This window comes from Flavobacterium sp., assembly GCF_013822155.1.
Classification (GTDB): Bacteria; Bacteroidota; Bacteroidia; order Flavobacteriales; family Flavobacteriaceae; genus Flavobacterium.
In genome coordinates, this window is sequence record NZ_PNJW01000024.1 from 1 (window position 1) to 41010 (window position 41010).

General features: G+C 34.3%; 36 protein-coding genes and 1 other RNA gene. 15 read left to right on the plus strand and 22 right to left on the minus strand.

Annotation, left to right across the window (positions count from 1 at the left end):
* From C0512_RS07690 to C0512_RS07700, 3 genes are all read left to right on the plus strand, one after another.
* The coding region (locus tag C0512_RS07690) for an ATP-binding protein (RefSeq protein ID WP_290860199.1) at positions 1 to 2040 on the plus strand (2040 nt) is incomplete at its 5' end.
* Positions 2041 to 2082: 42 nt separating this feature from the next.
* On the plus strand, positions 2083 to 2940 hold the full coding sequence (locus C0512_RS07695) for a neutral zinc metallopeptidase (protein ID WP_290860201.1): 858 nt from the start codon (positions 2083 to 2085) through the stop codon (positions 2938 to 2940).
* 152 nt (positions 2941 to 3092) lie between these two features.
* Entirely contained in the window at positions 3093 to 4448 is a 1356-nt protein-coding gene (locus C0512_RS07700; protein ID WP_290860203.1) for a hydroxymethylglutaryl-CoA synthase, read from the plus strand.
* Positions 4449 to 4466: 18 nt separating this feature from the next.
* Here C0512_RS07700 and C0512_RS07705 read toward each other — a convergent pair whose 3' ends face one another.
* On the minus strand, positions 4467 to 6002 hold the full coding sequence (locus tag C0512_RS07705) for a YifB family Mg chelatase-like AAA ATPase (RefSeq protein WP_290860205.1): 1536 nt from the start codon (positions 6000 to 6002) through the stop codon (positions 4467 to 4469).
* Between the two features lie 82 nt (positions 6003 to 6084).
* On the opposite strand from C0512_RS07705, the gene C0512_RS07710 reads away from it, so the two are divergent.
* Positions 6085 to 6813, plus strand: a complete 729-nt coding sequence (locus C0512_RS07710) for a DUF2490 domain-containing protein (RefSeq protein ID WP_290860207.1) — start codon at positions 6085 to 6087, stop codon at positions 6811 to 6813.
* Between the two features lie 39 nt (positions 6814 to 6852).
* Here C0512_RS07710 and C0512_RS07715 read toward each other — a convergent pair whose 3' ends face one another.
* The 5 genes from C0512_RS07715 to lpdA all read right to left on the minus strand — a co-directional run bounded on the left by C0512_RS07715 (position 6853) and on the right by lpdA (position 13581).
* Positions 6853 to 8850: a cytochrome c biogenesis protein CcdA gene (locus C0512_RS07715; RefSeq protein WP_290860209.1), complete on the minus strand. Its 1998-nt coding sequence runs from the start codon at positions 8848 to 8850 to the stop codon at positions 6853 to 6855.
* Positions 8850 to 10154, minus strand: a complete 1305-nt coding sequence (gene tilS, locus C0512_RS07720) for a tRNA lysidine(34) synthetase TilS (protein WP_290860212.1) — start codon at positions 10152 to 10154, stop codon at positions 8850 to 8852. Before tilS ends, C0512_RS07715 begins: the two co-directional genes overlap by 1 nt.
* Positions 10155 to 10196: 42 nt before the next feature.
* Positions 10197 to 11501 (minus strand): anthranilate synthase component I family protein, encoded by a 1305-nt coding sequence (locus C0512_RS07725; protein WP_290860213.1) that lies wholly within the window; start codon positions 11499 to 11501, stop codon positions 10197 to 10199.
* A 7-nt stretch (positions 11502 to 11508) separates the two neighbouring features.
* Entirely contained in the window at positions 11509 to 12048 is a 540-nt protein-coding gene (locus tag C0512_RS07730) for an NADPH-dependent FMN reductase (protein WP_290860215.1), read from the minus strand.
* 129 nt (positions 12049 to 12177) lie between these two features.
* Positions 12178 to 13581, minus strand: a complete 1404-nt coding sequence (lpdA, locus tag C0512_RS07735; RefSeq protein WP_290860217.1) for a dihydrolipoyl dehydrogenase — start codon at positions 13579 to 13581, stop codon at positions 12178 to 12180.
* A 290-nt stretch (positions 13582 to 13871) separates the two neighbouring features.
* Between lpdA and pckA the strand changes: the two genes are divergently transcribed.
* From pckA to C0512_RS07775, 8 genes are all read left to right on the plus strand, one after another.
* A complete protein-coding gene (gene pckA, locus C0512_RS07740) occupies positions 13872 to 15491 on the plus strand; it encodes a phosphoenolpyruvate carboxykinase (ATP) (protein ID WP_290860219.1) in 1620 nt (539 codons plus the stop codon).
* Between the two features lie 127 nt (positions 15492 to 15618).
* On the plus strand, positions 15619 to 16836 hold the full coding sequence (locus tag C0512_RS07745; RefSeq protein ID WP_290860221.1) for a methyltransferase domain-containing protein: 1218 nt from the start codon (positions 15619 to 15621) through the stop codon (positions 16834 to 16836).
* A 4-nt stretch (positions 16837 to 16840) separates the two neighbouring features.
* On the plus strand, positions 16841 to 17893 hold the full coding sequence (locus C0512_RS07750; RefSeq protein ID WP_290860223.1) for an endonuclease: 1053 nt from the start codon (positions 16841 to 16843) through the stop codon (positions 17891 to 17893).
* A gap of 39 nt (positions 17894 to 17932) precedes the next feature.
* A complete protein-coding gene (locus C0512_RS07755) occupies positions 17933 to 19027 on the plus strand; it encodes an endonuclease (RefSeq protein WP_290860225.1) in 1095 nt (364 codons plus the stop codon).
* A 373-nt stretch (positions 19028 to 19400) separates the two neighbouring features.
* On the plus strand, positions 19401 to 20414 hold the full coding sequence (locus C0512_RS07760; protein WP_290860227.1) for a bifunctional oligoribonuclease/PAP phosphatase NrnA: 1014 nt from the start codon (positions 19401 to 19403) through the stop codon (positions 20412 to 20414).
* Positions 20415 to 20999, plus strand: a complete 585-nt coding sequence (gldI, locus tag C0512_RS07765) for a gliding motility-associated peptidyl-prolyl isomerase GldI (RefSeq protein ID WP_290860229.1) — start codon at positions 20415 to 20417, stop codon at positions 20997 to 20999.
* A 12-nt stretch (positions 21000 to 21011) separates the two neighbouring features.
* Positions 21012 to 22139: a peptidylprolyl isomerase gene (locus tag C0512_RS07770; RefSeq protein WP_290860231.1), complete on the plus strand. Its 1128-nt coding sequence runs from the start codon at positions 21012 to 21014 to the stop codon at positions 22137 to 22139.
* 18 nt (positions 22140 to 22157) lie between these two features.
* On the plus strand, positions 22158 to 23171 hold the full coding sequence (locus tag C0512_RS07775) for a peptidylprolyl isomerase (RefSeq protein WP_290860233.1): 1014 nt from the start codon (positions 22158 to 22160) through the stop codon (positions 23169 to 23171).
* Positions 23172 to 23211: 40 nt separating this feature from the next.
* Here the strand turns inward: C0512_RS07775 and C0512_RS07780 are convergent, their stop codons facing one another.
* The 3 genes from C0512_RS07780 to C0512_RS07790 form a co-directional block, all read right to left on the minus strand.
* Positions 23212 to 23649 (minus strand): hypothetical protein, encoded by a 438-nt coding sequence (locus tag C0512_RS07780; RefSeq protein WP_290860235.1) that lies wholly within the window; start codon positions 23647 to 23649, stop codon positions 23212 to 23214.
* 2 nt (positions 23650 to 23651) lie between these two features.
* The gene (locus C0512_RS07785; protein ID WP_290860268.1) at positions 23652 to 25028 is read right to left on the minus strand and encodes an MATE family efflux transporter; all 1377 of its coding nucleotides are present in this window, start codon (positions 25026 to 25028) and stop codon (positions 23652 to 23654) included.
* Between the two features lie 111 nt (positions 25029 to 25139).
* A complete protein-coding gene (locus C0512_RS07790) occupies positions 25140 to 26021 on the minus strand; it encodes a PPK2 family polyphosphate kinase (RefSeq protein WP_290860237.1) in 882 nt (293 codons plus the stop codon).
* A 47-nt stretch (positions 26022 to 26068) separates the two neighbouring features.
* Here C0512_RS07790 and C0512_RS07795 point away from each other — a divergent pair, with 47 nt between their 5' ends.
* Entirely contained in the window at positions 26069 to 26896 is an 828-nt protein-coding gene (locus C0512_RS07795; RefSeq protein ID WP_290860239.1) for a hypothetical protein, read from the plus strand.
* Positions 26897 to 26936: 40 nt separating this feature from the next.
* Here the strand turns inward: C0512_RS07795 and C0512_RS07800 are convergent, their stop codons facing one another.
* The 7 genes from C0512_RS07800 to C0512_RS07830 all read right to left on the minus strand — a co-directional run bounded on the left by C0512_RS07800 (position 26937) and on the right by C0512_RS07830 (position 33066).
* Positions 26937 to 27428: a CAP domain-containing protein gene (locus C0512_RS07800; protein WP_290860241.1), complete on the minus strand. Its 492-nt coding sequence runs from the start codon at positions 27426 to 27428 to the stop codon at positions 26937 to 26939.
* A 223-nt stretch (positions 27429 to 27651) separates the two neighbouring features.
* Positions 27652 to 28296, minus strand: a complete 645-nt coding sequence (gene pdxH / locus C0512_RS07805) for a pyridoxamine 5'-phosphate oxidase (RefSeq protein WP_290860242.1) — start codon at positions 28294 to 28296, stop codon at positions 27652 to 27654.
* 260 nt (positions 28297 to 28556) lie between these two features.
* Positions 28557 to 29462, minus strand: coding sequence for a ribonuclease Z (locus C0512_RS07810; protein ID WP_290860244.1), 906 nt, complete (start codon positions 29460 to 29462; stop codon positions 28557 to 28559).
* Positions 29463 to 29483: 21 nt separating this feature from the next.
* Positions 29484 to 29816 carry a ribonuclease Z gene (locus C0512_RS07815; RefSeq protein WP_290860246.1) on the minus strand — a complete coding sequence of 111 codons (333 nt, stop codon included), beginning with the start codon at positions 29814 to 29816 and terminating at the stop codon, positions 29484 to 29486.
* Positions 29817 to 29866: 50 nt separating this feature from the next.
* Entirely contained in the window at positions 29867 to 30793 is a 927-nt protein-coding gene (locus tag C0512_RS07820) for an aspartate carbamoyltransferase catalytic subunit (protein ID WP_290860248.1), read from the minus strand.
* A 4-nt stretch (positions 30794 to 30797) separates the two neighbouring features.
* Positions 30798 to 31361, minus strand: a complete 564-nt coding sequence (gene pyrR / locus C0512_RS07825; protein WP_290860250.1) for a bifunctional pyr operon transcriptional regulator/uracil phosphoribosyltransferase PyrR — start codon at positions 31359 to 31361, stop codon at positions 30798 to 30800.
* 88 nt (positions 31362 to 31449) lie between these two features.
* Positions 31450 to 33066: an ABC-F family ATP-binding cassette domain-containing protein gene (locus C0512_RS07830; protein ID WP_290860252.1), complete on the minus strand. Its 1617-nt coding sequence runs from the start codon at positions 33064 to 33066 to the stop codon at positions 31450 to 31452.
* A gap of 154 nt (positions 33067 to 33220) precedes the next feature.
* Between C0512_RS07830 and C0512_RS07835 the strand changes: the two genes are divergently transcribed.
* Positions 33221 to 34627 carry a thioredoxin-like domain-containing protein gene (locus tag C0512_RS07835; RefSeq protein ID WP_290860255.1) on the plus strand — a complete coding sequence of 469 codons (1407 nt, stop codon included), beginning with the start codon at positions 33221 to 33223 and terminating at the stop codon, positions 34625 to 34627.
* Positions 34628 to 34696: 69 nt separating this feature from the next.
* Here C0512_RS07835 and fsa read toward each other — a convergent pair whose 3' ends face one another.
* The 4 genes from fsa to ffs form a co-directional block, all read right to left on the minus strand.
* Positions 34697 to 35353 carry a fructose-6-phosphate aldolase gene (gene fsa, locus C0512_RS07840; protein ID WP_290860257.1) on the minus strand — a complete coding sequence of 219 codons (657 nt, stop codon included), beginning with the start codon at positions 35351 to 35353 and terminating at the stop codon, positions 34697 to 34699.
* A 150-nt stretch (positions 35354 to 35503) separates the two neighbouring features.
* Positions 35504 to 36310, minus strand: a complete 807-nt coding sequence (locus tag C0512_RS07845) for an SDR family oxidoreductase (RefSeq protein ID WP_290860258.1) — start codon at positions 36308 to 36310, stop codon at positions 35504 to 35506.
* A 48-nt stretch (positions 36311 to 36358) separates the two neighbouring features.
* Positions 36359 to 37360 (minus strand): enolase C-terminal domain-like protein, encoded by a 1002-nt coding sequence (locus C0512_RS07850; RefSeq protein ID WP_290860260.1) that lies wholly within the window; start codon positions 37358 to 37360, stop codon positions 36359 to 36361.
* 266 nt (positions 37361 to 37626) lie between these two features.
* Positions 37627 to 37725: signal recognition particle sRNA small type (ffs, locus tag C0512_RS07855), an RNA gene on the minus strand.
* 86 nt (positions 37726 to 37811) lie between these two features.
* Here ffs and C0512_RS07860 point away from each other — a divergent pair.
* Positions 37812 to 38888, plus strand: coding sequence for a glutaminyl-peptide cyclotransferase (locus tag C0512_RS07860; protein WP_290860262.1), 1077 nt, complete (start codon positions 37812 to 37814; stop codon positions 38886 to 38888).
* Between the two features lie 67 nt (positions 38889 to 38955).
* On the opposite strand, the gene C0512_RS07865 is transcribed toward C0512_RS07860, so the two are convergent.
* Positions 38956 to 39819, minus strand: coding sequence for a hydroxymethylglutaryl-CoA lyase (locus tag C0512_RS07865; RefSeq protein WP_290860264.1), 864 nt, complete (start codon positions 39817 to 39819; stop codon positions 38956 to 38958).
* Between the two features lie 146 nt (positions 39820 to 39965).
* Positions 39966 to 40550, minus strand: coding sequence for a hypothetical protein (locus tag C0512_RS07870; RefSeq protein ID WP_290860266.1), 585 nt, complete (start codon positions 40548 to 40550; stop codon positions 39966 to 39968).
* Between the last annotated feature and the right edge of the window lie 460 nt (positions 40551 to 41010).

Here is a 41010-nt window from a genome sequence, read left to right on the forward strand (position 1 = left end):
AAAATATCAGAAAAAATTCTAGCCAACTCAAGTGTTTTCAATGTTTTTGATGAAATTTTGGAAACAGTTGGTACAGTTACCAATATTGACAGGGTATATTATTTTGAAGTAAATGAAGAAAAAAGAGTCATTTCTCAAAAATATGAATGGACAAATTCTAAAACAGAACCACAAATTGATAATGAGGAGCTCCAAAATTTACCTTTCGAAGTGATACTGGATATGATTATTCCACTCAAAAAAAATAAAAATTACAATAAAATTGTAAACGATATTTTTGAAAGTGATTTAAAAGAAATGCTTAAATCACAAAACATAAAATCAATTTTAATATTACCTATTTTCGTTAAAAATGCATTTTATGGGATAATTGGATTTGATGATTGCACCAACGAAAGATTGTGGACGGAAGACGAATTAAATATTCTTCAAACTTTAGTTAATAATATTACTTCGGCTATTGAACGAAATATTAATGAAAATATCATAAACGACAGTGAAATCCGTTTCAGACTTTTAGCTGATAATATTCCGGGTACCATTTATCTTTCAAAATATGATTCAAAATTTACAAAAATTTATTTGAACAATGAAATAGAAAATTTAACCGGATATCCAAAAGAAGATTTTTTAACAAACGAAATATCCTATTTAGATATTATTCACCCCGACGATAGAGAAAGAGTGATAAAAGACCAAAAATATGCATTAGAAAATGGTCAAAAAATTCATTTCATTTACAGAATCATTCACAAAGACGATCGAATTGTTTGGGTAGAAGAATTTGGTGATGTTATCATAAAAGACAATCAAGTCGAATTCATAGAAGGTATTTTTATTGACATTACCGAACGAAAATTGCAAGAAGCAGCCATCAAAGAAAAAGAAATGGCAATTGCGGCTAACAAAGCCAAATCAGAATTTTTAGCCAATATGAGCCATGAAATCAGAACTCCTTTAAATGGAATTATTGGTTTTACCGATTTATTGATGAGTTCAGAATTAGAAAAGTCACAGGCAAAATATATGAAAACTGTTAATCAATCAGCAAAATCTTTGATGAGCGTTATTAACGATATTTTAGACTTTTCAAAAATTGAATCCGGAAATTTAGAATTAGTTATTGAAGAAACCAAATTAACCGAAATTGCCCGAGAGGTGATCGATACCATTAAATTTGATGCTATCCAAAAGAAAATAGATGTTGATTTACACATCAATAATGACGTTCCGGTTAAGGTTTGGATTGACCCTATTCGACTCAAACAAATTTTAATAAATTTATTGGGTAATGCCGTCAAATTTACATCAAACGGAAAAATAAAATTAACTGTATCAGTGCTTGACAGAATTACAACACATCAAACTCGTTTACGGTTTTCTGTCATAGATACCGGAATTGGAATAAGACGTGAAAATCAAGCCAAAATATTTGAAGCCTTTTCACAAGAAGACAACTCAACAACAAGGCAATATGGAGGAACCGGTTTAGGACTAAGCATTTCGAATAAACTTCTTGCTTTGATGAATAGCAAATTACAGTTAAACAGTGAACCAAACAAAGGCAGTACTTTTTATTTTGACATTGATGTGCAATCCTCCAGTAAAGAAGGCGAATATATTCCTAAAAAAATCGAAGTAGAGGAAGAATATGTTTATCAAAATCAAGCTAATACAAATGTTTTGATTGTTGAAGACAATAATATTAATTCTCTTTTAGCAAAAACATTAATTAAAAAAATAATGCCAAATGCTAAAATTGTTACCGTTACCAATGGTTTAGAAGCTTATGAAAAATACCAAGAAGCATCTTTTGACATCATTTTTATGGATATTCAAATGCCTATAATGAACGGTTATGAAGCAACCAAAGAAATCAGAAAATTAGATACCGGAAAAACTGTTCCAATCATTGCTTTAACTGCCGGCACTGTTATTGGTGAAAAAGAAAAATGCCTGGAAATCGGAATGAATGATTATGTTTCTAAACCAATTATAAAAGGTAGCTTAGAAGAAATAATTGCAAGATGGGTGAAATAATGATAACTTTTTTTACTTTTATATAATTCAAAATTCAATACTATGAAATGGGAAGGTAGAAGACAAAGTTCAAACATGGAGGATCGAAGAGGAATGGGAACCACAGGAAAAGTGGTTGCCGGCGGGGGTTTAATCGGTCTGGTTTTTCTTGTTATACAAATGTTTATGGGCGGTGGTGACAATGCCCAACTAATGCAAGAACTGCAAAACCAAATGCAACAGCAACAAACAGAAACCGGTCCGGCTCAACCTTTAAGTGAAGCCGACCAAAAAATGGGTGAATTTGTTGCTACAGTTTTAGCCGATACAGAAGATGTTTGGCATAGAATTTTTGAGGAAAATGGTATAAAATATGTTGAACCAAAAATGGTTTTATTTCGTGGCTCTGTTCAAACAGCTTGTGGTGGAGCTTCGTCTGCCTCAGGCCCTTTTTATTGCCCCGGAGATCAAAAAGTATATATGGATTTAGACTTTTTTGATGAACTCCGAACCCGTTTTGGTGCAAAAGGCGGCGATTATGCCATTGCCTATGTGATTGCTCACGAAGTAGGTCATCATGTGCAAACACTATTAGGAACTTCAGGTGAAGTTCGTAAACTGCAACAAAAAGTAAGTGATGTGGAAAGTAATAAATTATCCGTATGTTTAGAGCTTCAAGCTGATTTTTATGCCGGTTTATGGACACATTATAATCAAAAATATCTAGAAGAAGGCGATATCGAAGAAGCTTTAAGTGCGGCTCAAGCGGTTGGTGATGATGCCATTCAAAAGAAAATGCAAGGCCATGTTGTTCCTGATTCTTTTACTCACGGAACTTCTGAACAACGTGTAAAATGGTTTGGTAAAGGTTTTAAAACGGGTGATATCAAACAAGGTGATACCTTTGCAACATTGAATTAAAATCAGTTTTAGATTAAAAAATTGTTCTTTTCAAAATAATATCTTCCCTTTTTTAAAACATTCGTAATTCGTTTTAAAAAAGGGATTTTTTATGAATTGTTTATCAATTATTGAAAGGCTCTTTTTTAATTTTGTACTTCAAATTTTTCAACATGAACGTTGGTATAGACAGCATATCTTTCGATATTCCTAAAATTTATTTACCTATTTCAACTTTAGCAATACATCGAGGCATTGAACCTGAAAAACTAACTAAAGGTTTGGGTTTACAAAAAATGAGTTTCCCGGATGTTAACCAAGATGTAGTTACTTTTGCAGCAAATGCTGCCTTAAAACTAATTCAGCAGGAAGATTGTAATCCGAGAACTATTTCAAGAATATATATAGGTAGTGAAAGTGGCGTTGATAGTTCAAAACCAATTGCTTCTTACGTACTTAATTTGTTAGAAAACAAATTAGGCCAAGGTTCATTCCGCAATTGTGATGTGGTAGATATGACATTTGCTTGTATCGGAGCTGTTGATGCTTTGCAAAATTGTTTAGACTATGTTCGATTAAATCCAACTAAAAAAGCAATTGTAATAGCCACTGATAATGCCAAATACGATTTAAATTCAACAGGAGAATATACGCAAGGTGCCGGAGCAATAGCAATGTTAATTACATCAAATCCCCGAATACTCAGTTTCTCTAACAAAGTGGGAGTTTCTACAGATGGTGTTTTTGACTTCTTTAAACCTAGAAGGTATCTTTCAAAAAATCAAGTAACCAACTCCACAGAAAATACGGAATGGTTTGGTGTAGTGGAAAATGAAATATCAATTTACAAAGAACAACCTGTATTTGACGGCCAATATTCCAATCAATGCTATATCAACAGAATTACGGAAGCCTACGAACATTTTAAAAAAGAAAGTCAACAAAGTGGAAAAATCTATCAAGACTGGTCTTCCATTTTGATGCATCTACCCTATTGTTTTCAAGGCAGAAGAACATTCATAGAAATTTTTTCCAAAGAAAATCCGGAATTGTTAACCAATCAATTGGGTGAAACAGAAAAGGACAAATTAAAAGCCCTAACTAAAAGTCCGGAATATTTAGAACTTATTAACCAAAAAATCTATCCCTCCGAAATTGCTTCCGGACAAGTAGGTAATATCTATACCGGCTCTATTTTTCTTGGGCTCCTCTCTTCTTTAAGTTATCATATGCAACAAAACACTACGTTGACCAATCAAAAAGTTGGCTTTATTGCTTATGGTAGTGGGTCAAAATCAAAGGTTTTCGAAGCAATTATTTCTACTGATTGGAAATCACAAATTGAAAAACTTTCACTTTTTGAAAACCTCAAAAATTGTATCGCTATTGACTTTGAAACCTATGAAAAACTACATAAAAAAGAATTAGAACAACCAATTTTAAAACCTAAAAAAGAATTTGTTTTAGATTTCATCGAAAAAGAAAACCCTGTCTTGATAGGTGCACGATATTATAAATTTATGGATTAAATTGTTATTGAAATTGATTTATCCCAACCAACCTTCCCTATCCAAACTTCTATATTGAATTGCCTCAGCAATATGTGTATGTTTTAGCAATTCTGATGCTTCTAAATCTGCAATTGTTCGGGCGACTTTTAATATTCTGTCATAGGCTCTAGCTGACAAATTCAGTCTTTCCATGGCTGTTTTAAGTAATTGTAATGATATTTCATCAAGCACACAAAATTCTCGAATCAGTTTACTGCTCATTTGAGCATTGTAATGAATCGAAGGCATAGAATCAAACCTGACTGTTTGTAACTCTCTCGCTTTGGTAACACGTTTTCTTATTTCAACGCTGCTTTCCGCTTTTCTGGTTTCGGTTAATTTTTCAAATGGAACGGGTGTTACTTCTATATGAATATCAATCCTATCTAATAGAGGACCGGAAATTTTACTCAAATACCGTTGCATTTCAGCCGGTGATGAACTTATTGGAGCATCCGGATCATTAAAATAGCCACTCGGACTCGGATTCATACTCGCAACCAACATAAAAGAAGAAGGATATGTAATCGTAAATTTTGCTCTAGAAATCGTTACTTCTCTATCCTCTAAAGGTTGACGCATGACTTCTAAAACTTCCCGTTTAAATTCCGGAAGTTCATCTAAAAATAAGACACCATTATGTGCCAATGAAATTTCACCCGGTTGAGGATAACTTCCACCTCCAACTAATGAAACAGAGGAGGCAGTATGATGCGGACTCCGAAAAGGCCGTTGGCTCATTAATCCGGCTTCTTTTGTTTTTCCGGCAACAGAATGTATTTTAGTGGTTTCCAAAGCTTCTTTCATAGTCATTGGTGGTAAAATACTCGGTAATCTTTTTGCCAACATTGTTTTACCGGAACCCGGTGGACCAATTAAAATAATATTATGTCCTCCGGCTGCTGCAATTTCCATACAACGTTTAATACTCTCCTGCCCTTTTACATCAGAAAAATCAAATTCTGGAAAATCTAATGTTCTGGAAAACTCTTCTTTTGTATCGATAATCGTTGGCTCTATGGTTCCATTTCCTTCAAAAAAATCAATTACTTGCAGTACATTTTCAATTCCATAAACGTCCAGACCTTCGACTATTGCAGCTTCTTTCACATTTTGAATGGGAAGAATAAACCCTTTGAAACCTTCTTCTTTTGCTTTTATGGCAATTGACAAAGCCCCTTTAATAGGTTGTAAACCACCATCTAAAGACAATTCTCCCATGATGACATATTGGTCTAATTCATCCGCTCTAATTTGTCCTGAAGCAACTAAAATACCAATTGCCAAAGTAAGGTCATAAGCAGAGCCTTCCTTTCTTAAATCGGCCGGGGCCATGTTGATGGTGATTTTTTTAACCGGTAAGGAATACCCGTTATTTTTGAGAGCAGCAGCTATTCGATAACTACTTTCTTTAATGGCATTGTCGGGTAATCCAACTAAGTGGTAGCCCACTCCTTTATCAATATTTACTTCTACGGTAATCGTGGTGGCTTCCACACCGAAAACGGCACTTCCAAATACTTTAACTAACATGGCGTATAAATTTATCTATGACAAATATCACAAATAGAATGATAAGAAAATAGTATTTTTGAAAATATTTTTATCATTCTCCGTGAAGACAATTAAAATCACCTCTCTATTTGCCTTTTTATTTTTTTATACCATAGTATTTTCACAAAGCGAAACTGAAAATGAACAACTATGGATAGGTTATCTCACCCAATCAAAAATTTCAAAAAATTATTCGTTATGGAATGATACGCATTGGGTTCCTGATAATTTTTATATCATAAGAACAGGCTTAACCTATCACTTTGACAATAAACTCAAAACTACAACAACGTTAGGATATGCATTAGCTTGGTTCTATCCGATGGAAGGTAAAGAAACTTTTAAATTTGAACAAAGACCTTGGGGACAAACTACCATTAGTCATTCTTCAAAATCGTTCAATTTTTTTCATCGTTTGCGTTATGAAGCAAGATTTAGGAGTGTTATCATTGCGAATGAAAAAACAAGTGAATATGATTTTAATTTTCGATTTAGATACCTTTTTCAAGCAAAGTTATATTTTAAAAACCAACCGAATAGTAATCGATTTTATGCCTTAGTTTCTGATGAAATTATGTTTAATTCAGGAGATGAAATAACAAACGGATTCCGTTTTGATCAAAATAGAATAGCAATAGGATTGGGTTATCAAACTAAAAACATGACCTTTCAATTGGCTTATATGAAACAAGTAATTCTTGCAAATACAACAGATACTCATAAAGTGAATCATAATTTACAATTTTTAGTATTTCATAATTTTGATTTTACAAAAAAACAAAATCCCTAGAAATATTTTCTTTAGGGATTTTTTTTTAAAGCTTAGCTTTTACTTTTTAAATTTAGAGATGCCTTCTCGTAACCAATCTTCATACAAATCAATATCAGGATCATAACTTGCAGGCTCATCTGAAATTGTAGTTCCCTCCGTATCTAAAATCAAATAATACGGTTGAGCATTGGCTTTGTATTTAGTGATTTGAAAATCACTCCATTTATTACCGATGGTTTTAATTTTTTTACCGGTTTCTTTTGAAACATATTTCTCATTTTCAGCTAATTCTTTCTTATCATCTACATATAATGAGATTAAAACTACTTCATTTTTTAGAATGGAAAGAATTATTTTATCTGACCAAACATAATCTTCCATTTTACGACAGTTCACACAAGCATATCCTGTAAAATCAAGCAGAATTGGTTTATTAATTTGTTTTGCGTAAGCTAATCCTTCTTCATAATCATGAAAAGCTATTATTCCATGTGGACCGGTATGTGCACCTTTGGGCAATGTTTGATGATCATTTAAATCTCCTCCACTTCCTATTCCTGTTGGGCTTTCACTATAATTCAAAGGTGGTGGAAACCCTGAAATAATTTTCAACGGAGCTCCCCACAATCCGGGAATTAAATAAATAGTAAAACTCAACACAAATAATCCCATAAACATTCTTCCAACAGAAATATGAACCATTGGACTATCATGAGGCAAACTTAATTTTCCAAATAAATATAACGCCCAAGCTCCAAAAACGGCAATCCAGATGGCTAAAAATGTTTCTCTTTCAAACCAGTGCAATTGTAAAACTAAATCGGCATTTGATAAAAATTTAAACGCAAAAGCCAATTCTAAAAATCCTAATGAAACCTTTACAGTATTTAACCATCCGCCTGATTTTGGTAAAGAATTCATCCAACCCGGAAATAAAGCAAATAACATGAACGGTAATGCAATTGCTGAAGAAAAGCCTAACATTCCAACAATCGGAGCAATTCCGCCTTTTGAAGCAGCTTCAACAATTAATGTTCCTACAATAGGTCCGGTACATGAAAAGGATACAACAGCTAAAGCCAATGCCATAAAAAAGATGCCGATAATTCCGCCTCTATCCGCTTGACGATCTACTTTATTAGCCCATGAATTGGGTAAAACTATTTCAAAAGCTCCCAAAAATGAAGCGGCAAAGAAAATTAACAAGCCAAAGAAAATAACATTGAACGATACGCTTGTTGATAATTCATTTAAGGAATCCGCTCCAAAAGCATAAGTAATAAGTGTTCCTAAAGCAACATAAATCACAATAATTGAAAGACCGTAAATGATAGCGTTTCTAATACCTTTGGCCCTGTCTTTACTTTGTTTTGTAAAAAAACTTACCGTCATTGGAATCATTGGAAACACACATGGCGTCAATAATGCTGCAAATCCGGAGAAAAAAGCAATGATGAATATCGTCCAAAGACCTTTCTTTTCGTCTTTTTTATCTACTTTTTCATTTTCTGCTTTTAACTCTTTTGCTGCTATTTTTTCATTTAATTCATGCTTCGATGTTGCAATAGAATCTACTGTTTCAACTGGAGAAACAACAACATTTTCTTTCACAGGCAATTGAAACTCAAAGTTTTTAAATTGTTGAATACACTGTTCTAAACAGGCTTGGTATTCTACCTCAACTTTTATTGATTTTAAAGCAGGATTTACAACTTTTACAACTTGAGAAAATTGTGCTGAACCTTCAAACATATATTCATCTACTTCAAAGATATCACTGTATACTTTTTTGTACTTACTTTCGGTTGTCTTTCCTATCAGCTCATAATTCCCTTTTGTATCTTCATAAATAAAAACAGAAGGCAATGAACCACCGTCTGGAGTGAATTGAGAAAAGAAATGCCAATCTTTTTGAATGGTTGCGTTAAATTTTAAAACAAATTCAGTTTCTGATTTTTGCTCAATTGACGTTTTCCATTTGACCGGATCTAAAATTTGTGCTTGTGTAATTGTAATTACAAAAAAAGTAAGCAACGTAAAAAATAAATTCTTCATTATACTAATTCTAATTTTAAGATAGTTTGTGTGTTTTCGGTTAGTTTAAATCGGTCGTCCATGCGTTTTCCAACAAGCCAAACAATTTGATTTTCAGAACATAAAAGCCAAGTATTTTCTTTTTCTATCAAAGAAAATTTTTCGTCTTTAAAAAACTTACTAAGCTTCTTTTTTCCGCTCATTCCAAAAGGGTAAAAATAATCACCTTCTTGCCATTTCCTAAGTTTTAAAGGAAATTTTAACGCATCTGCGTCCACAAAGATAGTTTTTGAATCTGATATTGATATATTGCTTACACTACTAAACCGCAACTTTAAGGGAAAATTAAGTTCCGATTGATTATCAGCAATAGTATATTCCTCCTCATTTTTAACTGCTTTGGGTTCTAAGAGGAGAGTTTCTCTATGTTTAACTAATCTGAAATGCTCAGAAAAGATTTGTTTTCCTGATTGAGCTTTCGCCAAATCATAAATATCTTGCCATGCCGAAAATCCGAAAGGTGATAACCATTGATACAAATACGCTTGGTAATTTGATAATTGAAGTAATTCTTTTAAGTCGATTATCTTTTGATTTTCGTCGTCTTGCACCACTTTTCGATAGACAATTCTAGAAGCATCATTCACCAACGATTGTGCTTGATTGAGATTTTGAATCGTTTTTTGAAAAGAATCTAAAAAGCTCGGATTCAATTCTTTTAAAATTGGAACTATTTGATGGCGAATTTTATTTCGTAAATATTTATCAGAAGAATTACTACTATCTTCTCGCCAAGAAATGTTATTTTCATTTGCAAAATTTTCAATTTCTTCTCTGGAAAAAACCAACAAGGGTCGGATAATTTTATCATTTTGGGAGGGAATTCCTGTCAATCCTTCCAAACCTGTTCCGCGAGAAAAATGGATTAAAAACGTTTCTAATTGATCGTCTAAATGATGAGCGGTTAAAATAAAATCAAAATTTTCTTTTTCCAATAATTCATAAAACCATTCATAACGAAGTTTTCGGGCTGCGAGTTGAATGGATAATTTTTCATCTTCGGCAAATCTTTTCGTATCGAATTTTTGAAAAAAACCTTGAATAGAATTTTTATGACAATACGATTTTACAAAAACCTCATCATCATCACTTTCAATATCACGAAGTTGAAAATTGCAATGGGCTACAGCGATTTGTAAATTTGAATTCGATAATAATTTCAGTAAAACCATACTATCCAAACCACCACTGACCGCAACAAGAATTTTAGCCTCTCTTAAAAAGGAAAAATTAGTTGACAAATGGTTTTGAAATTTAGAAAACATTTTCAAAAGTAAGGATTTTTGAGAGAATGAAATAATGAGCAACTATTTCAATACTTCAAACATTGCTTTTGCTTTCAACAAACATTCTTCATATTCGCCTTCGGGAGTTGCTTCGGATGTGATGGCACTTCCAACGGAAAAAGATAGGTATTGATTTTCAGCATTATATAAAATACTGCGAATCACAACATTAAAATCAAAATCACCTTCGGGAGTGAAATAACCAACGGCTCCGCTGTATAATCCACGTTTGGTTTCTTCTAATTTTTCAATAATCTGCATCGCAGAAATTTTTGGAGCACCGGTCATACTTCCCATCGGGAAAGTAGTTTTGAGAATTTCAACCGGTGAAGTGGTGATTTCTACTTGAGAAACAACAGTAGAAATCATTTGATGCACTTGCTTAAACGTATAAATTTTGCACAACTCTTCTACTTCTACCGAACCTTTTGTGGCGGTGCGAGATAAATCATTGCGAACCAAATCTACAATCATAATATTTTCGGCTCGTTCTTTCGGATTATTTTCTAAATCCATTTTTGATTGTTCATCTAAAATTGGGTCCAGATTTCTTCTGGATGTTCCTTTGATGGGTTGCAAAATAACTTTGGTTCCTTCCTTTTTTAAATACCTTTCGGGTGAAGCGGACAATAAATAATGATGACTATTTTTAAAATAAACAGCAAAAGGCGGTTCAGAAATTTTATTTAGTTTTTGATAGATTTCCAAAGGGTTAATTTGTACTTCTTCGGAATAAAATTCCATGCAAAAATTAGCTTCATAAATGTCGCCGTGATGAATATGTTCGAGCATTTTGGAAACTTTCACGAGGTAAGCTTCATTCGAAATTCGTTGTTGAATTTTAATCTCTCGTAATCCCGAAGATTCGGGAGCAAAGTGGGAAGTTGCTTTCGCATTCAAAATTGCTGAAAAATCATCGGCTATTTCATCATCACAAAGTCTTAAATACTGAACTTCCAATTGATTTTCTTTCAAAAAAAACAGCTTTTTAGGTTGAAAGAAATACAAATCAGGAAAGGCTAATCCGTCAAAATTTTTAGAAGTTAAAGCCTCTGTATCATTTTTTAAATCATACGAAAGGTAGCCAAATAACCAGTCTTTGGTATGTGATTGGTATTGTTGTAAGTCTTCAAAAGCATTAAAATAATCGGTTTTAATAGACGTAAAAGCATCTACTGCCAAAACCGCATCATAAGTCGAATATTTTTGATGGTACTTATTCGTGTCTAAAAAAACTACTTCTTTGAATTGATTGGCCCATTCCAACAAATTACTTTTGAAGGATTCCGGATTTTCAAGAGTGAAACTTTTGACAGTTCTTAACATCGAAAAGTTATTTCAATTGATTTTCGAACTGGTGTAATTTTAATAAAATCTCTTTTCTCAATTCTTCGTTGGTGATTGTTTTTTCTGCTAAAGAAAAGTTTTCTTTAAACGAAGGAAAGGAAAATGTATCAACTACTTCTCCACCAAAACGCGGAATCAAATTTTTTACTACTTCCAACGAACTCATACCTCCTCTTGCTCCTGTTGATGCACTAACAAGAAATACTTTTTTACCTTCAAGGAATTTTCGATCCAATCGCGACAGCCAATCCAACACATTTTTAAAGAATGCAGAAGGATTACTATTGTGTTCATTCACAGAAATAATAATTCCTTCAGAAGCTTGAATATGCTTATAAATTTGATTGATTGAAGATGGAAAACCATTTTCGCGTTGCTCATCTTCACTGTAAACAATCAAGTCCATATCAGACAATTTGAATAATTCAAACGTTGACTCTTTCAATTGAGTAGTCAAATAGGTTACTAATTCGTGATTAATTGAAGTAGAAGAATTACTTCCGGCAAAGGCTAAGAGGGTAGACATGGCTATTTTTTTTTGTAAAGGTAAGGAAGAATTTTATTGTTACAAACCTTAAATAAAATGACTCTAAAAGAAAACCCCGTCAGAGTTTTGAATGTTGACGGGGTTTAAAATAAAACGTTGAATTATATTTTACACATGCAACGCACGGTTTTCTGTTGCAGCCAAAGCCGCTTCTTTTACCGCTTCAGCAAAAGTTGGATGAGCGTGACTCATTCTTGAAATATCTTCGGCACTGGCTCTAAATTCCATTGCAGTTACTGCTTCGGCAATTAAATCGGCACAACGTGGGCCAATCATGTGAACGCCTAGCACTTCATCGGTTTTCGCATCAGCTAATATTTTCACAAATCCGTCCGTATCACCGCCGGCTCTTGCTCTTCCTAAAGCTTTAAATGGGAAACTTCCCGATTTGAAGGCTACTCCTTCTTCTTTTAATTGCTCTTCTGTTTTTCCAACAGCGGCAACTTCCGGCCAAGTGTATACCACACCCGGAATTAAATTATAATCAATGTGCGGTTTTTGTCCGGCTAAAATTTCGGCAACCAATACTCCTTCTTCTTCCGCTTTGTGAGCTAGCATGGCTCCACGAACTACATCGCCAATAGCATAAATATTTGCGGCTGTTGTTTGCAAATGATTGTTTACTTCAATCTGACCTTTATCGGTTACTTTTACTCCAGCTTTTTCGGCATGTAAACCATCCGTATAAGGTCTTCTTCCAACAGAAACCAAACAATAATCTCCTTCTAACGATAAAATTTCTCCTTTTGGAGTTTCGGCTTCAACAGTTACAATTTTTCCTTTGCGGTTAACCGATTTAACTTTATGTGAAGTATAGAATTTCATTCCTTGTTTTTTCAACACTTTGGTTAATTCTTTCGACAAAGAAGCATCCATTCCCGGAATAATTCGGTCCATAAATTCTACTACAGAAACTTGTGCACCCAAACGAAGGTACACTTGCCCTAATTCGATTCCGATTACACCTCCACCAATAATGACTAGATGTTTAGGAATTTCAGGTAATTTCAACGCTTCAGTTGAAGTGATAACTTTTTCTTTGTCTAATTTTATGAATGGCAACGAAGAAGGTTTTGAACCTGTTGCAATGATTGAATAGTTAGCTTCAATGGTCTCCGAAGAACCATCATTTTTTGTCACTTTTACATGGGTTGCATCTTCAAACGAACCCACTCCTTCAAAAACAGTAATCTTATTTTTATCCATCAAAAACTTGATTCCACCCGTTGTTTGGTCAACCACAGCTTGTTTTCGGGCAATCATTTTTTCCAGATTTACTTTCACTTTACCCACTTCGATACCGTGCTCTTCAAAATGAGCCACAGCATCGTGGTAATGATGAGAAGAAGAAAGTAAAGCTTTAGAAGGGATACAACCCACATTTAAACAAGTACCGCCTAAAACCGAATATTTTTCGATAATAGCCGTTTTAAATCCTAATTGTGCACAACGAATGGCAGCCACATAACCTCCTGGACCGGAACCGATGATAGCAACATCAAATTGACTCATATATATTTTTATTTAGTAGTTAAATATCAGTTAAACGACTGCAAAATTACGAATGTTTTTGGTACTTTTAAGAATTGCTTTAGTAAACTTTTTCAAATAATAAAATTCGAAAGTTACTCATTCGTAACCACTTATAAATCAACACAAAGCAATGAAATCGTTTTCGTAGATTTCTCATTTTCATGACATTTATCATCTTTATTGGAGGTAAATTTAGTGACCTTTGGAGTATAAGATTTTAAGTTATAATCAAATAAAAAATAGACGTTAAATAAATAAATTTTAGTACCATGAAAAATATCAAAGTCATTCAAGAGCTTCACGATTTGGGAATCACAGGTTACCACGAAGTTGTTTACAATCCTTCTTATGAAGAATTATTTCAAGCCGAAACTTCTCACATGAGAAAAGGATATGAAAAAGGAGCCTTAACAGATACTGGAGCTGTAGCAGTAAAAACTGGAGTTTTTACAGGCCGTTCTCCTAAAGACAGATATATTGTTAAAGATGAAATTACTGAAAATACCATTTGCTGGGATGGGAAAGTTAACTTTCCAACTACAAATGAAATTTGGAAAGATTTAAAATCATTAGTTTTAAAACAACTTTCCATCTCTAAAAAAATATATGTGGTGGATGCATTTTGTGGAACCAATCCAGACACTCGTTTAAAAGTTCGTTTTGTAATGGAAGTGGCTTGGCAAGCTCATTTTGTAACCAATATGTTTATTCGTCCTTCCATTTATGAACTAGAAAATTTTGGTGAACCTGATTTTATTGTGATGAATGGTTCTAAAACAACTAACCCAAATTGGAAAGAACAAGGCTTAAATTCTGAAAACTTTGTAGTTTTCAATTTAACTGAAAAAATCCAAATTATTGGTGGTACTTGGTACGGTGGTGAAATGAAAAAAGGAATGTTTGCCATGATGAATTACTACCTTCCTTTAAAAGGAATGGCTTCAATGCATTGTTCTGCTAATGTAGGAGAAAAAGGAGATGTAGCTGTTTTCTTTGGATTATCAGGTACAGGAAAAACAACACTTTCTGCCGATCCAAAACGTTATCTAATTGGTGATGATGAACATGGTTGGGACAACAATGGGGTTTTCAACTTTGAAGGAGGTTGTTATGCCAAAGTAATCGACTTAAGCGAAGAAAATGAACCGGATATTTGGAGAGCAATCAAACGGGATGCCTTATTAGAAAATGTAGTGGTAAATGAATATGGTGAAGTCGATTATTATGACCATTCAATTACTGAAAACTCTAGAGTTTCATACCCAATTTACCACATCAATAAAATTGTATTACCGTCAAAAGCAGGTCATGCTAAAAAAATAATTTACCTTTCTGCTGATGCATTTGGTGTGCTACCTCCAGTGTCTATTTTAAATGATGACCAAGCTCAATACCATTTCTTATGTGGTTACACCTCTAAGTTGGCAGGAACAGAAAGAGGAATTACTGCACCTGAACCTTCATTCTCACCTGCTTTCGGTGAAGCGTTTTTAACTTTACATCCAACCATGTATTCTAAAACATTAATTGGAAAAATGAAAGAGCACGGAGCAAAAGCATATTTAGTTAATACCGGTTGGAATGGTACCGGAAAAAGAATTTCATTGAAAGATACACGTGCCATTATTGATGCCATTTTAAGTGGTGAGATTGATCAAATGGAAACAAAACACATTCCTTTCTTGAATTTAACTGTTCCAACATCATTACCAAATGTAAGTAAAGGTATTCTTGATCCAAGAGACACTTATAAATCAGAAGAAGAATGGGAAGTGAAAGCCAAAGATTTAGCTTCACGCTATATCAAAAACTTTGAACAATATACTGATACAGAAGAAGGTAAAAAATTGGTTTATGCCGGTCCAAGCTTAGAAAATGTATTAGCATAACTCAAAAGCAAACAACACTTGTTTTTCTCAAAACCCGATTGGATTTTTCCGTCGGGTTTTGAATTTTTAACGTTTATTAGTTAACTGACTCATAATTAATAGTACCTTTGCAGGCTATTTTATTGAAATGAGATTACACAGAAATTTAGTTTACACTACGATCGATTCCTTGAATGCCATATTTAACGAAGGTGAATATGCCGATAAAGTGGTCGCTAGAGCATTAAAAAAAGACAAACGTTGGGGAAGTTCAGATAGAAAATTTGTGGCTGAAACCATCTATGAAATTGTTCGATGGAAACGATTATATGGCGAAATTGCTGAAGTAAAAGAACCTTATGACCGTGATGATTTATGGAGAATGTTCGCCGCTTGGGCCGTTTTAAGAGGCTACCCAATACCTGATTGGAGACAATTGGAAGGAACTCCGCAACGCAAAATCAAAGGTCGTTTTGATGAATTATCCAAAATAAGAAAATACCGTGAATCTATTCCTGATTGGATGGATGAAATGGGTGTAAAAGAATTAGGAGAAGAACTTTGGTCGAAAGAAATTGCTGCTCAAAACCAACAAGCTCAAGTTATTTTAAGAGTAAATACCTTAAAAACAACAAAACAAAAATTGCGTGCAATCTTGATGGATTTAAACATCGAAACAGATTACCTTGAAAAACAAGCAGATGCCTTAGTCTTGAAAGAGCGAGCAAATGTTTTTTTAACCGATGCTTTTAAAGAGGGATTATTTGAAGTACAAGATGCAAATTCACAACTCGTAGCTGCCTTTTTAGATGTAAAACCCGGAATGAAAGTAGTTGACACTTGTGCCGGTGCAGGTGGAAAAACCTTGCATATGGCATCCTTAATGGAAAACAAAGGGTTGTTAATAGCAATGGACTTATACGAAAGTAAATTAAAACAATTAAAACTTCGTGCAAAACGAAATGGGGCTTTCAATATTGAATACCGTATTATTGATTCTACGAAAGTAATTAAAAAACTATACGAAAAAGCTGATCGTGTATTAATCGATGCTCCTTGTAGTGGTTTAGGTGTTTTAAAAAGAAATCCCGATAGCAAATGGAAACTACAACCGGAATTCATAGACAATATCCGTAAAGTACAAGCAGAAGTTTTAGAAAGTTATTCCAGAATTGTAAAACCGGGTGGAAAAATGGTTTATGCTACCTGTTCTATCCTACCCTCTGAAAACCAAGAACAAATTAAGCGTTTCTTAACTACTGAAAACGGTAAAAACTTTACCTTTGTACAAGATAAAAAAATTCTAGCCTCCGAATCTGGTTTTGATGGGTTTTATATGGCCTTATTAGAACGTAAAAACGAATAATTACATGAAAAAAATCTACTCTATTTTATTGTTATTAGTTGTAACGCTTGGGTTTTCTCAGCAAGCATATTACAATGGAATTAACTTTAGTTTAAACGGTCAACCGCTCAAAAATCAATTGGCTCAACTGATAATTACTACTCACACCAAAGAACTTAGTTATTCTCAAGTTTGGAATGCTTTAAAAATTACTGATTTAGATCCTTCTAATTCTGCAAATTTATTGTTAGTATACGGTTGGGAAAATGGTTCCGATGGTGATGTAACCAACGACTTAAGCAGAAATAAAAATGATAATGGTGGCAGTAACGGTCAATGGAACCGAGAACACGTTTATGCTCAATCTGTTGGAACACCTGACTTAGGTCAAAGTGGTCCCGGAGCTGATGCTCACATGCTTCGTGCTTGTGATGTACAACGCAATGGCACGCGAGCTAACAGAAAATTTGCTACTGGCTCAGGAAATTCTACTGTTGTCGGTGCAAATTGGTATCCCGGTGATGAATGGAAAGGTGATGTAGCCCGAATCATTATGTATATGTATCTTCATTATGGGAATCAATGCTTGCCTTCAAATATTGGAGTTGGAGCCAATGCAGATGCCGGTGATGATATGATTGATTTATTTTTAACTTGGAATGCGGAAGATCCTGTTTCACAAACTGAAATAAATAGAAATAACTACTTGACTAATGCAAATAATACATACGGTCAAGGAAACAGAAATCCATTTATTGATAATCCTTATTTAGCTACAAAAATTTGGGGAGGACTCCCTGCTCAAGATATTTGGGGAACTTTATCAACTACACAAATGGTTGCTTTTGAGTTTAGCCTTTATCCAAATCCAACCAATGACAGAAGAATTAATATAGATTCTGAAATGGAAGTGGATGAAATTCAATTAATCAATATCAATGGTCAATTGATGCAACAAATTCAAAAACCAACTCGAACTAATAATACGTATACGATTGAAAATTTACCTCCCGGATTTTATTTTATAAAAATATCTTCTAAAAATCAATCTATTACTAAAAAAGTGATTGTAAATTAGTTACTTTATTTAAAAAAAAATACCTCAAATTAAATTATAATGAAAAAAATTTACATCGTGGTGTACCTATTTTCATCACTTATTTTTGCTCAAAATTCAATAGAAACAATTCCCCCCGGATATTATGATAATGCGATTGGTTTTACAGGTTATACTTTAAAAACAAAATTGAAAACAATAATTACTAATGGACATGATGGTAATTCGTATGACAATCTTTTCACGGATATAAAAGGATTTAAAACTACCGATGTGGATCATTATTATGAAGATGATGGTTCTATTTTAGATATGTATTCTGAAAAACCCAATGCGACAGATGCCTACAACTATAGTTATTATGCCAACGACAAATGTGGTAGTTATCAAGGTGAATCAGATTGTTATAACGGTGAACATATAGTTCCACAAAGCACTTATAACTCACAAATGCCGATGGTTGGCGACATTCATCAACTTATTCCAACAGATGGATATGTAAACAACCGAAGAAGCAATTATCCTTTTGGTATTGTTGCTAATCCAACATGGACTTCAACAAATGGTTCCAAACTTGGTGACATATCAGTTACCGAATATTCCGGAAAAGCGTTCGAACCTATCGATGAATTTAAAGGAGATATTGCCCGGATATTATTCTATTTTGCCACTCGCTATGAAACGCAAGTAGACAATTATTCCTTTCCAATGTTTAATGGAACTGAAAATCAAGTATTCAAATTACCTTTTTTACAAATGCTAGTAGATTGGCATAATTCAGACCCTGTAAGCCAGTTTGAAATTGACCGTAATGATAATGCGTATATTTATCAAGGAAACAGAAACCCTTATATTGATCATCCGGAATATGTTCAACAAATTTGGAGTCAAGCCCTTTCTACAACAAATTTTGAGACATTGGCTACCATTTCAATTTATCCAAATCCAACCAATGACAGAAGAATTAATATAGATTCTGAAATGGAACTGGACGAAATTCAATTAATCAATATCAATGGTCAATTGATGCAACAAATTCAAAAACCAACTCAGACTAATAATATCTATACGGTTGAAAATTTACCTTCCGGATTTTATTTTATTAAAGTATCTTCCGAAAATCAATCTATTACAAAAAAAATACTAGTGAATTAATCTATTCATTTTTCACAGTAAAAACCTTCTCATTTTGAGAAGGTTTTTTTATGCCCTCCTATTTTATTTTAACTATTTTTAATGATGAAATTAAATTTCAAATGATAAAAACTTTTCTATTAATTTTTTAGAAGTTATCATCGGAAGTTAGTTTTACTATGCTTCTTCTTTATTTACTTAACGGTTTATATGGTAACTACCCTACTTTTTCAACTTCTGAATATGAAAATATAAGCCTTTTCAAAAACCAACATTCTTTTTTAGCCTAATAATATTTTGTTTTATGAATTGTCACAGGATTATTAGCGGTTTGGCTTGGACTTTTTTTAGCGAAATGAGAACCTTTTGCTAAAAAAATGTAACTTCGCAAACTATGACAGAAATTCAAATTGAAACAGCAAAAATGCTATTGACGAGTTCTAAAAAAATCGTCATTTTACCACATCGAAATCCTGATGGTGACGCCATGGGTTCAACCTTAGCTTTATACCATTTTCTGAAAAAACTAAATCACCAACCTATACTTATTTCCCCTAATGAATTTCCTGATTTTTTAGCTTGGATGCCGGGTTCAGAGACCGTTTTGATTTATGAAAAAGATAAAGTAGGTACAAAAGCAGTTTTAGAACAAGCAGAATTGATTTTTACTTTAGATTTTAATGCTCTTCATAGAACTGGAGAAATGGAACATGATTTGACTACACTCAAAGCTCCATTTATCATGATAGATCATCACCAAGCCCCCGATTCATATGCGGAAGTAACCTTTTCTGACACAACTTATGGTTCAACCTGTGAAATGGTTTATGATTTTATTGCGGATTTAAATGGTTTAGAATTAATAGATAAAACCATCGCAACTTGTTTATATGCAGGAATTGTAACAGATTCCGGCTCTTTTAAATTCCCAAAAACAACAGGAAAAACTCACCGAACGGTTGCTCATTTAATTGATTTAGGAATTGATAATAGTGAAATTCACAATTTGTTGTTCAACAACAATTCATTCGAAAGCTTACAATTATTAGGTAAAGCTCTTCAAAACATGAAACTTTTGAAAGCTCAAAAAACAGCTTATATTACTTTAACACAAGAAGAACTTGATCGCTATCACTTTAAAAAAGGAGATACGGAAGGAATTGTAAATTATGGATTATCAATCAAAGACATTATCTTTGCAGCCATTTTTATCGAAAATAAAGAAGAAGGAATTATTAAAATTTCGCTCCGTTCCATCGGTGATTTTGACGTAAATCAACTAGCTCGGGAACATTTTCACGGTGGCGGTCACATCAATGCAGCCGGTGGAAAATCATTAGTTTCGATGAAGGAAACCATTAGTAATTTTGAACAAATTGTAAAAAACAACCCTAATTTAAAATTCTAAATGAAACTTAACTATTTTAAATTCCTTATATTTTTTGGCATGCTATTCGCTTACGGTTGCAAAGAACCGGAAGCAAGAAAGCCCGTTTATAAATCGTCAGGTAGTTTTATGAAAGAGTCAATTGTTAGAAATAAAAAATTGATTGTAGCCGAAGAAAAAGCAATTGATTCCATCATTAAAAGTAATCCTGAAAAAAAATATCTTGCTTCTGAAAAAGGATATTGGTATACGTATGAAATACAAAACCAAAAAGATACTTTGCGACCTAAACGTGGGGATGTTGCTTTTTTTGACTATGAAATTTTTGATTTAAAAGGAAACATTATTTATACTGCATTAGAGCTCAGACCTCAAAATTATTTGGTCGATAAACAAGAAATAATGATTGGCCTGCGTGATGGTATAAAATTAATGCGAAAAAATGAAAAAGTGTCTTTTCTGTTTCCCTCTCACATCGCTTATGGCTATTTGGGTGATAAAAACAGAATTGGTTCAAATGTCCCGATTATTTGTACCGTTACCTTAACGGATTTTAAAAAAGAAAGTGATAATAATAATAATAATAATAACAGCTCAAATCAATAACTATTTTAAAAAATGAAAAAAATTGTATTTCTATTTTTAAGTTTGACTTCTCTTCTTCTAGTTTCTTGTGGAGAGAACTATGACCGTTTAGGAGACGGTATTTTTGGTGTCATAAAAACCGGTAAAGGGGAGATAATTGTATCCTTAGAATATAATAAAACACCTATAACCGTAGCAAACTTTATATTGTTAGCCGAAGGAACCAATAAGCATGTAACTTTAGAATCAAAAAAGGGAGTCCCTTTTTATGATGGTTTAAAATTTCATCGCGTGGAAGCTAATTTTATGATTCAAGGTGGTGATCCAAATGGAGACGGAACCGGCGGACCGGGTTATAATTTTATGGATGAAATAACCGATTTATCACACGAAGGTCCAGGTACTTTATCGATGGCAAATGCAGGTCCCGGAACGAATGGTTCACAATTTTTTATAACCCATGTTGAAACAAAGTTTTTAGATGGTAGACATACCGTTTTTGGTAAAGTAAAAGAAGGTCAGGAAGTAGTGAATGCTATTGCAAAAGATGATGTAATTGAGAGTATAATTATCGTTAGAAACGGTGAAGCAGCTAAAAAGTTTGATGCTGTGAAAGTATTTGATGACCGATTGAAAACAGAAGCAGAAAACAGAAAAAAAATGGAAGCGGAAGAGGCCATCAAAAAAGAGGCTTTTCTGGCTGAATTCAAAGAAGTTATAGATACAAAATTAGCCTTCTTCGAAACCCAGAAAAAAGCAGCTCAAAAATCAGCTTCCGGATTACAGTATGCTATTTATGAAAAAGGAAAAGGAAAAAAACCTGCAAATGGTTCCACTGTATATGTTCACTACGCCGGGTTTTTTGAAAGCGGAGAACTTTTTGACAGTAGTAAAGAAGATGTTTCAAAAGCTTTTGGAAAATTTGATCAAAATAGAGCCGATGCTAAAGCCTATACCCCATTTCCATTTCAATACGGTAATAAAACTGGTTTAATTCCGGGATTTTTAGAAGGATTAGAAAAATTAAACTTTGGGGATAAGGCTATTTTATTCATACCTTCTCAATTAGGTTATGGTGAAGCAGGTGCTGGCGGAATTATACCTCCAAATTCAAATTTAATTTTTGAAATCGAACTATTAGAAGAATTACCTAAACAATAATTATAAAATTAACAAAACATGAAAAAAATAATTTCAATTTTCATTCTATCCATTAGTTTGTCAACCCTTGCTCAAACTGAAAATGGTTTATACGCAGAAATTCAAACTATAAAAGGTAAAATCCTTTTAAAATTAGAGTTTGAAAAAACACCCATCACAGTAGCAAATTTTGTTTCATTGGCAGAAGGAACAAACATGGAAGTAACTGATGCCAATTTAAAAGGAAAACCTTTTTTCAACGGACTTAAATTTCACCGTGTTATTGCCAATTTCATGATTCAAGGGGGAGATCCAACCGGAACCGGAAGCGGTAACCCAGGGTACAAATTCGCAGATGAAATTACCGATTTAAAACACAATAGCCCCGGTATATTATCTATGGCAAATGCAGGCCCTGGAACGAATGGTTCACAGTTTTTTATCACCCATGTAGCTACTCCACATTTAGATGGAAAACACACTGTTTTTGGAAAAGTTATAGAAGGTCAAGATGTAGTGAATGCTATTGCCCAAAACGATATGATGGACAAAGTAACTATCATTCGCGTAGGAGATGCCGCTAAAAAATTTGATGCTCCAAAAGTTTTTCAAGGTAGATTAGCTGCTGAAATAGAAAAGCAAAAGAAAAAAGAAGAAGCATTAAAAGTTGAAAAAATAAAATTTAACGAATACGTTAAAAAAACATTTCCTAAAGCAAAAATTTCACCTTCAGGATTAGCTTATATAATTGAAAAAACAGGAACCGGTGAAAATGCAAAAGCAGGTAATAATGTATCCGTACATTATATTGGCGAATTAGATAATGGCAAACAATTTGACAGTTCTTATGAAAGAAATCAACCTATTGAATTTGTATTAGGACAAGGTCGTGTAATTCCGGGTTGGGAAGAAGGAATTGCGTTGTTAAATAAAGGAGCAAAAGTTAAACTGATTATTCCTTATTGGTTAGCTTACGGAGAAAGTGGAAGACCTCCGGTTATTCCTGAAAAAGCAACTTTGATTTTTAATACGGAACTAATCGAAATTAAATAATTTCTATTTAAAAACCGAAACCCGAAAAGTTTCGGTTTTTTTATGCTTTGAATTTCCAGTCAAATTCATCTTGATTTTTAATGATTGCACCCATTTCAACTTTTATCACTTGACCAAATTCAGCTTGTAAAATTATCCAATTCTCTTCATTGAAGTAATTGGTCACACTATCAAATACTTCCTCTTCAGATAATGTAAACCCTTTTTTTTCCAAAAAAGATTTCACTTCAATTAAGTCTTGACCAATCACTTTTTGATTAAACAAACGTATTTCAGGATTTGATATAATGATATAACCCAATCTGAAATCTTCTTCTTGATAAAAAGTTAAACGGGCTTTTAAAGCATTATACAATAAAATCTGATTATCATCTTCATCTTTAAAAACTGAATCTGCCTTTCCAAATAAACTTTCAACATCTTTTTGCTTCATCCCAAAAAGCAATTGATCTAATCCAAATTTAGGTTTAAGTTCCATGCTTACTTATTTTGAATAATTAATTTTTTTGTTAAGGTATTGAAACGATAGAATAAAAACACAGCTGCAGTTGACAAGCCGGCTAACAATCCAATCCAAACCCCAATGGCTTTAAGTTCTGTATACAATCCCAAGTAAATTGAAATTGGAAAACCAATCACCCAATAGGCAACAAAAGTAATATACATGGGAATTTTTACATCTTGTAAACCTCTCAAAGCTCCCAAAACTACCACTTGCAATCCGTCTGATATTTGAAACAAAGCGGCTACAATCAATAATTGTGAAGCAATGGCTACTACTTCCAAATTATCTTGTAAATGCATCGTTTGTTCCAAATTTAAAAAAGGAATTGGAAGTACTTTATGGAAAATAATAAACAGTAATGCAAAAACTATTTCCAACAAAGTAGCTAATAGAAAGATGGATACTGCAACAATTCGCAATTTTTTATAATCCTGTAATCCTTTTTGATTTCCCACGCGAATCATCGCTGTTACACTCAGTCCCATCGCAAACATAAACGTTAAAGAAGCCAAGCTCAATGCTATTTGATTAGCCGCTTGACTCGTAGTTCCAATCATTCCGCAGAGCCAAATTGCCCCGGTAAACAACGCCACTTCAAAAAACATTTGCAATGCGGATGGAGTTCCTAAATTGACAATTTTTTTAATAGTTGACTTCGAAATTTCCTCCCAACTGAATTTTTCAAAATAGGGATGGAATTTAGGTTTTTTCACCATCACATAATGCATAAAAGCCAACATGACAATACGTGCGGTAATTGTGCCAATAGCTGCTCCAACGATTCCCATAGCAGGAAAAATCCAAATTCCGAAGATTAAAAAATAATTGATAATTACGTTGACAATATTTCCAATAATCGTCGCCCACATGGAATATTTGGTTTCACTTTTTCCATCAGCAAATTGTTTATAAGCTTGAAACATAATCAATGGAATCAATGAAAAAGCTACGATATCTAAATAAGGTTTTGCCAATTCTACTACTTCTGCGGGTTGACCCATAAAAGCAATTAATGGTTTGGCAAAAAAGATGAGTAAAAACAAAATCACCCCAAGCAACGTACATAAAAACAGGCCGTTATGAAAGGCTCCTCTGCCCTTTTCGATTGATTTTTCACCATCCGCTTCAGCAACAATAGGGGTTATGGCAGTAGAAAAACCAATTCCCAATGACATGGCTATAAAAATAAAACTATTCCCAAGTGAAACTGCCGCCAATTCTTTGGGTCCCAACTGTCCCACCATCGCATTATCAACAATCCCCACAACAGTATGCCCTAACATTCCGATGATGATAGGATAGGCTAATCGCAGATTATAACCAAATTCTTGTGTGTAAGTTTTGAGTGTCATCATTATTTTATAACGATGGCAAAAGTATGATTTTTATAGCTATCTTTTATCAGTATATATAGCACATTTTATGTTTAAATAAAGTAAAAACACTTTTAGTAAATCAGTAAATTAACCCTCCACTTTTAAAAACTCTCGATACAAGGCTATATTTTCTCTCACTTTATCATCCATTTCCGGTTCTTTGATATCCGTATATTTTTCAAGTTCATCCAATATGGTTTTCGCAACAATATATCTAGCAGTTTCTTTATTATCTGCCGGCACTATATACCAAGGAGCGTGGGGCTTTGAAGTTTTATTGATGGCTTCCTCATAATTGGTAGTATAGTCATTCCACAATGCTCTTTCTTTTAAATCGCCGGGAGAAAATTTCCAATTATGTTTTTCAGTTTCTAAACGTCTCATGAGTCGTTGACGCTGTTCTTCCTTACTCAAATGAAGAAAAAACTTGAGAATAATGACGCCGTTTGAAGCCACATGCTTTTCAAAGGCATTGATACTTTCAAAACGATTTTCCCAAAATTCAGGCGTAATATCCTCTACCTTTTCAATACCTGGAATATTTTCGTTCATAATATATTCTGGATGAACACGTGTGACCAATACGTTTTCATAATGTGTACGATTGAAAACAGCAAATTTCCCTTTTTCAGGTAAAGCCAAATAATGTCGCCATAAAAAATCATGTTCTAATTCAGAAGAATTTGGTGTTTTAAAACTATGAACAACCACGCCACGGGCATTAAACTCCTTAAAAACTTCACGAATCAAACTGTCTTTTCCTGCCGTATCCATACCTTGCAAACAAATTAATACACCATATCGATTATGAGCATACATCATATCTTGTAGTTTGCTCAATTTTTCACGGGTTTTTTGCAGAATTTTTTCTTTCTTTTTTTCGGAAGTTTCAATATCTAAAAAAGTGGGAGCCTTCGCTAAACTTATAGTTGAATCGACTCGAAATTGTTCAGGTTTTATATTTTTCATGTGATAAGAATTAGATTGTTTAATTTTACACCAAAATACAAAAAATCATGGAGAAATTTCAGTTAGAAGTTTTTTTAATACTTATGAATATCGGATCAGCTTCGGGATTGGTTTATACGGAAGATAAATTATTCTTGATTCAAGACAATAGTACCTATTTGTACCAATATAATTTTTCGTCTAAGAATTTAACTTTAATTGAATTAGTCGCTGATGCGGCAAAATCAATTGACAAAAAAAACAAACCTGATTTTGAATCAATTACTTTAGTAAAAAATCAATTGCGTCTATTTGGGTCAGGTTCAGGTTCCAAAAGAAACCAGCTTTTTACCTATGATTTAAAAACAGGTAAAATAACGGAGCGAAACATCCAATCGCAACATGAAAGTTTACAAAAAAAGTTTGACATTTCTGCGGAAGATTACAACATAGAAGGCGTTATTTTTTACAATCAAAAAACTTTTTTCTTTCAACGAGGCAACGGTCCTAAAGCACAAAACGGTGTTTTCATATTAGATGACAACACCAATGAAACAAGCTATCATCCGATTGAATTGCCCGAATTAAAAGGTGTCAAAGCTACATTTACCGATGCAGTTTTGGTGGATAATCAAATCTACTTTTTGGCTGCTGCCGAAAAATCGGAGTCAACTTATTTAGATGGCGAAGTAACTGGGACGATTATTGGCAGACTTTCTCCTGAAAAGTTGAAAGTTGAATATACTGAGAAAATTTCTGATGTCCATAAATTTGAAGGCATCACACTTTACAAAAAAAATTGCAATTCTTTGGAATTTTTACTTTGCGAAGATAAAGACTCGGAAGAATTGAAATCAAACATTTATAAATTAACCATAAAAAAAACCACTCGATAACGAATGGTTCTTCTTAGGTTAAGGTAAATTCGGGGCAAAATTACCTTTTCATAAAAATGTTGGTGTAGTATTTTTTTCCGGTTGCAGGATTTGTTTTGATTGAAATACCAAAGTGAGTATATTCTCCTTCGATATTTTCTTTGTGACCATCACTTAATAACCAAGCGTTTAAAACACCGGCATTAGACTGATAATTGTAAGCTACATTTTCACTCACTTTTAAAGCTCCTAACACTTGTTTGATGTTGTTCGCTCTTTGCTCAAACTGTTGATGACCAACTACATCATTCGAAATCATGTAGTCATTATGTTCAGCCGATTTAAAAGAAATGTGATTGATAGGTTGTAAAGTATTTAACCCAACACTAGCTCTGTGCTCATTGATTTTAGACATAAGGTCTAATTCAACGTCAGTATAAGAAAAATTCTCAACGATTGGAGCTGCTGCATCTTCTGTTTCAGAAGTTGAACAAGAAATCATAGTGAACACGATTGCAATCGGCAACAATGCTCTAAACATTTTTGCTTTCATAGTAGTAGGTTAAGTTTTAAAAGTAGATGTGGGGCAAATACCTTTATGTTAGTTTAATCTTTTTAAAGCTGTAAAGTAGATGTGGAGCAAATATCTTTGTGCTTCAGTAATAAGAACGTTTCATTTTGTTTGATGAGTCAATATTACTACTATGTCGTTAAAGTGCCAAATAAAATCGATGAAATACGCTTTTTTTTTATTTAAAAATGTTTTTTCTTACATATTAAGGTGCTAATCTTTCAATTTTCCAGAAATAGTCCTCTTGAAGTTGATACCTAATTCTGTCATGAAGACGATTTGGACGACCCTGCCAAAACTCAACTTCTATTGGGCGAACTAAAAAGCCTCCCCAAAAAGCCGGTCGAGGAATTTCTTTCCCTTGAAATTGTTGTTCCAACTCTTTCAGTTTCTCTTCTAAAACAGTTCTGGAAGCAATTACCCTACTTTGATTGGAAACAATGGCTCCTAATTTACTGCCATCCGGTCTTGTATCAAAATAACCATCTGAAACAGAAGAAGTTGTTTTTTCAGCTATTCCTTTAATAATAACTTGTCTTTCCATAGAATGCCAAAAGAAAGAAAGACAAATATTCGGATTTGCTTCAATTGCTTTTCCTTTTTCAGATTCATAATTTGTGTAGAAAACAAATCCTTCTTCATAAAATTTTTTAAGCAGTACTACCCTTGCTTTCGGAAATCCGTCTAACCCAATGGTAGATACTGTCATCGCATTGACTTCTTCCGTATCACTTTGTTCCTCTGTTTCATAAAACCAACGGTGAAATAAATTGATGGGATCTTCCGGAATAGTAGTTTCTAAAAGTTCACTTTTTTCGTATGACTTTCTGTAATTGCTAAGATCTTTCATTTTTAAAAGGTGCTAATTGTACTGAGTCGCTAAGGTACGAATAAATAGAAAAGTGGTGAAGACTCGAATGGGATAAACATGTTCTTTTGATTAACAACACACGAATTTATATGGATATGATAAATTTACCTGATTTGATTGCTTTGCTATAATGGATTTGAGGAATTCGTTTTTGCTAACAATATTTAAATTGTGCTGGTATTAGAGCACAGATTTTTAAAATTTCAGAAATATAAAAATAAACAACTGACAACTGATGCCTAAAACTCAAACTCTTTACCGTCATCCGCTAAAAGGACATGAGGAAAAATTGATTCGGCTTCTTCTTTAAATAGTGCTATAGACTCGTAACGCGTCGAATAGTGTCCGAGCACAAGTTGTTTCACGTTAGCTTTTAAAGCCATTGTAGCCGCTTGTTTGGCAGTGGAATGCTTCGTTTTTTCTGCCAAATGCATTTCATTTTCCAAGAATGTACTTTCGTGATATAAAACATCGACCCCTTCAATAAAAGGAATTAATTGTTCATCATAAACGGTATCTGAACAAAAGGCATAAGTTTTTTCATGCTCAGGCTCAAAAGTGATAGCTGAATTCGGAATTACTTGGCCATTTGCTAAGGTAATATCTCCTCCATATTTGATTTTTTGATAATAGACAACATCAATTTCGAGGTTCTGAATTTTATCAATATTGAGTTTACGTTCCCTGTTTTTTTCCTGAAATAAAAAACCATTGGTATAAATACGGTGATTCAGTGGAATGTTTTTTACTATTACCTTTTCATCTTCAAACAGCACAACACTTTCTTTTGATTGCAGTTCATGAAAAAACAAATTATAACCGGTAAAAGAATTTCCGTAACGCAATTGCAGTAAAATAATTTCTTTGATGCCTTTCGGACCATAAACATGTAAATCGCTCTCCCGATTAAGCAACATAAAAGTGGAAATCAATCCAACCAATCCAAAAAAATGATCGCCGTGTAAATGGGAAATGAAAATATGATTAATTTTAGAAAACTTAATTTTGTTTTTCCGCAATTGAACTTGTGTTCCTTCACCACAATCAATTAAAAACATGCGGTTTTTTATTTCTAAAACCTGAGCAGTTGGATTAGTAATGGTTCGAGGGGTAGCGGCATAACAGCCTAGAATGGTTAGTTTCATGAGGAAGTTGTCAGTTAGCTGTCAAAATCCTAAATCCCGCTCAATTTCCTCCATTTCAATGATGTCATGAGCTTCCATAAGTGTTGGAACAACAGTCATTTTTAAGGGTAATTTGTCAATATCCACATTGTCTACAACCAAAACAAATGATTTTTTACCTTTCTTATGCAATTTAGATATATCACTGAATAGTTTGATATCAGATAAGGATATAGTTTTGTCAAAAGTTAAATCTAAAATCAGGTTTTGATTTTTAAAGACATTGTACTGGTTGTTGATTTTTTCCATAAAGGAAAGACAATCACCTTGGGTGTTTTTAAGAATGGTCGTATGTCCTTTTTGATCAACTTTCATTTGTAAAGATTCTAAGGTAATAAGGAACTCAGGTTCTAAGTTAGTGAATTTTATTTAATTTTAGAAGCTAAAAGATAAATAACTGCCATTCTGATGGCTACTCCGTTTTCAACCTGTTCTAAAATAACCGATTGTTTTGAATCAGCCACATCACTGGTGATTTCAACGCCACGATTAATTGGGCCCGGATGCATAATTACTATTTCTTTGTTCAGCGAATCTAAAAGTGCTTTATCTACACCATATTGTTGAGCATATTCTCGGGTTGAAGGAAAATAATTTACGTCCATCCGTTCATTTTGCACTCTTAACATATTTGCAACATCGCACCATTCTAAGGCTTTTCGCAAATTGGGTTCTACCGTAACGCCTAAACTTTCAATGTGTTTTGGAATCAACGTTTTTGGTCCGCATACTTTCACTTCTGCTCCTTGCATTTGAAGAGCAAATATGTTGGATAACGCTACTCTGGAATGAAGAATATCACCTACAATCACCACTTTCTTTCCTCCAACTGCTCCTAATTTCTCCCGGATGGAAAAACTGTCTAACAATGCTTGAGTGGGGTGTTCATGAGCTCCATCTCCAGCATTAACAATACTCGCTTTTACATTTTGAGACAAGAAGTAAGCGGCTCCGGGGTGAGCATGTCGCATCACCACCATATCCACTTTCATGGCTAAAATATTATTTACGGTATCAATTAACGTCTCCCCTTTTTTAACAGAAGATTGAGCAGCTGAAAAACTAATAACATCGGCAGAAAGTCTTTTTTGAGCTAATTCAAACGATAATTTAGTTCGGGTACTGTTTTCAAAAAAGATATTAGCAATGGTAATATCGCGTAATGAAGGTACCTTTTTTATAGGTCTGTTGATGACTTCTTTAAAATGGTCAGCAGTTTCAAAAATCAAATCAATATCTTTCGGTTGAAGATATTTGATTCCTAATAAATGATTGACGGATAGTTCAGACATTTTTTCAGGTTGTTGGTTGGTTGGTTGTTATCGTCGGAATTAAATATACTGCATCTTCGCCTTCATTTTCAACCCAACATACTTTTACTTTTTCATTATTGATTGCATCTACTTGTCGCCCTCTGTAATCAGGTTGGATAGGTAAATGCCGACTAAATCTTCGGTCAATTAGAACCAAAAGTTCTATTTCACTTGGCCTACCAAAAGATTGAATGGCGGTGAGAGCAGAACGAATACTACGTCCGGTATATAACACATCATCTATAAAAATGACTTTTTTATCTTCCACAATAAAATCAATATGGGTTTTATTGGCTTCTAGTGTCTTTTCACCTCTTCGAAAATCATCTCTAAAAAAAGTAATATCAAGCAATCCGAACTGAATATTTTTAACCTGATATTCCTCCTGCAATAATTTCACAATTCGCTTGGCTAGAAAAGCTCCTCGTGGTTGCAGTCCAATTATAATTGTGTCCGAAAAATCAAGGTGTTTTTCAATCAATTGACAAGCCAAACGATGGAGAATGATATTGACTTCTTTGGAAGTGAGCAATACTTTTTGACTCATAATAGTGGTGTTTGGTGTGTAAAGATATAATTTTTTTACGATTTGAGTTTAAAAAAATCCCGATACATCGTAACGGGATTTCAAATTCTTATGCATACATTTTCTTTCTCAACTCTTTCACTTTGTCATCTTCTAAATATTCATCAAAGGTCATGTAACGATCAATTACGCCATTAGGGGTGATTTCCAAGACACGATTAGCAACCGTTTGAGCAAATTCGTGGTCATGGGTGGTGAACAAAACCGACCCTTTGAAGTTTTTCAACGAGTTGTTAAAGGCCTGAATCGATTCCAAATCTAAATGATTGGTAGGTTCATCCAACATCAACACATTAGCACGAAGCATCATCATTCTGGAAATCATACAACGCACTTTTTCTCCACCTGACAAAACACGACCCGTTTTCAAAGCTTCTTCTCCGGAGAAAATCATTTTTCCTAAAAAGCCACGCACATAAACCTCATCGCGTTCTTCTTCTGTTTTTGCCCACTGACGCAACCAATCCACAAGGGTTAAATCATTCTCAAAAAAGGAATGATTATCTCCCGGAAGGTAAGACTGAATCGTTGTGATACCCCAATCAAAGGTTCCTGCATCAGGCTTTTGATTACCGTTTAATATTTCATAAAAAGCAGATGTTGCCCGTGAATCTTTGGAAAAAACAACTACTTTATCACCTTTAGCCATGTTCAAGTCAACATTTTTAAATAAAACTTCCCCTTCAACAGAAGCACCTAAACCCACTACATTTAATATTTGGTCACCCGCTTCACGCTCTTGGTCAAAAATAATGGCGGGATAGCGACGACTTGACGGCTTAATCTCATCTAAATTTAATTTTTCAATCATTTTTTTACGGGAAGTTGCCTGTTTTGATTTGGCCACATTCGCACTAAAACGACGAATAAATTCTTCTAGCTCTGCTTTTTTCTCTTCTGCTTTTTTGTTTTGTTGTGCTCTTTGTTTGGCCGCTAACTGGCTACTTTCGTACCAAAAAGTATAATTCCCAGAATAATGCGTTATTTTTCCAAAATCAATATCCGATACATGTGTACAAACCGCATCTAAAAAGTGACGGTCATGCGATACCACTAAAACGGTGTTTTCATAATTGGCTAAGAAATTTTCTAACCAACCGATAGTTTCAAAATCTAAATCGTTCGTTGGCTCATCCATAATCAACACGTCGGGATTTCCAAAAAGTGCCTGAGCCAAAAGGACTCTCACTTTTAATTTTCCATCCATATCAGCCATTAAAGAATAATGCAAATCTTCGGTTATGCCTAAGTTAGACAGTAATGTAGCTGCAGCAGAATCTGCATTCCAACCATTCATCTCTTCAAATTGAACTTGCAATTCGCCGATTCTATCGGCATTCTCGTCTGTATAATTGAGGTACAATTCATCCATTTCCCGTTTCACATCATACAACACTTTGTTTCCCATCATTACAGTTTCTAAAACCGTATACTCATCAAACATGTTGTGATTCTGATTTAATACAGACATCCTTTTTCCGGGTTCCAAAATAACTCTTCCCGAAGTAGGGTCAAATTCTCCTGAAATAATTTTCATAAACGTAGATTTCCCTGCACCATTTGCCCCAATTATTCCATAGCAATTGCCTTGGGTAAAGGTTACATTTACTTCATCAAACAAAATTCTTTTGCCGAATTGAACTGATAAATTTGAAACTGTCAACATGTGATTGTGTATTTTAAAAAACGTTGCAAAAGTAGAAAAAATAAAGCACTTTTTGGCCAGACCTATTTAGAATAAATATAGGTTTATTTTAACTGTCTATTAACAAGCCGTAAACAGTAGAAAAAATATATTTGTTTCAAATTAATACCACCAAATGATTGCCTATTCAAAAAAAATACCTTTTATCTGTCTTGTAGCAACACTTTATGCTTTTATCGGGTGTCAAAAAGAATTTAAAGATGATAATTTTACAGCCTATTTTGGAGGAGAAGTCATCAATCCAAAAAGTAACTTTGTCCTCTTTTTAAAGGATGATGTGGTTATTGATACTATTTACTTAGATAAAAAAAATCGGTTTATACAAAAATTTGATTCTCTGGCCCCTGGTTTATATACGTTTAAACACGAACCGGAATACCAATATGTCTATTTTGACAAAAACGACAGTTTGATGGTTCGTATCAATTCCATTGAGTTTGATGAATCTATAGTTTTTTGTGGTAGAGGGGATGAAAAAAATAATTTCTTAATGGAGTTATACCTCAAAAATGAAGATGATCGTAGCAAAATGTTTGATGATTTCGATTTAAATCTTACTGATTTTATTCAAAACAGTGATTCTTCCTACCAATCTAAAGAGAAATTTTATACGCAAAAAAAAGAGGAAATAAAATGGAATGACGATTTTGATTTGTATGCTAAAGCAATGCTTGATTTTCATCATTTCACCAAAAAGGAAATTTATCCGATGGCTCATAAAATGAGAACCGGAGAAAACGTAACGAATCAGTTACCTGTTAACTACTACAATCACAGAAGAAAAATTGATTTCAACAACAAGCATTTAACGAATTATTCTCCGTTTGTAAAATACTTGACGCACATGTTGAATAATGTGGCTTTTACGAATATTTCACCCCAAAATCTGGAAGAAGAAGCTTTGGCATTACATATTCAAAAATTAAACATTGCCGATACGCTTTTTAAAAATGAATCTATTAAAAATAAAATTATTGACAATATTGCCTTCTCTTATCTATTAGAGGACCAAAACATTGACCAAAATAAAAAATTCCTCATTCGCTACAACCAATTGTCTACTGACAATAGCAATCTAAATGAAATCAACAAAATTGGCGAATCAATTCAATTGCTAAAAAAAGGAAATGATTTACCCGAAGTTACATTAGTTGACATAACCGGAAAAACAACCACGAGTAAATCGCTTTTGAATCAAAAAACGGTCTTTTTCTTTTGGACAGAAAATGCCGAATCCCATTTAGTTGCTGTACATAAAAAAGCATTAGAATTTCAACAAAATAACCCTGAATATCAATTCATTGCGGTTAACATTGATGAAGAGCAAGAGAAATGGTTAAAAGTACTTGAAAACCATAGTTTTGGTTCTATCAAAGAATTTCGTGCGGAAAACTTTGAAGACTTAAAAGAAAAATGGGTTATCACTAAATTACACCGCACCCTGATTATTGATGAAACAGGAAAAATCAGCAATGGGTTTGTCAACTTGTTTGATGTAAAATTTGCTGAAAACCTAAAATAACAATTTCTACAAAATATAAAATCCCTTCCTGTACAACAAGAAGGGATTTTTTATGTTTAAAGACGAACTTTATTGATTTGCTTTCGCGTGATCGGCTAAAAATTGAGCCAATCCAATATCTGTTAAGGGGTGTTTTAATAACCCTAAAATAGCTGATAAAGGTCCTGTCATCACATCTGCACCAATTTTAGCACAGTTTACAATGTGCATCGTATGACGAACAGAGGCTGCTAAAATTTGTGTATCATAGCCGTAGTTGTCATAAATCTCGCGAATTTCTTCTATTAAAGCTAAACCATCTGTAGAAACATCATCTAATCGACCAATAAACGGGGAAACATACGTTGCTCCTGCTTTGGCTGCCAATAACGCCTGACCAGCAGAAAAAACCAACGTTACATTTGTTCTAATGCCTCTGTCAGAAAAGTATTTACACGCTTTGATACCTTCTTTGGTCATCGGTAATTTTACCACGATTTGCTCGTGTAATTCTGACAACTCCTCCCCTTCTTTAATCATTCCATCATAATCAGTCGCGATTACTTCCGCACTTACATCACCATCTACAATTTTGCAGATGTCTACATAATGTTTCAAAACGTTATTTTTTCCGCTAATACCCTCTTTGGCCATTAACGATGGATTTGTTGTTACGCCATCTAAAACCCCTAAAGCTTGTGCTTCTTTAATTTGCTCCAAATTAGCTGTGTCAATAAAAAATTTCATATACTAGTTGTGTTTTTAATTCGGATGCAAAATTACGAATTCAATTTCAAAGTTTAAAGATTTAAAGTTTAAAAGATTATGGGTTTATAAGTTTATATGGCGTGGACTGTAGCGTTCACTCAATTTTTTAATTTCTATTTTCCATTATCGTTACTTCAGCCCATAATGCTTCATCAGCATCTTTTCATAGATTTTATCAGGTAAAATACGTTTTAAAACAACTGAAAAGCGTTGCATAAAACTTCCTACTTTATAATGTACGTTGGGTTGGGATGTTTCAATTATTTTATGAATTGCATAAGCCATTTCATCCGGATTACTTCCGGAATCAACATGTTCATCCATCATTTTTAATGTATTTCCGTATGGAATTTTATAGGCTGAATCATCTTTCAACGGTGCATGGTAACGACCCGAAGCAATATTCGTCGCAAAATCACCCGGAGCTACATTGGTTAATTGAATACCGAATTCTTTTACTTCCATTCGAATGGCTTCGGTAATGATTTCTAACGCCCCTTTGGAAGCGGAATAAACGCTTCGATAGGGCAAACCCATATAACCGGCAATAGAAGTTATATTGATGATTAAACCCGATTGTTGACTTCTCATTTGTGGTAAAACTGCTTTCATCACTTCTATAGGACCAATGAAATTAGTTTCAAAATTGTTTTTGATTTCTTGGGTGGGAATTTCTTCCAACGGACCGGTAATTCCGACACCGGCATTGTTGATGACTACATCAATCTTTCCTTCTTTTTGAATCAATTCTGAAACGGCATTGGTAATGCTATTCACGTCCCTAACATCCAATTGTAACAAAGGAAAAATGTAATCTTTTACTTGATTCGGATTTCTACTTGTTCCATAAACAATATATCCTTTTTGATGCAAAAAAGTACCAATTGATTTACCAATTCCGGAGGAACCGCCTGTGATGAGAATTACTTTTGACATGGTTGGGTTTAAAAAGTCAAAGATAGTGAAAAGGTTGGAAGTTGTCCCTTAGATTTGTATTCCCAATCCCGGCTTCTGACTCAAAACCACTTCCCCATTCACAATTTCAGAGCCTTCAAACGTATCATTTGCTATTAAATTTGCTCCATCCAAATCGAGATAATCGGCAAAAGATGCCAAGGCAATTCCGGCAGAAATACCAACTGTTGATTCGGTCATGCAACCAATCATAATTTTGAAATTTAGGGCTTTTGCTTTTTGGATAATGGCTAACGAAGGTGTTAATCCGCCGCATTTCATCACTTTAATGTTGATAGTTTTGTAATGAGGTTGTAATAATTCTAAATCATCAATTGATTGTAAATCTTCATCCGCCATCCAATTGGGATAACTATTTTGGAATAAGTTTTTGTAATTTTCTGCACCTTTTGGCATCGGTTGTTCGAAATACAAGAATTTTGCTGAAAGTGGATCATTTTGAAGGAACTCACATTGCTCTAACGAAAAACTACCGTTCGAATCAATGCTAATTTTCTTTCCGGTTGACAACAATTTATCTCGTAAGGAAGTTGACCACGAATTGACTTTCACTTTACAAAACTCCCAATCCGATTCGATTATTTTCTTGAGTTGAATGGCTTCTTCATCCATACTAATAGTAATGGAAGATTGGGGAAAATGAGTTATTTTTATTTGATTGAGTTCAGCAAATGGTTTGTTTTCAAGCTTTCCATACAAATCCCAAAACGCACAATCTAAGGCCGATTGCAAAAAAGGATGCAAAGAAAAAGTATGAAGTTTCTTGAAAAAATCAAACGGATGCTCAATTACAAAGGATGAAAATAAAGGCTGAATTAGCTCTAAATCTTTGACAAAATCAGTTAAATGAATATGATAATAATCTATTTCGGTACATTCACCAAAACCGGTTTTTCCATTAAAATCAATTGAAACAATGAGTGCTTTTCTGAAATGATAAACACCATACGCAATTTTGAAAGGTTCTTTCAGTTGGTGTTGCACTATTTTCCAATTTAATTGCATATTCATGAATTTGTGAAAGCGAAAGTAATGAAAAGAACTAATTAGAAATCAAGAAAAGTAAACAATTGATTTTAAACCATATAAGGCATATGAGTTTGTAAAAGAAAAAGTTAATACAAATTAGAAAAACTTATATGTCTTATATGGTAAAAAAGAGAAATTGAAAACAACAAAATCAATACAAATAAAAAACTTATATTTCTTATATGCCTTATATGGTAAAAAAAATGAAAATGAGTTGAATAATCTGAATCAAGTTCTGAAGCAACAAAAAATGGCAAGCGACCTACATCGCACCGCTACAACCACATACCTTTGCTGTGTTCCCACCCTGGAGGAGTTTGCAGGAGCTGGTCGTGTAGGACTTGCCGCTGCAAATATACAATCTTTTTATATTTTTGCAAGTAATTTTACCCAATACAAATCGTTATATTTGCCTAACTTATTTATGTCCGTCATGAAAAAACATAACTTATTATCATTCATTTTATTAGCCACTTTTGTATACGGTTGCGGTGATACCGTCAAAGACAAAAAAAACTTATTTGCCTTTAATACCTCCCAATTAAAAGAACAATTTACAACGGAAGAAACGACAAATTTGTCTGTTGCGAATAAAGCAAACAAAACTATTGACAGCATTGTTTACTTTGTTAACGAGAAAAAAATAGGTTCAGTAAAAGGAGCCAATTCCCTAGAGTTAAAATTTGCTGAAGAAAAACTAGGCTATCAATACTTAAAAGCAATGGTTTATTTTGAAGATGACTTTGCTGAAGCTACCCATCGGGTGGAACTGGTTTCAAATATCGAACCCAAGTTATTAAATTACATCATCGTAAATACCTATCCGCATGATATCAAAGCTTATACGCAAGGATTAGAATTTCACCGCGATACGCTGTATGAAGGAACCGGAAACGGAGCCGGAAACGGTACGGGTATAAAAGGCATCTCCAGTTTACGTAAAACCGACTATAAAACAGGAAAAGTCTATAAAAACGTTGAACATCCTGAGTCTATTTTTGGAGAAGGCATCACGGTGTTAAACAATAAAGTGTATCAATTAACTTGGCGAAACCTGACCGGATTTATTTATGATGCCAATACCTTCAAACAACTCAAAACATTCAAGTATTCCAGAGAGATTGAGGGTTGGGGCTTGTGTAATGATGGCAAACTATTATATCAATCCGACGGGACAGAGAAAATCTATACTTTAAATCCGGAAACTTTGATGATAGAAGGAAGCATAAACGTGTATTCCGGTGCGAATAAAATCAAATCGGTGAATGAGTTGGAATGGATTAACGGTAAAATCTTCGGGAACATCTATCAAAGAGACGCTATTGCCATCATTAACCCTACCAATGGAGCGGTGGAAGCCGTGATTAATCTAGCCGAATTAAAAAAGAAAGTCACTCAACATCCTGACCTCGACGTGCTCAACGGAATTGCTTACAACCGAAAACACAAAACATTGTTTGTAACCGGTAAAAACTGGGATAAAATGTTTGAGATTCGTATAGGGGAATAAGTTGCGGGTTACGAGTTGCGGGTTACGGGTTGCGTGAGGGTTACAATAAAATTCGCAACTCGCTACTTTAATGAAACTCTCCAAACACTTTCGTTGCTTCATTATAAGCACTTTCAAAGCTCATTGGGCTTGTGTTGGTGTTTTCTTTTTGTGTGGTGAAATAGGATAATAACTTCTCTGTTGGCATGTTTCCGGTTAGGTCATCTTTTGCCATGGGGCAACCACCAAAACCTTGAATGGCTCCGTCAAAACGGCGGCAACCGGCATTGTAAGCTGCATCTACTTTTTCAAACCACTTATCGGGTGTGGTGTGAAGGTGAGCACCAAACTCAATATGTGGGTATTTTGGAATCAAATTCGAAAATAAATAGGCGATTATTTCGGGTGTCGAACTGCCAATTGTGTCGGATAGTGACACTATTTTTACGCCCATGCCTGCTAACTTTTCTGTCCACTCTCCAACGATGTCAACGTTCCAGGGATCGCCATAAGGGTTTCCAAAACCCATTGACAAATATGTCACTACTTCTTTATTCGAGCGTTCGGCTATTTCCAGTATTTCTTCTAAGGTTATGATGGATTCCGCAATGGTTTTGTGCGTATTCCGCATCTGGAAGTTCTCTGAAATAGAAAAGGGATACCCTAAGTATTGTATTGCTTCATGTGCTGAAGCGAGTTTTGCTCCTTGTGTATTGGCAATGATGGCGAGCAATTTGCTGCGGGTTTGCGACAAGTCTAAACCTGCGAGTACCTCAGCAGTATCGGCCATTTGCGGAATTGCTTTGGGGGAAACAAAACTTCCAAAGTCTAGTGTGTCAAAGCCTACTCGCAAGAGCGACTGAATATAGGCTACTTTCCGTTCCGTGGGAATAAAGGTTTTGATGCCTTGCATGGCATCCCGCGGACATTCGATTATTTTTATTGGTTGCATAGGTGCTCAAATATAGGAAAGTATTTTGTTTTGTGAAAATGGTTTTTTTGGAGGGGCTGAGGGACTGAGGCACTAAGGTGCCGGGGGAGTTTAGAGTGGGCAAAAAAAAATAGAAACACGGGGTTTCTATTTTTTAGTTAGGCTGGTTATTTTTTCTTTTTACCGGAGTCTTTTTTCTTTGCCTTTTTGGCTTTTTCTTTTTCTTTGGCTTTTTTAGCTTTTTCTTTTGCCTTTGCTTTTTTAGCTTTTTCCTTTTCTTTCGCTTTTTCTTTTTTTAGTTTCTTTTGGGCTTTCTCTTTCGCTTTTTTCTCTTCTTCTTTTACCTTTTTCATTTTCTTTTTTAGTTTTTTAAGGGTCTTTTTGTCCAAGGTGGTGGTTACTTCCACGGTGGTTACTTCCATGGCTACTTCTTCCGGTTTGGCGGGAGTAGTGGCGGCCACTCTTCTTGCTGTTGGAGCGGTTTGTTCCATGCGGTCGACTAACGGGGAGCTTTTTACGGCAGGTTTGCGTACCGCAGGTGTTGCAGCGGCAGTTTTTGCGGTTGTTGTTCTAGGCGTTGCGGTTCTTTTAGGAGCAGCTGGTTTTGCTGTTGCAGCCGGTTTTACAGCCGGTGCTGTTGTTTTTGCTGCCGGTGTAGCCGGTTTTCTTGCGGGCGTTGCCGGTTTTGGAGCCGGTGTAGTCGTTTTTTGTACTTCTGTTGCCGGTGCTTCCGGGGTTTTATTTTCTTCCATATACTTAAGTGTATTAATTGATTGTTATTTTATTATTAACCTGATGTTAAGCAAAGTTAATTGATTGTGTACGAATTGCAATGTTAAGTTTTTAGTTTAGGTGAAAACTTAACATTGGGATTGCGGGTTGCGGGTTGCGGGTTGCGAGTTGCGGGTTGCGGGTTGCGGGTTGTGGGTTTCGAGTTGCGGGTTGCGGGTTTCGGGTTTCGGGTTTCGAGTTGCGGGTTGCGGGTTTCGGGTTGCGGGTTTCGGGTTGCGGGTTGCGGGTTTCGAGTTGCGGGTTACGGGTTGCGGGTTTCGGGTTGCGGGTTTCGGGTTGCGAGTTAAGAAACGGGAGCAAACACTAGCGAAATTGATATTTGGTGGAGCGAAATTGACATTTAGGGTAGCGAAATTGACATTTGGTGGAGCGAAATTGACATTTAGGGTAGCGAAAGTGACATTTGGTGGAGCGAAAGTG

What these genes read in the sequence shown, in the direction of transcription:
- pckA (WP_290860219.1), top strand. Translation starts at nt 13,872, where the DNA reads ATGAAAAATATCAAAGTCATTCAAGAGCTTCACGATTTGGGAATCACA.
- lpdA (WP_290860217.1), bottom strand. Translation starts at nt 13,581, where the DNA reads ATGAGTCAATTTGATGTTGCTATCATCGGTTCCGGTCCAGGAGGTTAT.
- pyrR (WP_290860250.1), bottom strand. Translation starts at nt 31,361, where the DNA reads ATGAGTCAAAAAGTATTGCTCACTTCCAAAGAAGTCAATATCATTCTC.
- C0512_RS07800 (WP_290860241.1), bottom strand. Translation starts at nt 27,428, where the DNA reads ATGAAAGCAAAAATGTTTAGAGCATTGTTGCCGATTGCAATCGTGTTC.
- C0512_RS07785 (WP_290860268.1), bottom strand. Translation starts at nt 25,028, where the DNA reads ATGACACTCAAAACTTACACACAAGAATTTGGTTATAATCTGCGATTA.
- C0512_RS07750 (WP_290860223.1), top strand. Translation starts at nt 16,841, where the DNA reads ATGAAAAAAATCTACTCTATTTTATTGTTATTAGTTGTAACGCTTGGG.
- C0512_RS07780 (WP_290860235.1), bottom strand. Translation starts at nt 23,649, where the DNA reads ATGGAACTTAAACCTAAATTTGGATTAGATCAATTGCTTTTTGGGATG.
- gldI (WP_290860229.1), top strand. Translation starts at nt 20,415, where the DNA reads ATGAAACTTAACTATTTTAAATTCCTTATATTTTTTGGCATGCTATTC.
- C0512_RS07700 (WP_290860203.1), top strand. Translation starts at nt 3,093, where the DNA reads ATGAACGTTGGTATAGACAGCATATCTTTCGATATTCCTAAAATTTAT.
- C0512_RS07870 (WP_290860266.1), bottom strand. Translation starts at nt 40,550, where the DNA reads ATGGAAGAAAATAAAACCCCGGAAGCACCGGCAACAGAAGTACAAAAA.
- C0512_RS07865 (WP_290860264.1), bottom strand. Translation starts at nt 39,819, where the DNA reads ATGCAACCAATAAAAATAATCGAATGTCCGCGGGATGCCATGCAAGGC.
- C0512_RS07775 (WP_290860233.1), top strand. Translation starts at nt 22,158, where the DNA reads ATGAAAAAAATAATTTCAATTTTCATTCTATCCATTAGTTTGTCAACC.
- C0512_RS07845 (WP_290860258.1), bottom strand. Translation starts at nt 36,310, where the DNA reads ATGTCAAAAGTAATTCTCATCACAGGCGGTTCCTCCGGAATTGGTAAA.
- pdxH (WP_290860242.1), bottom strand. Translation starts at nt 28,296, where the DNA reads ATGAAAGATCTTAGCAATTACAGAAAGTCATACGAAAAAAGTGAACTT.
- C0512_RS07695 (WP_290860201.1), top strand. Translation starts at nt 2,083, where the DNA reads ATGAAATGGGAAGGTAGAAGACAAAGTTCAAACATGGAGGATCGAAGA.
- C0512_RS07835 (WP_290860255.1), top strand. Translation starts at nt 33,221, where the DNA reads ATGATTGCCTATTCAAAAAAAATACCTTTTATCTGTCTTGTAGCAACA.
- C0512_RS07790 (WP_290860237.1), bottom strand. Translation starts at nt 26,021, where the DNA reads ATGAAAAATATAAAACCTGAACAATTTCGAGTCGATTCAACTATAAGT.
- C0512_RS07745 (WP_290860221.1), top strand. Translation starts at nt 15,619, where the DNA reads ATGAGATTACACAGAAATTTAGTTTACACTACGATCGATTCCTTGAAT.
- C0512_RS07815 (WP_290860246.1), bottom strand. Translation starts at nt 29,816, where the DNA reads ATGAAAGTTGATCAAAAAGGACATACGACCATTCTTAAAAACACCCAA.
- C0512_RS07715 (WP_290860209.1), bottom strand. Translation starts at nt 8,850, where the DNA reads ATGAAGAATTTATTTTTTACGTTGCTTACTTTTTTTGTAATTACAATT.
- C0512_RS07730 (WP_290860215.1), bottom strand. Translation starts at nt 12,048, where the DNA reads ATGTCTACCCTCTTAGCCTTTGCCGGAAGTAATTCTTCTACTTCAATT.
- C0512_RS07830 (WP_290860252.1), bottom strand. Translation starts at nt 33,066, where the DNA reads ATGTTGACAGTTTCAAATTTATCAGTTCAATTCGGCAAAAGAATTTTG.
- C0512_RS07725 (WP_290860213.1), bottom strand. Translation starts at nt 11,501, where the DNA reads ATGTTAAGAACTGTCAAAAGTTTCACTCTTGAAAATCCGGAATCCTTC.
- C0512_RS07820 (WP_290860248.1), bottom strand. Translation starts at nt 30,793, where the DNA reads ATGTCTGAACTATCCGTCAATCATTTATTAGGAATCAAATATCTTCAA.
- C0512_RS07795 (WP_290860239.1), top strand. Translation starts at nt 26,069, where the DNA reads ATGGAGAAATTTCAGTTAGAAGTTTTTTTAATACTTATGAATATCGGA.
- C0512_RS07705 (WP_290860205.1), bottom strand. Translation starts at nt 6,002, where the DNA reads ATGTTAGTTAAAGTATTTGGAAGTGCCGTTTTCGGTGTGGAAGCCACC.
- C0512_RS07760 (WP_290860227.1), top strand. Translation starts at nt 19,401, where the DNA reads ATGACAGAAATTCAAATTGAAACAGCAAAAATGCTATTGACGAGTTCT.
- C0512_RS07850 (WP_290860260.1), bottom strand. Translation starts at nt 37,360, where the DNA reads ATGAATATGCAATTAAATTGGAAAATAGTGCAACACCAACTGAAAGAA.
- C0512_RS07770 (WP_290860231.1), top strand. Translation starts at nt 21,012, where the DNA reads ATGAAAAAAATTGTATTTCTATTTTTAAGTTTGACTTCTCTTCTTCTA.
- fsa (WP_290860257.1), bottom strand. Translation starts at nt 35,353, where the DNA reads ATGAAATTTTTTATTGACACAGCTAATTTGGAGCAAATTAAAGAAGCA.
- C0512_RS07810 (WP_290860244.1), bottom strand. Translation starts at nt 29,462, where the DNA reads ATGAAACTAACCATTCTAGGCTGTTATGCCGCTACCCCTCGAACCATT.
- C0512_RS07860 (WP_290860262.1), top strand. Translation starts at nt 37,812, where the DNA reads ATGAAAAAACATAACTTATTATCATTCATTTTATTAGCCACTTTTGTA.
- C0512_RS07755 (WP_290860225.1), top strand. Translation starts at nt 17,933, where the DNA reads ATGAAAAAAATTTACATCGTGGTGTACCTATTTTCATCACTTATTTTT.
- tilS (WP_290860212.1), bottom strand. Translation starts at nt 10,154, where the DNA reads ATGTTTTCTAAATTTCAAAACCATTTGTCAACTAATTTTTCCTTTTTA.